The organism is Sulfurospirillum multivorans DSM 12446 (genome assembly GCF_000568815.1).
Taxonomy (GTDB): Bacteria; Campylobacterota; Campylobacteria; order Campylobacterales; family Sulfurospirillaceae; genus Sulfurospirillum; species Sulfurospirillum multivorans.
On record NZ_CP007201.1, the window covers coordinates 2,633,103 to 2,688,954 of the forward strand.

The following is a 55,852-nucleotide window of genomic DNA, read 5'->3' on the forward strand; positions in this document are numbered from 1 at the left end:
CGCTAAGAAGACAGAGAGTCTAGCCTCCATTCGCAAAAAATACCTCACCCTTGCAAAGCTGTTCCACCCCGATACCATCGCCCAAGAAGATGCAACAACCGTGAAAGCATCCACAACAAAATTTCAACAGATTCATGAAGCGTATGAGAGCATAAAAGCAGAAAAAACAAAAAAGATCGCCGCGTAAGAGCTTTTCTTAAGCTACGCTTGGTTAGAATCTCATTTCCACTTTATGTGGGGCATTAGCTCAGCTGGGAGAGCGCGACGCTGGCAGCGTCGAGGTCAGCGGTTCGATCCCGCTATGCTCCACCATTCTTCAAGCCATTTTCTCAAATGTACCACGATGTGTATCCTCAGAAAAATGAAGCACCTTTCAAACCATATCCTAATCTCATTAACAGTCTTTTGTATCTTTTAAGTTTACTGACTATTTCTAAATCTCTATAAGAAGGAGACATTCTCTGCTTTTCGACTACTTATTGCGCGTCTTCATTGCCCCAAAAATTTCTTCTAATCATCATATCCTTGAAAGGAAACTTAATTCAGCTTCTCTGCTTTTCGACTACTTATTGCGCGTCTTCATTGCCCCAAAAATTTCTTCTAATCATCATATCCTTGAAAGGAAACTTAATTCTTGTCAGACGAAGTGCTAAACTCGTCAGTTGAAAATGTAATTTGAACGTTGCATTTTGATTTAAAACCTTAAGAAACCAAGTTAAATTGGTTAAACTCCATTTTCAAATTTCTGGAAAGGAGTTGAGTGTTAAAAAAAGGTGAAATTAAAATGATAAAGAAGTTTTTAGCTGAGGGTTTGAGTAAGAGTGCCATTGCACGAAAGTTAGGTATTTCAAGAGATACCGTAAGGCGTTACGCCAATCTTCCTGATGATTATGTTCCTCATATTAATCGACCTCCTGTCATCAATAGTGTTGATCCTTATCTACCGCATATTGCCAAGATGTTAGAGATGGCAGAAGCGACGAAAAGTGAAATCCCTTTAACGGTTATTTATGAAGAGATTAAGAAGCTAGGCTATGAGGGAAGTTTGCGTTGGTTGCAGCAAGTTATCCAAAGATATGAGTTAAGAAGTCGAGCCAAATTGGATGAACCTATCATTCGCTTTGAAACCAAACCTGCCCAACAGATGCAAGTCGATTGGATAGAGTTTCCAAAGGATAATTTATCAGCATTTGTGGCAACGATGGGATATTCTAGGGCTTCGTATGTGGAATATGTCAATAATGAGAAGATAGAGACGCTCATTGGATGCCATATGAATGCCTTTAGCTACTTTGGAGGTGTTCCAACGGAGTGTTTGTATGACAATATGAAAACGGTTATTTTAGGACGGAATAGTTATGGCAGAGGCAAACATAAACTCAATCCACTCTTTGAGGACTTTGCCAAACACTGTGGCTTTAGCATCAAAGTCTGCAAACCCTACCGTGCCAAGACCAAAGGAAAAGTAGAGAGATTTAACCATTATCTACGGTATAACTTTCATAATGGATTGATAGTGAGACTTTCTATGAAGCATTATGCATTAACGCTGGATAATGCGAATGCAGAAGTGCTCAAATGGTTGGATAATACCGCCAATAAACGCATCCACCAAACAACATTACAGATACCATTTGAATTATTAGCACAAGAGCAGCTGCAACTGCGTCCTGTGCCTAAAGCCTATCAAGGAATCCACCCTAAAGCTTTGATTGAAAGTGTAGCTAAAAAATATACGCCAATCAATTCATACCATGACATCGATAAGCTCTACATTCCCCATCGTGACATTCAATGCTACGATGAGTTTATCCCGATCGTTGCCAATATTATTCTTCCAGTTGGATTATACGGTGGTGCATTATGGAATTAATTGTATCCATTGAAGCACTCTGTAAAGAGCTGAATCTCTCCACCATTAGTACACACTATCATGAGATAGCAACAACAGCAGCCAAAGAGAATTGGCAGTATGTTCAGTTCCTTGAGGAACTCTTACGCCAAGAGGTGGATAATCGCTTAGGACGCTCCAAAAACACATTGACAAAGCTTGCAGGCTTCCCCGTTATTAAAACCCTAGAGCAATTTGATTACACTTTCTCAGTAGGCGTAAACAGAAAACAGATTGAAGAGTTATCCAATCTCACCTTTGTAAAGAAGCATGAGAATATCATCCTCTTAGGTGAAAGCGGTGTGGGTAAAACCCATCTGGCTATTGCTCTAGCATTAAGAGCTGTACAACATCGCTACAAAGTGAGATTTACCACCATCAGTGAACTCTTAAGCAGTGCCAATAGAGCTAAAAAAGAGAAAAAATACGATAGCTTTCTCAAATCCATCACAAGCCCATCGGTTCTTGTTATCGATGAGATTGGATACTTTAATATGAGTAAAGAAGAAGCTAATCACTTTTTTCAAATTATCTCTAAACGCTATGAAAAAAGCTCCACCATCTTTACATCAAATTTGGTATTCAGTAAATGGGTTCAAGTATTTGCAGGGGATAAAATCGTTACAACAGCTATTTTAGATAGAGTATTACATCACTCACATATCATCAATATTCAAGGAGACAGTTACCGACTTAAAGAGAAAAAACTAACAGGAGTTTTACACTCAGAAATCTATAAGTTTGAAGCTAAATCTTCAAACCTAGAAGGTCAAAATTCAGAGGTGGTTTAAGTTTCAATTCGCAACTTTCTTACATTAAAAACTGACGACTTCTGCGCTTCGCTTGACAGCAATGTTGTTTCCATCTAATTTAGCATGACTTATAAACACTTTTTGTTGCTTATCCGTCAAACACTTACAAATGAAATGAGCCAAATTTAAAATCATTGTGTCTAACACATTTTTTGAATCATAAAGTGAACAAGATTTATCATAAAATAGGGGCAATGTTGTTTCCATCTAATTTAGCATGACTTATAAACACTTTTTGTTGCTTATCCGTCAAACACTTACAAATGAAATGAGCCAAATTTAAAATCATTGTGTCTAACACATTTTTTGAATCATAAAGTTGAACAAGATTTTTATCATTAAAATATGTGCTTAATTTATATGCATTTTTTGATATGGCAAAAGATACGATAGAAAGCTCTTCATTAGAAGTAATACAACTCAAATCATTAGTTTTATTATCAAGAACAAGCTTATCATCAATCAAAATCACAACAACATTTTTTTCATATGAATCTTTATTAATATTAATGCTATTGCTATCATAAAAAAAGACAGGAATATTTATACCTCTGTTGAGCCAGTCTTCTAAATCTTTACAAAAAGTTGAGTAAATTATTTCATTGTATTGTTCCCTATTTTCAAAATTTTTATGTGAAATTACAGATATGGCTAGGGGTGCTTTCTGATTCATGATAATTAGTCCTCGTATATTTTTATGCTTACAACTCCATAATCTTCTCGCATATCTCTTTTATCTCCATCTCATGGCTTTCTGCCTGTATTGTTTTTCATAGGATGAAATGCCTCTAAGATCTCTTTGCAACGGTTTTTATCTTGGCTTTTGAATACTTCACTCAATGTTTTCAATATAGCTATGAAAAATAGTAAGTAATATTCTAAAATTAAGGTTTTAATGTGAGTAAAATGTATTTGAGGTTTTAAATTGCACGAGCGAATGCCTGCGCGTGAGAGGGTATCTAAATCGTTAAAGCCAAAATGCGTGTCCGAAAAATGAATCAGTTTCACGGTGCTTCTTTGTGATTAATAGTTAGGCTTTTTTCACAATCCATGAAAGAAGTCTATTCAATTATAGCCAAATATTATTACAGGCTAGAAGAAAATTATGATAAAAAAAGAAGGATGTGGGGAGTTTAGAAAAAAGGAAACGCTCGAACCGGGCAATTCGAGCGTTTTGTATGAAAAATTGGTACATTATTCACAAAAAGGAGGTTTTTGTCTTGGTAATGAAAGTATAGGCTTCTTGTCTAAACAAGAGATGAACCATTGGTAAATAGATCCTAAATGGTGCACATTTCTTGCTTCTTATTCTTTTTATGACCTGCGAAGGAGTATACTTATTTCGAGTATTTGTTTTAAGGAGTTATAGCAGATGAAAGAGCCTTCACATACGATCATCACGATCAGTCGCCAAATTGGAAGTGGTGGTGCGTTTATCGGACAGAAATTGGCAAAAGAACTGGGCATGAGTTATGTTGATCGAGAGATCATCACGCAAGCGGCGAAAGAGTTTTCTCTTGTAGAGGAAGACCTTGAATCTTTGGATGAAAAAACCCCTTCATTTTGGCAATGCTTCTTTCAATCAAGCATTTGCAGTCCTGACGTTTACCTTCCACCGCAACTCTTTGTACCAACGGAAGAGGCGATTTTTAAAGTTGAGACCAAGATTATCAAACAAATTGCAAAAGATCGCTCTGCTATTATCATCGGGCGATGTGGCTCACACATCTTGCGTGACAATCCCAATCACCTGAGTATTTTTTTACATGCAGACGCTGCTTTTCGCAAAAAACGTATCGAAGAGCTTTACAAGGTTTCGAGAAAAGAAGCGGAGAGAATGATCGAGCAAAGCGATGGTGAGCGAGCGCGTTACCATCAGCTCTTAGTAGAAAAACCGTGGAGTGATGCAAGCCAGTACGATCTGTGCGTCAACACATCAAAAATAGGGATTGACAGCGCCATTGCGCTGATTCGCCAGACGATAGAGCGTTACCAAAACCGCTAAAAGAGGGGCTTATGCCTCTTTTGGCTTTGGTTTGCGTATTCGTTTAGGCTTCGTTTCAGAGGCAACGACTGTTTCACTCGTACTTTCAGCTTTGTGTGCCACTTTGACACTGCTTTTTTTAGACGGCTGATAAAGCATGTGGTGCCAGAGTGAAAAACCAACAAGCGCCACACCTGCACCAATGTGAAGATTTTTCATAATCTTAGACTTCATCCCAAAAGAGGTACCGATCACAATTGCCATTGAAGCGGTCATACCGATCTTTGCGACCTCTTTTTTTGTATCTAAGTCCCACGTTTTAAAGCTTGGTAGTTTTAGCTCTTTTTTTGTCAAATTTTCTTTTTGCATTTTTTCCTGTCTCATACGTTAACGCCAAGGTTAAAACCGCGGCAATTCCAAGGGGAAAGAGAAGAGGCATGTAAATCCTTTTATGATATAAGTTATCATAATTATATGACCCCTCCCCTAAGACTTAGCTTAGCTTTTTTCGATACGAATTTTTTGCATGGAATTGAGTAATAATCCAATCGTCGTTCCATTATGCAAAAAGGCTGTTTTTACAGGACTGAGTAAGCCCACCGCCGCACCCATTAAGATAAAACTATTGATGCCAACGGTAGCGTTAAAGTTACTCTGAATGCGCGCCATCGTTTTATTCGCCAAGATTTTGGCTTCCACAACCGCATCGATGTCATCTTTGAGCAAGCTAATATCTGCCGTTGCTTTGGCGATGTCAGCGCCTTTGTACATGCTAATGCCTACATTGGCGTTCATAAGTGCGGGGGCGTCATTGATGCCATCGCCTATAAACGCGACATGCTTGCCACTCTCTTTGAGCGCTTGCACGATGTTGGATTTATCGGTCGGTAGCAGTCTTGCATACACCGTGTCAATGCCCAGCTCTTTGGCTAAGGCTTGCGCTTTATCTTCCACGTCACCTGTAAGCATAACGATCTCTTTTGCCCCTAATTTTCTTAGTTTCAAAAGGGCTTCTTTGGCATTGGCGCGTACACGATCAACCATACCAATGGTGCCTAAAAGCTTGTTATCATACGCGATATAGAGCAAAATTTTGCCATTTTCCAAACACTTTTCGATCTTAGCTTCGTGTTCGCTAAAAGAGACCTGCTCATCTTCTTCCAAGAAGTGACGACTTCCGATGATCGCCTCTTTGCCGTTGATCTGTGTGCGAACGCCGTGCGCTACGATAAACTCAACCTCTTCATGGTGCATGTGCACAAATCCACGCTCTTTCGCCGCTTTGACGACGGCTTCAGCGACAGGGTGGAAATAGTGCTCTTCGGCACTTGCCGTGAGATTTAAAATCGCATCTTTACTCCACGCTTTATCGAACGAATAAATCTCGACCACTTCGAGCTCACCGTGCGTCAGCGTGCCCGTTTTATCGAAAATAAACGTATCGACATGCGAAAGCGCTTCGAGTGCTTTTGCCCCTTTGATGAGGATGCCATGATGCCCTGCAATGGAGAGCGAATTTTTAAACGCAACGGGTGTGGCGAGTTTGAGCGCACACGAGTAGTCTGCTTGCAAAACTGCCGCAACACTTGCCATATCACGACGTATCAGATACGAAAGTCCTGCCATTCCTAAGGTAATGGGAACGAGTTTATCGGCTAAGTGCGTGGCTTTAAGACCAATGGCTGACTTTTCATCGAGGGAGCTTTTGATGTAGTGTCTGATGCGTTGCGTTGCCGTGTCATCGCCTACTTGCTCCGCCCAGATGCGAATACGCCCTGCTTCGACAATGGTACCTGAGATAACCCGTCCACCGCGCTCTTTTTTCACAGGCTCTGCTTCGCCCGTCATCGAAACTTGATTGATCGACGCGGTTCCATCGATGATATGCCCATCAATCGGAATCGTATCTCCAGCACCTACAATGACGATGTCGCCGACTTTAACCTCAGAGGTACTGATACGTTTTTCCGTGCATTTCCCGTTCTCTTCAACTTCGACCCACGCCTCGTCCACATTAGGTTTGGCGAGTTCTTTGATGAGATCATCGCTTTTGTGTACCGTGGTCTCTTCGATGTATTCACCGATTTCAAGCATCAGATTCGTACTATTGGCCGCGGCGTAATCACGACGGGCTAAAGAGACACCGACCGCCATCGCTTCGAGGACTTTAGAGGTTAACCCTTCGCTAAAAAGCTCAATCATTCCCTCTTTTAAAAGGGGTAAACTTGCAAGGGTACTCACGGCTAACTTAATCTTGGGCTGAGGAATGAATGGCTGAAAGGCTAGTGCCATACTTGAGCGCACAATGCCTTTGAGGCTTGGACCCTCGTCGTGGTCATTAAAACACGCGTTTATCGAGGCATCACAGATTTGATATTTTGAAATATCAATCGTTTGAAGGTGTGCTAAAAGCGCTTCGGCGTTCAGGTTTTCACCCTCAAAAACAACCGAGCCAATTTTAGAATTGATACGAACCTCACGCACACCCGCGATGACCTTCAAATCCGTGGTAAGACTATGCGTATTGATCTGCTTAAGCGCAGGAGTTACATAACGCAGTCGCTGGGACGTTTGGTGAATCAGGCGTGTTTTGTGCATAAAGTTACGCTTCTTTAGCCGCTAACTCAGCTTTAGCATCTTCAAAACGCTCTTTCATCTCTTCGATGCCTGCTTGGAACATTTCAGTGCCTTTGGCAATCGTTTTGAAAAGATTTTTTTGCGCTTTTTCATTGGTCAATACATACGCACCTACTGCTCCAATCAGTGCGCCGATCACGAACTGTTTGGTGTTAAAGGCGCCAAAAAAATGCTCAGGATTGCTCAACATTCCGCCATCATTTTTAGCTTCGTTGGCGGCTTCGCTTCCGATGTAAGGGTTTTTGTCCAGTGAATTTAATAGCTCCATTAGTTCGCTTCCTCTTCTGTAATTAGTGCATCCATGATGTGTGTGCATGCACATGATTTGCTGTAAAGTTTTTCAACACCGTAAATACCTGCAACGCCGACCGATAAAGCGCCTAAAAGCCCTACCCAGCTGCTTCTTCCAAGCGCATTGGCAGCTGCAATCGCACTGCCTGTAGCGATGCCACCTTGAACGGTGAGTTTGAGGCTCTGTTTAATCGCATCTTCTTTGCTCAGCTCTGCTTGTTTATATTTGCTGTACGAAAGGGCGGTTGCAACCATACCAGCCGCCAACGCACCACTAATGACATGCCCACTAACACTACGAGGCGTTCCTGTATTAATCGCGATTTTAGGCGTCATTTTGCCTCCTCTTTTGTCGTTACATGTAAAGCTTTTTTAGACTTGATACACTCAATGGTTCCATCCACACTTTTCTTCACTTCTTCAGCGACCTCTTTAGCTTTACAGACACCTTGCTCGATGCCCTCTTTAAGCTCTTTTTTCTTACTAAATGCGATAACGGCTGCGGCACCTGCAAGGGCACCTACGATAAATGGCAACATTGTTTTCTCCTTAAATTGATCTTTCAAAGCTTAGGCTTCTGGTTTTTCATCTTCTGTCGTGGTCTCTTCATCAGGGGCGATGATGCCGCCGAGTACACTTGCTCCCACAGCGCCGATGAGGGCTCCTGCGATAAACGAAAAATTGGTGCTTAAGAGCTTAGTGATCTCCTCTTGGTTGATCTCACCTTTGGCAATTTTTTGTGCCATTTGGCTGAGTTCGCCCCATTGTCCCATCATGCCTTCAAGTGCCGCCATCGACTCTGGTGCAGCAGTGGAGGAAGCATAGGATGTCACGGCGTTTCGAAACGCGGGTAAATGGTTATTGTATGAAGCGGCTTGAAGCCTGTAAAAAACATCTTGAACCTCTGGATATTCGTTTACATGTAAAAGAAGTTCATCGTAAAGCTGGATATTTTGAATCTCTGCGGCGACACCTAGTTCATAACATTCACGAAGGGTGCTAGGAAGCGTAATCCTCTCTGGCACAGTAGTCGTAAGTGCGATGTTATGCGCCGATGCAACGGCTAAAAGGGCTTTTTGGTGGGTCTGTTCGGCTTGAATGATATTGACAAAAGGTGTAACAGCGCCAAATTTTTCAATGACCGCACTGTACGTCTCATACGCTTTGACTTCATCATCAAACGCGCGTTGTAGCGCCTCTTCTAGCGCTTTGTTTTCGTGCACGGGTGGGGTTACTTTCATATCAGACAATCTCCTTTGCGAGTTGGTCTATGATCGTTATAATTTCATCGAGCTTTTCGCCTTTGACTAAATTTTCCCACAAATGATCGGGAAAAATAGCGGAGTCATACTCGATCGTTAAAGAGCCAATCATTTTGTTAATCTTAATCGATTTGATGCCATTAATGCGAGCAGGCAATGCTTCGATGTCTTCAATACCGACGTGATGCTTATGCTCTTTAATCTTAGGACTCACGCGCAAACGAATACGCCCTTTGATGTGATGAACAATGGAAAAATAGCTTCCAAGTTCAACAAGTTTTTCTGCTGTAACGTTCATAACTTTCCTTTGATAATTACATTGTAAGGTGGGAAGAATAAATATTAGCTTAATATTTTTTAAGAATTATTATCAATGCCCCAAGCTATGCGGGAAGAGTTTGCCATGATGCCAACGGTATGGGCGATGTGCATCGCTCCTGCCATCACAGGAGAGAGTGCTCCAAAGGCGGCAAATGCAACAGAGGCTAGGTTGGTGGAAGTGCCGATCCAGTAGTTTTGAGCGATTACATGTAAGCTTTGAGAGGAGAGGTCATAGAGCTTGAGAATATCACGAGGGTTACTGTTTGTAATCGCGATATTGGAGACTTCAATGGCGGCTTCACTGCCACCGCTCGCAAAAGAGATCGCGACATCAGACACACTCATCGCAATCGTATCGTTAATGCCATCGCCCACCATCACAACGCGGCGGTATTTGGCTTTGAGCGCTTTGATGACGTCCGCTTTTTCTTCGGGCATCACGTTGGCGTAGATCTCATCAAAACCGTATTTTTCACCAAAAGCATGCGCGACTTTTACTTCATCGCCCGTAAGCAGTACCAGATGTTTAACCCCTCGTGCTTTAAGCCCTTCAAGCATCGCTTGCGTGCCCTCGCGCACCTCGTGTTCAAACGCCATACAGCCTAAGACGTTTGTGCCCACACTCACGTAAACAACCGTTTGCCCCAGTTCCAAATGGCGTTGTGCAACACGGTGCAATGCGGTCACATTAACGCTATTTTGAGTGAGTAATTTGGCATTTCCAACCAAGATCACTGTGCCTTGATGCACCAGTTTTACCCCTAGTCCAGGAAGGATTTCACTTGGCTCTTCATCGTTACATGTAATGCCCAAATGCTTCGCTTCTTTGAGGATGGCTTCTGCGATAGGATGGTGATTGCGCTGTTCTGCGCGTGCTGCGTAAGTGATAAGTTCTTCCAAACTCACCCCTTTGTGTAGATGCGTCTCAACAAGGCGAGGTTGACCGGTGGTGAGTGTGCCTGTTTTATCAAAACAGAACGCTTCACTTTGCGCGACCAGCTCCAAACTCTCGCCCCCTTTGATGAGAATACCCTGCTTCGCACCTCTGGCAATCCCCGCACTAATCGCCGTACTCGCCGCCAAAATCGTTGCGCACGGGCAGGACATGACGATCATCACCGAAAAGGCTCGCAGCCATGAACCTGTCACCAAGAAGGTAGCACCCGTTAAGAACGTTCCTAATTTAAGCAGTTTTGCCGCCAAACGATCGGCGGAGAGTTCACTCGGTGATTTGAGGGCTAAAGAGGCTTCGACTTTGGCGATGACACGGGAGAGATAGGTATTTTCCCCAATGGCACTCACCCGAATGTAGATGCGTCCACGATGCAACAGCGTATTGGCATACACCACATCGCCTTTTTCTTTAAAAGCAGGCTCACTGCGCCCATTGATGGAAGCTTCGTCGATCTCGGCTTTGCCGTCGATGATTTCGCCATCAACGGGAATTTTCTCACCACTTCTAGAAACCACAATATCGCCCTCTTTGATGCTCTCTAAATCCACTTCCAATTCGACATCATCGACTAAAACATACGCTTTTTTCATCTCCAAAGCGATCAAATTGTGAATCTGTCGTTTGGATTTTTCGGCGGTGTACTCTTCTAAAAGCATGCCGCCACGTAAAATATAGATGATCTCAAATGCTGCCATCACTTCGCCCCCAAAGATCGCAGCGATGAGTGAAAATGCCATAAACGATTGAAGCGTAAAACGTTTGGCTTTAACATCGCTGTAAGCTTCTTGAAGCAGTGGAATCGCCGCAAATAAAGCAACGGCGGCAGTTAGAGAAAAAGGGCTAGCCACTACGACGATGCCCAAAAGCGTCTCTTTGATAAACAGGTACAGCGCGTAGCCTGAGAGCACGCCAAAAGTGATGAGTTTGTGTCTCCACGTCTGAGGATGTTTCGCGGCGACTTCACAACGCGAACAGCTGGTACAGGAAGGACAATAGCTCTCTTCTAACACTGTAACCGTCGTTGATGGGGGTAATTTTAAATTGAAGTGATTGGAAATCAGCGCTAAAAGAGCTTCGAGGCTTGTTTGGGTGTGATCATAGACTAAAATCAGTGAACGAGCAAGAGCATTGTGTCGAAATTCTTGAACGAAGGGCTGAAGCAAGGTGAAGAGTTGCGCTTCGTTTGCTGAGCTAAAGTACTCTGATTTGATTCTAACGCGACCTTGAACGTGGCTTTTAATGGCTATTTTGAGCATTGTGGCACCTTTCGCATACACCATACAATGTGAGCGTATGATGGGTTCCTGTAAATTTATGGGAGGCGAGTATTTCGTCTTGTTCCGCTTCGATAGCCGTGTCGCAAAAACGGATGATGGCACCACAGGTGAGGCAGACCAAGTGGTCATGATGCACGGCGCGTTTTAGTTTGTATTTTTTCATCTTTGAAGGGTAGCTCAGCACCGTACTGACCATATCAAGGCTCTCAAAAAACGCCAGAATTTTATAAATGGTGGCAAGCGAAATCCGCATGCACTGCTTCGTGTAAAGCAGCTGATGGATCTGTTCAGCACTCATGTAAACATCGCACTCATAGAGTGCTCGAAGCAGAAGCTCACGTTTTGCCGAATGGCGAATCCCTGCTTTGGCAGTCAGTTTTAAAAAATGGGTGTAAAAGTGTTCAAACGAAGAAGAGCAAAAATTCTCTTGCTCTTCTAAAAGGTTCGCTGACAACCGCTTTCCTTAAAAAGTATAAGCGATGTGCGCTTTAAAAGCATCGTAACTTTGAGCGTTATCATCGTTGTCAATGTTCACGTAGATCAAAGAGGCTTCAAGGTTTTTAACGATCTCATAACCAACGCTTACATCAAGCTCTTTTTCTTTGAATTTTAAACCTGCGTCTTCATACTTGGTTTGACCATACAGTGCAGAGAGTTTGACCCCTTCAAGTTCGTATTCGGCGCGAACATACGGTGTTTTTGCATCGGTTGCAAAGACATAATTTCCCTCTTCAAACGGAGATTGATCGCCAAATGACTCAATGCCACCTGTTCCGTCTTTATCGGTTTTCATGTAACCAAGACCGAGGTTGAATCCTGCAACTTCCACACCTTGTTCCAACTGCATAAAAGAGCCATCTTTGACATCGACCACATCGCTACTTACACTCACATAATGCGCCATCGTTGTGGTTTTGACCTCTTCACTTGGCTCTAGGCTCAGTGTTGCTTTCAAACCATACGCGCTTAAAAGGTCACTCCCGTAATAAAGATACGGATTAAGCTCCAAAGCCTCGATCGGTGTGTATTTGGCTTCGAGCATGTAGATGCCATCATTGCCGTTCATTTTGGTAAAAGATTCCGAAATTTCATCGATGTCAATGACCGCTTGTCTGCGTGCCCATGCCATGCTGAGCACTAAGTTTTCCACCGCAGTGATTTCAGCGCTGACACCATCGACGTAATCCGTTAACCAGTTAAAGTCCACCGCTTGGCGACCCAGAACAAGCGCACCTAAACCTTCGTGCTCCACTTTGATGTACGCTTCAGAAAGTGCGCTGCGATCAGCGATGGCATTTTTGAAATCGTCATCGTTTTTCTCGCTGGTTTTCACACTGCCCCAACCCGAAACACCTAGGCTTACACCATTATAAGGTGCGGTAACAAAACCCACATTCAAATAGCCATTGGAAAAACCATCATCGACGCTGCCGCCTTTACGATCGTTATTAACGCCAAACCAGCCCACGGTTCCTGTAAGTTCACCTTGTGTGAAAACCTCTTCTAAAGTGGTTGCTTCTGCAGCAAAACCCAGTGAACTCCCCAAAACAACCGCCGCGACAATACGTGAAAAATGTATTTTCATCCATGCTCCTTTATGATGATAACTATTATCGAATCATAGCGAAAGGAGCTTAATATTTTATAACATGATACTTATTATCAAATATTTATCTCGGTACTTTGCGTTTGCGATAGCCATAAACTCTATAACCGCTTGTCCCAAGAAAGAGTGCGAAAAACCCAAAGGAGGCGAACCCCATCGTGCGAAATGCTCTCTCTTTTTGCGACGTCGCTACCTTTTGAAAGCCATTTTGTGGAGCAGGTCCCTCTTCCACGACGTCCTGATCACCCACGTAGAGATAAACCCAATAGGACTCCTGCGGAATCTTTACATGTAAAGGTTTCCCCGCCTCTAAAAAGAGCTCTAAAAGCACGCGCTTGTCGATCATAGAGATGAGTGCGACTTTGTTGCCTTCGAGTTTTTTTCCAGAACCTTTCATCTTGCCTTCGATTGCAATCGTGTCGTTTTCAAGAGGCGTGAGCAGAAGAGTAATTCCTTCAATTTTATGCGCCCAAAGGTGTGTCGCTAAAAGCATAATGAACCACAGTTTAATACCCATCAAAGATTCCTTTGCGCTCATAACGGTAAAAAAGCTCTTTTTTATCAACCGCTTTTGCCAACACGAAACAGAGCAAGGCGCTGATTAAAAACATGGCATCCATGCCAAAAAGCGTCCATGCCCCTTTTTCAAAACTATCCCAGATGAAAAACCCACTTTTAAGCCCATGAAACAGCACGGCAAGCACCAAAAGCCACGAGGTCGCTTTCAGCATACGTCCAATGATCGTAACAATGGAGCGCTCAAACACCGTGTAAAAGAGCCAAAACGACCAAAACGCATAAAAAGCACCTCGTATCCACACCTCTTTATCGAAAAGATCAAACGCTAAAAGCCACTGCAAAAAAAGCACCAGCGCACTGCTAGGCAAAATGCCGATCAGCACTGCGATGCTAACACGGTTCGTAAGATCCCCTAGCCACCCTTTTTGATGCAGATTTTTCTCCGCCCACAAAAGATAGCCTGTTGCCAAACAAAACGCTAGCGCGACACCAAAACAGGCTAAAACAATGCGCACGCCTAGCGTCTCATCAGGCACAAAGTGAAGGTAGTAAAAAAGGGAAAGCGCTTGGTTGATGCCATGCATATTTTCCAAACCACGCTTTTCCACCACGGCACCATTTCTCGCATCAAGGGTGATGCTAAGCCGATTGATCCGCCCTGATTGTGCCACACTGTTTTTATCGAACCCACGAAAGCGTACTTTTGCCGCGTCGGTTCCATAATGATAGAGCGTTGCGTTGGTAATCGCTAGGCTTGGATAGTGCTCATTCGCAATGGTTTGAAGCGTTGAAAAAGGAAAGCATAATTGCCTTGGTTTCAGAGCTTTTATAAACGGGTTGTGCAAAGATGATGGGGCTTACGAGTTTGCGCATAGAGCTCTCCTCTTTGCTGCTTGCACTCCAAGCAAAAGGGTGAGAATAAGAGAGCATTAAGCCCAAAAAAGCTCCCGTGCAGGCAAACACAAGCGCGTAAGGAATGATCCCAAGCCCCACGATTTTATGCCACGAAAGCCACCTGCTTTTCCACCCCTCTTTTGGCCTCTTTGTCTGCGTGCGCTTATAAAGGTAGAGCCAAAAACCGCCCAAGGTTAAGAACACGATGCCGATGCTCATGATGCCCATCAGCGGCATACCGATGAGTGGAATCACCACGCCCGTATGCAACTCGTTAAAAAAAGTGGAAATCAAATTCTCCTCTTTGGAGAGTTTGATCACTTCGTTGGTGAGGGGGTTAAGGTAGAGGCTATTTTGAGACTCAGACGAGAGTTTCAAAAGCGGATCGCGAAAGCTTGGAAGGGTGATGTCAACGGGTTTTAAGCCCAAAAGGTGCTGTTTTTCTAACAGCTCGCCCAAAAGAAGATCGATGTTAAACGCATGCTCTGACAAAGGAACAAAATGGCGCGATGGCGACTCCCACACTTTAAGATAGGGCATAAAAAAGGTGAGCGTTCCAAAGTAGGTGCTCATGTAAAAAAGGAAAAGTACCACGAGTCCGATGATCGTGTGCGAGCGGTGTAGGAATTTAAACCGTAGTGTTTTTGAAAGCATGAAAACTCCTACACAAACGCGATAATACAGGCATTGAGCAGTGCCATCAACGCGATTTTGAGCGTTACATGTAAAAGGTTTTTGGAGAAAAGCAACCAAAACCCAAAACCGCACACCAACAGCGGAAAGAGAAACATCGAAGGGAAAATGCGCTCTGCCATATCGCCCCACAAAAGGGCACTTAAGCTCGTACCACACAGGTACGCCAAGCCAAAAGCACCCACAATCGCCAAAACGCCGTGAGCCCAACCGATAACGGTTTTGGGCTCTTGAGATAGACGGCTCATTTTAGAGAATAAGAGCATGATTAAAATTCATACGAGAACGAGAGTTTGATGTTACGTCCAGGTTCATAGTCTGAGAGTGAAACACCACTGAGAAGTCTGTTTTCAGAGGCATGAGAGACGTAAGACTCATCAAAAATATTATCAACTCCTGCGATTAAGGTAAGCCCTTTAACGCTACTTGGTTTCCATTTCACCGCAATATCATGCACATCGTACGCCTCTTTGGTTTGTTGCGCGGCAATATACTGACGCTCTTCTTCCATCACAAATAACGAATCCCACGAGAGTGAAAGGTTTTTCATAAACGCATAATCAAGGTTAACGCTTAAGCTGTCTCCCGGTTCTCTTTGCGTTGAAAGCCCTGTATTTCTAAATTTTGAGTTGGAGTGCGCATAGGTAATTAAAGAGCTAAGAGCGCCTATGTCATACACAAAACTTGCCTCAAAACCTTGAATATCAAGGGTTCCACCGTTGGTCATCTCCGCACTTGTACTGGTCGTCCATGTCGTGATAATGTAGTCATCAATACGTGTATCAAACACTTTGAAGCTAAAGCCAAGGTTTTTGGCACCCAGTGTGTTTTTGTTCTGATATTTAAACCCAACCTCTTTGTTAATGCCCGTTTCTGCTTTAAGACCAGAGTTATCATTGACATACATACGGTTACTCGCTAGCACATCCACCATCTCAACACCTTTGTAAAGTGTTGTGGCACTTGCAATGAGGCTGAACGTGTCGGAAAGAGGATACTCCGCCGCCAAGCCGTAGGTAAATTTACTATCAGAGATTTCGCCATACACGCCATCGTATTGATAGTTGTTGTAACGAATTCCTGGGGTTAAGATAAAGCCATTGCTAAACGTGATGGCATCTTCAACGTAAAGTGCACCCGTTTTGGCTTTCTCGTTTTCACCGTATTGCTCGCCACTCCACTCCACTTCGCTGGTTTGGGTATCGTATAAACCGCCATAGGTAAAGGTGTTATTTAAGCTTCCAAGCGCGATAGAAGACTGTGCTTTGGTGTTGATACCATAGTTTTTAACCACGCCATCCAAGAGTCCTTCATACGGGTTCATGCCAGCAGGTACTGCTCTGACACGTTGGGTGGTTCCATCGCGTTTTTCATAGCGTTGTAACTCATTTTCATTGCTGTAAATCGAGGTTTGTAAAAAGAGATTGTCGCCTAAATCAACTTGATGTTTGAGCGTGATCGTCTCTCTCGTATACTCAGTCGGATAGAGATAATTTCCCGTTGCAAAGAGGTTATACGCTTTGCCAAAATCAGGACGTGGCGCGTAATCGCCTTCGTCTTTGAGTTTATCGTACGAGAGTGTGATACGTTGTGCATCGCTGATGTCATACCCAACTTTAATCAACGTATTGCCAACCTCACCATCGGTTCCAAAACTCTCTTCGCCTCTGCCATCTTCCCACTCATTCTTGTCCACATAGTGATGGTACAGCAAAAGATCAACCTTATCGGTCACTTTGCCATACGCTGCCACGGAGCCACCAAGGCTGTCATTGGAGTTGTAATTGCCCTGAATTCGTGCGCCATACTCTTTGCCATCTTGCAAAAGGTCTTTGCCATCTTTGGTTTCAAACGCAACCGCACCACCCAAACCTCCATTGACAACCGAATTAGTGCCGACTTGCACATCTGCTTTTTTCAAGATGTCAGGGTTGACCAGCAAGTTACCGATGTGATGGAACATATTGACATTGGAAACTTTCGCGCCATCGATGCTAATATCGAGGTTTTCATCCTCCAAACCACGAATCGCAATACGGTTGTTGATCGAGCTGGTTCCTCCCACATCCACACCCGGAAGATCGCGCAAAAGATCGCTTAAGTGATCGGCCTGTTTGGTTTCAATCGAAGAACTTCCAAGATTGAGCGAGGAGCTGCTGACCTGTGTTTCCCACACTTCAACACTCTCTAACTGCTGATCTTCCGCCATAGCAACACTGCATAAAAGCGTGGTTGTGACAAGTGATAACCTTAATGTCTGTTTTATACGGAGCGAATTTAACATACGTAACTTCCTTTTAGTATCTTTTTAAATGATATTTGTTATCATAGTCATAAGAAATCATATCAAAATCTCAATATGAGGAAAATAAACCAAAATGGGCAAGAAAAACGAAGATATTAAGATTTTAGTCGTGGAAGATGAGACTATTTTGGCATTGCAACTCAAAATGAGCCTTCAAAAATTTGGCTATGGCATCAGCGGCGTGGAAGCAACCGCCAATGATGCGATGCGTCACGTCGATACCAATCTGCCCGATATGGTGCTGCTTGACATTCATTTAAAAGGCGAAAAAAGTGGCACGGAGGCGGGGCGTTACATCTGGCAGAATCACCATATTCCTATTATTTATCTTACGTCGTATTGTGACAATGCAACGATCAAAATGGCGATGGATTCGGAGCCATATGGCTATTTGAGCAAGCCCTTTCGTGCCAATGATCTTAAAGCCACACTGCAAGCTGCATGGTACAAACACACCTATTTTCACCCCACGCTAGAGCTTACACGCACCTGCAATCCTCTTGTTAAACTGCCCTGCGACTACATCTTTGATCGCACCAGCGGCGTGCTTACATGTAAAGATCAAAGCGTGAAATTAACAGGCAATGAGATCAAATTTTTCCAAATCTTAAGCGAATCGGCAGGCAATACGGTCAGTTTCGAGCAGATCAGTGCGTACATTTATAGGGAAGAGTCACACGATCTTTCGCGCTTGCGCAACCTTGTCTACCGTTTGCGTCAAAAGATCGATGCGAGCCTTTTGGAAAACGTCTTTGAGGCAGGGTACCGTCTCAATGTTTAACGCCTTTCGCGCCCTTTCTCTTTCGGCGAAATTTAGTCTTGCTTTTAGTAGTATTGTATTTTTCATCCTTGCCGTCATGCTTGCTGTTGTTATTCCAACATGGCAACAAGAGCGCCTTAAGAGTGAGACGAGTACCATTGAGCGTCTTTTAGCCTCAATGGAGAACCAAGTTCGCCTAACAATTCATATCAATTCACTGTACAATACCTCATATTGGGAAAAATTAACGCTGGAAGTTAAAAATAGAATCCATACGTTTAATAGCGCATTAAATTCATTGGATACTCCAAACGAAACGACATTAATGGCACTGTTAGATCGCCATTTTTCTGACTTTACATGTAATGCACTTTTACTGCAAAATGAGCGTGTCATTTACGGCACGCGCGACCTCTTTTTCCCTCAGGCTTTTCGAAATACCCCTTTAACATTGGAGCAGTGGAATATAAACGACAAGACCGTGCGTATCAATATTTGCCCTGCCAATGAAAAAGAATTTTTGTATCTTACCCCACTTCAAAAAAATGGCTATTCTATTGCCATCGTATGTCAAAGTCAAGACTTTTTACAGCAACACAACGATTTTGAAGCCAGCATTGGCACGATCTTAAAACAAAGTTTTCAGCATTTTAAAACAAATCATGCTGGTTTTGCCTATATGATGTGGGTGGATGGAAGCGATAGGATGTGCGACCACAACGCTTCATTGCGCACAAGCGACAATCCTATTGCTAAAAACTTCAATACCGCGTGTTGTGTTAGTAAAACATCGCCCAACGATCAACCGTTAACAGGTCAATTAAAAGCAAGCGATTATCTCAAAGCAGCCAGCGAAAATAAGCCAATCTATCATCGCATACCCAAAACGGACGATCCGAGTGGAAAGCTTTATCCAGCATTTACATGGGTGCGCTACTTTAAAGGCAATCACGCGTATCCATTTATCCTTGCGGCAACCTTGTATGAAGAAGATATTTACAAAGAACTTGACCCTATTATTCTCAAATTTATTCCAGCGATTATTCTGACGTTGATTTCGGCATTTGCCTTGGGATGGCTATTTTTTCATCGATTTACCCTCAAAATTGATCGCCTTTTAAATGTGGCTAAGGCCGTTGAGCAAGGAGAGATTCATAAACGAAGTCATATCAAAGGCGAAGACGACATCGCAACATTGGCTAAAACATTTGATGCGATGCTTGATTCGCTGGAGGAGAACATCCAAACCTTAGATGCCAAAGTTGCGACACGCACTTTGGAGCTTGAAGCGCTTTTGAAAGAAAAAGAGGTGCTCTTAAAAGAGATTCACCACCGTGTGAAAAACAATCTTTCGATCATCATCGCTCTTATGCAACTCAAAGAAAATCAAGCCCAAAGTGAAGAGTCGCAAACGCTCTTACTTGAACTGCAAGAGCGCATCTACGCGATTGAACTTTTGCACCGACAACTCTACCAGTCCACGAGTCTTAAAGAGATCGCGTTTGATGTCTATGTAAGCGGTTTGGTCGAAAATATGCGCCAAACTTACGCGACGGATGAGAAAAAAATTGCTTTACATGTAACCATAGAACCCGTTTGTCTTGGTATCGAGCAAGCACTTTCCTGCGGTCTTTTGATCAATGAATGCGTCACCAACGCGATCAAACACGCCTTTGATGAGAGCGGTGGAGAGATCGAAATTGGCTTTACATGTAAAGAGCACGAATGCACGCTCAGCGTTCATGATACGGGCAGAGGTTTGCCTGAGCATTTTGCGCTTAAAACGGCACAAGGGCTTGGAATGCAGTTGATCGAAGGCATCGCATGTCAACAACTCCAAGGCAAACTGCACTCTGAAAATTCAGACGGAGCGCACTTTGCGATCCGCTTTACGCAAGAGGCTTAGTCATCAAGCGAAGCCTCTTGATGAAACTATTTTTTTTCACCACAACTATTTTTGCCACACCCGCATCCTCTGTTTTTCACCAATTTTCGGTAAAGGTAATAGAGTGCTCCTAAACTAATCGCCACCAATAAAACATCTTCTAACATGCTCTCTCCTTGTCTGTTTTTTTCACGCTCTGTTTCTAAATCCACCCGTCCACGCGTGACCTCGTTGCGGTAAAAGCCCTAAAATAAGGGCACTCAAAACTATAAAGGCGTAAAAGTAGCTCATCGCCTCCACGCCACTCCAGCCTGCAGCCGTGCCAAAACTAAAGATAAACGTCGAAAAGAACACGCCCAAACCGATGGGAAAGAAGATCGCAAACAGCATCCATTTGTAGCTGTTAAACTGCATCTTCACCACGATCATCGTCGCAATGCACGGTGGCGTTAAAATCATAAAAATCAAGATCGCCACGGCGTGCAAAGGGGTATAACCACTGTTGGCATACATTGCCTCTTCCGCGCGCATGGAGTCGGCTTTGTTGTTTTCATACAACGATCCAAGCGTAGCAACTGCACTTTCACGCGCGGCAAATGAGCTTAAAAATGCCACGTTGATCTTCCAATCAAACCCTGCAAATTGGGTCAAAGGCTCCATGGATCGCCCCACCATCCCTAAAAAACTGTTCTCAATTTTCTCATTTTTCATACTGCGCAAAATCTCTTTACGCGCATTGGAGAGTTGCACAAGGGCAGTATTGATGCTTTTGGCTTCCGCATCTTTGCCAGGTTTTAACAGTACAAACCCTTTTTCAAGCTTCTGCTTAAACACCTCATCGACCTTTTGCGCCGACTCGCTGCTTGAGGAGAGCATACGCTTTGCTTTGTAGCTATCGTACGCGTTTAAAAGAGCCGAAACCTTCTCGCGACTGTTGACGCTTTCATAATACGCCGTGGTTTGAGCGGTCGCATCAAAACGACTGAGCGCATCAATGAGTTTGAGCTCAAATGCCTCTTTGGATGTTTCACTCAATCCAGGAAATTGCAATAAAGCAAAAAGAACAACGGCCACGGCAAGCACGATACTCACAACTTTTTTAATATACACCCACACCCGTTGCGCCGCTTTAATCACGACCCCTTTAAAGGTCGGCAAATGATACGGCGGTAATTCCATCACAAAAGGCGCCGTCTCTTTGGTTCGAAGCACCGTACTGGTGAGCAATTTGGAGACGATCAATGCTACAAAAAGGGTCACCGTCGAGATGTAAAACATCATCAAACCCATCTCTTCTTTGAAAAAACTTCCCAAAATAAGCGTGTAAAACGGAACTTTGGCTAAACAGTTCATGTACGGCACCGCCAAAATCGTCGCCATACGTGCGCGCTCATCGGCAATGCCTTTGGTCGACATGACACCCGGAACCGCGCACCCACCGACCATCGCGCCACCCAAAACTAAGGGAAGCGTGGACTGCCCATGCAGACCAAATTTTTTAAAGACGCGATCCAAAATGAATGCAAGACGCGGCATATACCCCACATCTTCCATAATAGCGATCATCGCAAACAAGATGAAAAAGACGGGAATATAGTTCATCAGCGCATTGGCACTGTTCACCATCCAGATCGCAAGGTCCGTAAAAAGTGGCACATAAATGAGATCCGGTGAGGGCACACTCTCAATCACAAAATTTTTAAACGCCGCTAAGATCGGCCACGTGTAATCGGTCAATTTATACCCACCGACAATGGAGAGCTTATAAACCAAAAACATAATCAAAAGTAAAATAGGAAACGCCAACCAACGGTTGAGAATGAAGTGATCGACCTTGTCGCTGAGCGTTTCACCTTGGAGTTTGTTCACGTTTGCACATTGATGAAAGATAAGACCTGCAGCCTCGTAGCGATGAAGCGCAAAAAAGGCGGCACTGTCTTTGCCAGAGATGGAGTGAAACCGCGCTTCGCAAGCCTCAACTTCGGCTCGTTGAGCTTCGGTAACAGAGAGCTTTTCAATAATCGTCTCATCATTTTCAAGCACTTTAAGAGCAAGCCAACGCTGATTGAGTGCACTCTCTTTGGGCACAATCGTGTTGTGAATCTCTTGGATAAACGGCTCTAAGTTCTCATAATCCATTCGAAACGGAACGTACTGCGCTTTAACATGATACGTCTCAAGCAGTGCTTGCATGATTCCTTCGCCACCCTCGCCTTTAGAGCCACTCGCGCGCACAACAGGACAGCCAAGCAGTGCTTGCATCTTTTCTGGGTCGATCTCAATGCCCCTTCGTGTGGCAACGTCCATCATATTGAGCACCACAACGACGGGGATGCCGATCTCCAAGAGTTGAAACGTAAGATAAAGATTGCGTTTGAGGTTAGACGCGTCCACAATGTTTAAAATGATATCGGGTGTTTCCTCATAGATAAACCGCTTCGCCACGCGCTCTTCCAGCGAGTAGGAGCTAAACGAGTAGGTGCCTGGCAAATCCACCATCTCGATCTTTTCACCGTGGTAACTAAACCGTCCGATCTTTTTATCGACCGTGACGCCCGGATAGTTGGCAATGTGTTGGTGAATGCCGCTCACTAAGTTAAAAATGGTCGATTTGCCACAGTTGGGCTGACCGGCTAAGACAACTTTGATCATACGGCTTCTACCTCCAACATCCCAGCTTCCGTGCGCCTTAGACTGATGAGATAGTTATGAATGCGCAGTTCCATCGGGTCATACAACGGTGCTTCGCGCACCACTTCAATGTCCGCTCCAAAAATAAATCCCATATCCAAAAGCTTTTGCCTTAGTTTTCCGCTCGCGTGAATCTTTACCAACGTGCACTTCTGCCCTTTTTTCAGCTCATTTAAATACATCAATGTCCCTTGATTTTAGTCCACTTATCATAGATTAACTTCACTTAAAAGCTAATAACATTGATAGTTGTTTTCAATTAAGAAGGAATTTTAGAATCAATTGGGAATGAGTGTATCGTTTGAAATACAAAAAATAGACTGTATTTTAGTGGGAGGGTATTGTGTTAAAACGCAAACATCGTTTGAGAGAGGATAACAATACACACCATCAATGCAAACATAATGTGATGGTAAATCGTCTTGATTTTACGCTTCTTTTCACCTGCAAAACGGTGCATAATGAGTGGGGCGCCAAAGAACATCGCGATCACGATCAGCCCTAAGGTCATCTTTACATGTAAAAGCACATTGGTTGGATCAAAATAGGTGTAGGCTAGGAAAAGACCGCTGAAAAGTAACAGGGTATTGTTGATTTTGCCCATAAAACGGGTACGAGGGGAAAGTGCACTCTCCATCGCTTCAAATTGGGCGCTGTCTAGGGCAAAACGCGCACGCGGTAAGATGAAGTTACGAAAATAGATACATCCAATAAACAGTATCGCCGAGGCGATGTGGATAAGTTTTGCCGCAATCACTAAGCTCATGCCTTCAACTCCTCAAATGATTTAGAAAAGTATAGTCTCTTTTGCGAACATTTTTAGGCGTTTATCTGCCTCTTTTTTCGTCATCTTGACTGCTACCAGAGTGAATCCTATGGCAGCAGTCATAGAGATTTAAAAGGTGTATTTCATCGTGAGTGTCACGGTGCGTGGATCGCCATAAATCACTTGCGTGCTGTAGTCGATGTTGGAGTAGTACTCTTTATCGAAGAGGTTTTCAACATTGAGTTGGGCTGATAAAGCTTTGGTGATTTGGTACTTTGCCATCACGTCGACTAAGAAAACAGCGTCTTGGGTCAGATCGACCGCATTTCCGAGTGAATCGGTGGTGGACTCATAAAACTTACTTTGCCAACTTAGCACCGTACCTAAGGTCAATTGACCCATTTTGTAGGTCGTACCCAGTTTTGCCTCTTTGCGTGGATGGGTGGTGGTAACATCAACATTCTCAGCATCTTTTGCGCTAAACTGTACCCATCCCGCAGAAACGCTCCATTCAGGCGTGATAGAACCAGAGAGGTCAATTTCATACCCTTTGCTCACAACACCTGCCGCGCCATAATAGGCTTGGGTTGTCGTGCCTGGCACGAAATTTGCCCCATCGGCTTCGGCAACATTGTCTTGCTCCATTCTAAAAACAGCCAGTGCTGCGTTGAGTTTTCCACCAAAATATTCACCTTTGATGCCCGCTTCATAGCTTGCACCCTCTTTGGTATCAAGATAATTACCACTTTTATCGCGGTAATCTTGCGGTTTAAAGATGTCGGTATAGCTTGCATACACAGAATGTGCCTCATCCAAATCGTAAACAACCCCTGCATAAGGCGTTATGACATGGTCATGCTCGTAGCTGTAGTCACTCAGCTTATTTTCATATTCCCAATTGCTCACACGGCTTCCAAGAATCAACTTTAGATCCTCACGCAACGCAATACGCGTGGCAAGGTACGCCCCTAACTGCTTCGTTACCGTATCTTCCGTTTTGTAAAAATCTGACCAATCTGGCTCTGGAATATTGCCATTCCAGCTGTAAACACTTTGTGTCGAAACAGAACTCAGTGGGTCACTCGTATGGGTGATGCTGTCTTCTTGATTGTAGGCAAATCCTACAAGAATTTCATGTTTCAATCCACCCACTTCTAAGGGAATGGAGGTATAAATATCAATCGTATCTTGCTTGTTTTCTGTCTGGTATTTACCGGCATAAACCGAATTAAGCCCTAAACCCGTTGTGCGATCAGGAAATTCATAATAGCCTGTAAGTGCTAGTTTTGAGTCGGATTCAAATTCTAAATGGGTGTAATTGGCTTTGAGCTTGACGTCATTGGCAAACGTGTGCTCAACACCTGTGAAAATCGTTTTGGTCTCAGTTTCCCAATAGGTCCATTTAGGCGTAAAGGAAGCGGACGCGCCAAAATCCGTACGTGTGCCATCGCTAAACCACGCAGGAACGCCACCCCATGAGCTTCCATCGGCACTGTTGTTTTGATAACTCACCCCTGCGTAAAAGAGCGTATTGTCCCCAATATCGGCGTCCACGATGCCATAAAATGCTTCGGTATCTTTATGGTAAAAATCAACAAACGAGTCTTTATCCTCTTTGCTTACAACCACGCGTGCACGCACACTTCCTGGTTCATTCACACCCGATTGGACATCGACCGTGCCTCGGTAATTGTCCCAACTGCCCGCTTTGGCTGTGAGCGTTCCTGTTGCCTCTTTGGAAGTTGCATGTTTTCGCATAAAATTAATGCTCGCCGCTGGCTCACCCGCCCCACTCATCAAACCGTTCGCACCACGTACTACTTCCACGCGGTCATACATCACCAAATCTTGCTGAATGTTACCACCATAATACGTTGGCATTCCATCGATTTGGTAATAATCCACCTCAAAACCCCGCATCGTAATATACGTCCGATCCGTATCCCACACAGGGGCATTAAAACCTGCGATGGAGTTCACCACATCGGCAAACGACTCTAAATTTTGGTCTTCAATTTGCTGACGCGTGACCACGACGACGGATTGAGGCGTATCACGTAGTGAGAGATTGAGTTTGGTGGCGGTATTCGTTGAACCTATCGTATAGGAGCCTGTGCCCTCTGTCGTTGCTTGCGCCGCGCTGATTGTGATCGCATCGAGGGCGACTTCCGCGTCATTTTGAGGTTTGATCACCATCACATCCCCTTGGATCGTCGCCTCCAAACCTGTACCTTTGAGCAGTTTGGCAAGTGCCTCTTTGAGACTCATTTCGCCTTGAAGCGTTGGCGCTTTTTTGCCTTCAAGCAGTTTAGAATCAACGATGAGTTGAAGCTTGGCTTGTTTGGCAAATTCGCCAAGGGCAGAGCTTAAACTTTGAGATGCGATGTTTACATGTAAAGAGGGGAAACTCTCCGCCAAGAGAGGCGAATAAAGCGCCAAAGCCGCCGCCACGGCAATGGATAGGGTGCGAAATTTCATCATAAATCTTCTCCTTATTTGATAATAGTTTTCATATAAGAGAAGACGTAAGGAAAATTAAAAACCTGACATCCGTTATCAAAAAATAAAAATTTATCGTTTTTCAATCACCACGTTATCCCCAACATTGAGAGTTTTTAGCGGTAAAACTTTGGGAAGCATCTCTAAAAAACTGCCAAATCGCTCGACCTCAAAACTCCCAGAAAGCGGTATGGAAGCCAGTTCCAAAGAGGCAATCATCGTTTTTTTCGCCCCATAACGCTCAAACTCAAACAGCACCTCCCTAAGCGGTGTTTTATCGAAAATCAAACGACCGCTACGCCACGGAGCAACCGAGTCGTTGTGCAGAGTGGAAGCACTCAAAACAAACCCCCGTTCATCCAAGCTGATCTGCTCTTTCGCGCTCAAGCTCGCCAACGTCAAAACGCTGCCATCTTCAAAGCGTTTGTGCGACACCTCCACACTCCCCTCTTCCACGCTGATACGGACGTGATTCTCCACATTGCGGACTTCAAAGAGCGTTCCCGTGACGCGAATTTGCACATTTTTAGCTTCGACAAACAGCGGCCGAGCGGCATCTTTGCTTACATGTAAAACCAGTTGACCCTGATGCAGTTTTACCAAACGCTTCTGCTTGTAGTACTCCACACTCACGTTGGTATCGGTATCAAGAAAGAGTGTGGTGCCATCTAGCAGCGTATATTCACGCATCGCACCCACAGGCGTCGCCATATTTTGCGCAAACTCAAGACGACTGTTCCACGTCTGCCACTGCAAAAAAGCAATGAAAAAACAGGCAACTACGCACGCACAGGCATACCCAAACCACGGTTTGAGGCGCTTTTTAAAACAGGTACGGTTTTGGATCGGTGAAAGCCCATCAAGATCGTGCCACAACGCTTCAAACTGTGCGTACGCTTTTGAGTGTTCGGGGTTTACATGTAACCATTTTTTAAACGCTCTTTGCTCTGAAAAGCTGAGTCCATCTTGAACTTTAGTAAACCAAAGTGCTGCCATTTCATCAATCCACGCTTGACTCATGCCTCCTCCTTGTGCATCGCATCCACCGAATTTTTGCAGGCGATGAGGGCGCGCATAATGAGCTTTTCAACCGCATTTTTGCTAATGCCCATTTTTAAAGCGATCTCTTTATGCGAAAGCCCTTCAAATTTGTGGAGTTTAAACGCCTCTTGGGAACGTGGAGGGAGTGAATTGATCGTATGGTGCAAGGTTTTCATGCGACCAGAAGAGAGCAGATGTTCAAGCGGCTCTTCATGTTCAGCACTGATCTGCTCCGCCTCACGAAGCTCCACCGCGTCAAAATGTCTGTTTTTACGCCACTCGTCAATAATGATACGCTTCGCCGTTTGGTACAAAAAAGCGCGTGGCTCTAAAACAGCGTCCGCACGCTCCCCCATTGCACTGATGCGAAGGTACGTCTCTTGCACCACATCTTTAGCTTGTTCAGCATCATTGAGCGTGTGACTAAAATAACCTACGAGTTCCTTGTAGTAGCGCTCAAACATACCAATAAACGTTATTTTAGTTTAAAAGCAATCGGCAAGATGACCGTACTTAAACTTTTAGGTTTTGGGAGTTGGTCGCCTCTCAGTTTTAAAGCGGCGTTCAGTGCTGCATCATCCAGTATGGCTCTGCCAGAGCTTTGATGGATCGTTGCACTCACCAGCCTTCCCTCAGGATTGATGACCAAAGCGACCTGCACGACACCATTCCAACCCATACGACGCGCCACACTCGGATAGCTTAGGCGAGACAATACTTTGTCACGAATAATCTCAAAATCAGTACGCTCATACGGTTCAGCACTGGTTGATGTAGGGGTAATGGGGGCAACTTCTTGCGGCGCAACAACGGGTTTAACCGCTTCAACGGGAGGTTGTACTACCTCTTCACGAATGGGTTCAGGATTGACCACCTCTTTTTTGACAATCGGTTTAGGCAGTGGTTTGATTTTTTCAATCGGCTTAATCGGTTCGACTTTTTTCACCTCTTCCACAGGCTCAGGAGGAGGTGGAAGAACGGGCTTTGGCGCAACGCGCTCGATGTTGGAAATCTCCAAAACCACGGTCTTAGAAGGGATAATATCCAAAGGTTTTTGATGCAAGAAGAGAAGGTAAAATCCAATCACGCTTACATGTAAAAAGATCGAAAGGCCAAGAGCCCTTCCTTCATAAGTTTTCGTTGCCGTGTAGGTTTGGTATGCCATGGCTTCTCCTTTAACGCGTTATTTCGTCAAAATTAGTTTATTGTCTTTGGTGATACGAAGGGTGTAGACAGCGCCATTGTGGACAATGTGCACGGTATTGCCCTCTTTAAAAAGCTCTTTGGAGTCTACTTTTTTCGTATCACTACTCATTTTTATTGACCACCATGCCAATTTTTTCAATCTCTTTGGATTTTAACAGATCAATCACGTAGATAAAATCTTCATACGCTGCCATTTTATCGGCACTGATGGCAACCGAATCGTCTTTGGTGAGGCTGTCAAATTTGACAGAGAGCTCATCGCGTGGGGTAAATTCGTTGTTGATAAAAAACTGATGATCGGCGGTGATGCCAATCTCGTAAAATTTAGGTTCAACTTTGCTAAAGTTGGTCGCTTGTGGAAGGGAAATCTCGATCTTGCCAAGGGCGATAAACGATGAGACCGTCATAACAATCGTGAGAAGTACCAGCATAATATCGATGAGTGGGACGACATTGATCCCCTCAACTTTTTTTAATGCTCTCATCTTCCCACTCACTCACTGCCAAATCCACTTTGCGCAAAAAACCACCGTAGATCATCGTCGAAGGAATCGCGACGATCAGTCCTGCCGCTGTTACTTTAAGCGCCAAAGCAAGCCCTACAATGACCTTAGACGTATCGAGCGCTCCACCGCTGATGCCGATCTCATAAAAGACCACCATAATGCCACCAACCGTTCCTAAAAGCCCAACATAAGGCGCGTTAGAACCAATCAAAGAGATGATCGTCAAGTTCTTTGAAACATCGCGTTCAAGCCTGTTTTTGCTCTCGTAACTCTTTACATGTAACGCTCTAAAAAAAAGAACACGTTCGATCGCATACCCTAAAACCAAAATGCTCATAAAAAGCAAAATCCCAAGTGCACCGTAATCTACGGCAAGTTTAATATTTTCCATTCGACCTCTATTTATGTAATAACCATTATCAGAATGTTAGACTGTTTGAGCTTAATTTACCATGAAATCAATAACTTTTATCAAATTATACTGTCTAATTTTTCGCCATCGCCGTGCTCAAGCACCCTTTTGAACGATGCTTTTTTCGTGTTAACGGTGTTAATAGAATGGGGAGAGTGCTACCTTTGACTGCGCATATTTAAGTGTTTAAAAATGTACCCTTGCACAAAATCAACGCCCAATTCCTTTGCCACAGCAAAATCTTCTTCGCTCTCAACCCCTTCTAGGATGCTTTTTTTACCTTGCGCTTTTGCAAAGCTCAAAAACCCTTTGAGGATCTCTTGATAATCCGCACATGCTCTGATTTTTAAAAGCCATGTTCGATCAAATTTTAAAAACTGGGCACGCTTCGTCAAATCAAAACAAAATGGCTTTTGGTCGTTGCCGATGTCATCTTGTGCAATGGGAATGCCACTTTTTTGAATCTCATCCAAACAATAAGAGAGAAGCGAAACTTGCATATCGCCCGTATTTTCAGTGACTTCGATGCAGAGATTTTGAATGTCACGAAAGAGCGTATGCCAATAACGAATCTTATCGCTATCGCTAAAATTATGAGGGTCAATGTTGACAAACAGCATCCCTTTTTTAGGGCGATGGGCTAGCTGCATAATTTTAAGCGCCCGCTCCAAATGAAAAAAAAGTTCGCTCTCTTCGTGGGCAACCTCCAAGATAGGCGTCGGGGGAATTTGCTTTCCTTCTATAACAAAACGCGCCAATGCTTCATAACCAAAAATATCACCGTTGTTCATATCGATAATGGGCTCATACTCAACCCAAAAATTCTGATTTTCGATAATCGTACAGATATCATCATAATTGAGGAGTCGGTCGCGAGAGAAAGGGGAAAAAGACATGATAAAACCTTTGAAAAGTGTTTAAAAGAAGCCATAATGCACGTTATGACTTCCCTCTAAACGCTTATTTTTCTAACAGACAACCGCCGTTTGGATTGTATTTTTTACAGAGTTCACAAAAAACAGAGCTTTCAGATCGTTTCGCGCAGATAAACTCTATCGCTTTACGTTTCGCTTCGTTTTTGAACTTATTCATTGCATTATGGTTCAAAAAGTTGGTCAGCATGATCACCAATGTGACATCCTGAGGAATCTCTTTTTTAACCACAGAAGGGTTTCGCGCATCCCAATGCGTGACTTTCTCAAAAGAGAAATCTTGCAAAACAGACGTTATTGAATCAATTTTATCTCCACCAATGACAAGAACCGCTGACATAACTTCTCCTTTTTGATAATTGTTATTGAAATAATAGACAAACAAAGCTTAATTTTGCATAACTTTGAGATTTATTATCATTATTTATGCGTAATCATTTTGTAATCTACCCGTAGTAAAGTAATTTCTATATTTTTGAAACAAGGAGTGTTCTATCATGAGACGTTTTATACAATTACTTTTAGCATCTGTGCTATGTTCGAGCTTCGCATGGGCAGAGTTTAAACTGGATCCTCGCTATGAGGACAAAGATGGCGATATGGTAGCCGATACTCCAAAAGAGGCTTCAAAACTTCTAGATCCCTCCACACTCATTTTTGCGTACACGCCTGTGGAAGACCCTGCGGTTTACGTTGAAGTGTGGGCAGATTTTTTAAAACATATGGAAAAAGTGACGGGTAAAAAAGTGCAATTTTTCCCCGTTCAGTCCAATGCCGCACAAATCGAAGCGATGCGAGCTGGGCGTTTACATGTAGCGGGATTTAACACAGGCTCCAACCCCATTGCCGTTGCGTGTGCAGGCTTTAAACCCTTTACCATGATGGCAGCAAAAGACAACTCTTACGGTTACGAGATGGAAATCATCACCTATCCAGGATCGGGCATTACAAAAGTAGAAGATATTAAAGGTAAAAAACTCGCCTTTACATCTCAAACCTCTAACTCAGGCTATAAAGCACCCTCAGCCATTCTAAAAGCGGAATTTCATATGGAAGCGGAAAAAGATTTTGAACCCGTTTTTTCAGGCAAGCATGACAACTCCATCTTAGGTGTTGCCAATAAAGATTATCCAGCTGCGTCTATTGCCAACTCTGTTTTGGTGCGTATGCTAGAGCGAAATGTGATCAAAAAAGAGCAACTCGTCAGCATCTACAAATCCCAAACGTTCCCAACCACGGGTTATGGTATGGCGTATAATTTAAAACCTGAATTACAAGAAAAAATCAAACAAGCGTTTTTTACCTTTGACTGGAAAGGCACCAAACTCGAAAAAGAGTTCGCCAGTGCGAACCAAACAAAATTTATTCCTATCACGTTTAAAGAGCATTGGGACGTCGTTCGTAAAATCGATGACGCCATGGGTGTTAGTTACACGTGCAAATAAGGTAAGGTATGTTATCGATTCAGCATCTTAGTAAGTCATACAAAGACGCTCGTCTTGTCTTAGATGATGTCAATTTTGACGTTCAAAAAGGAGAGATGGTAGGGCTTATTGGACCCTCCGGTGCAGGTAAATCCACATTGATTCGGTGTATTAACCGTTTGATAGAACCCACAAGCGGTTCTATCACGCTTGAGAGCATTGAACTAACCCACCTCTCTTCGTCCAGACTGCGTGAACAACGCCGTCGTATCGGGATGATTTTTCAAGAATACGCTTTGGTCGAACGCCTCAGCGTCATGGAAAACGTTCTGTCTGGAACACTGGGCTATGTCCCTTTTTGGCGCTCTTTTTTTCGTAAATTTCCGCAAGAGAAGATCAAAAAAGCGTTCGGATATTTAGGACGTGTTGGACTGATGGATCATGTAAACAAACGTGCTGATGAACTCAGTGGTGGGCAAAAACAGCGTGTTGGCATTGCGCGAGCACTTGCGCAAGAGCCTTCCTTACTGCTGATTGACGAACCCACCGCAAGCTTAGATCCTAAAACTTCACGACAAATCATGCGCCTCATCAAAGAGATCTGCAAAGAGCAGCAGTTACCTGCTATCATCAACATTCACGACGTTCTTTTGGCGCAAACCTTTGTTGATCGCATCATCGGAATCAATGAAGGGAAAATCGTCTTTGATGGAAACCCAAGTGAGCTCAATGAAGCGGTGTTAACAACAATCTATGGCAAAGAGGAGTGGCAAACAGCGCCCCAAGAAAAAGAGGCTCCAGTCGCCACGCTTACCCCTGAGAGCATCACGGTTAAATTAGAGCTTGCCGTATGATGCAGTCATGGCATCGACCGCATTATATTATTCCCCAAGCAAAGTGGCGTTGGCTTCTTTGGGTCTGTTTTATCCTCTATCTTATTGTGGCAACGGCAAGTATTGATCTTCATTGGAGTCGTGTATTAGAAGGGTTTGAGCGGGGTTGGCGTTTTGTCGATGCTTTTTTGCATCCCAATTTCACCACACGTTGGAGCGACATTCAATCGGGCATGATTGAAAGCCTTACGATGAGCCTGACTTCGACCTTTGTGGGCATTTTACTCTCCATTCCTGTGGGAATTGGGGCAGCGTCTAACATCAGCACAAAAAGTATTTACGCTCTGTGCCGCTTTTTTATCAGCATCTCTCGCTCCATGCAAGAGGTCATTGTCGCTATTTTTTTGGTTGCTCTCTTTGGATTTGGCACCTTTGCAGGCTTTTTAACACTGACGTTTGCCACCATAGGGTTTTTGGCAAAACTGCTGGCAGAAGAGATTGAAGGCATCCATAAAGCTCCACTTGAAGCCATTCGTGCGACGGGAGCTTCATGGTTGCAAACCTTGCATTATGCTATTATGCCGCAAATCATGCCACGTCTGGTTGGGTTGTGGCTTTACCGTTTGGATATTAATTTCAGAGAATCCGCTGTGATTGGCATTGTCGGAGCAGGTGGCATTGGCGCAACGCTCAATACGGCGATTGAACGCTATGAATACGACTCAGCGGCGGCGGTTTTATTGCTAATTATTGCCATTGTTTTTTTATGCGAATATGTATCGGGGTACTTACGAAAATGGTTCATTTAACATCAGAAGAAGAGCTCATCTGGCAAAAACGTATGCGTTTAAAAGCGTGGTTGTGGTGGTTTGTTTGGCTTTTTTGCATTAGTTTTTTCATGATGTGTTGGCAGGCAATGACACGCGATACGATGTGGGTTTTTATTTACGATGCGCCAACCCAAGCGCATGACCTGCTTGATCGTATGTTTCCGCCACGCTGGAGTTATCTTCCAACACTGCTCAAACCGCTGTGGGATACGCTCAATATCGCAACCATAGGAACGTTGATAGGCATCATCCTCGCATTCCCCATCGCTTTTTTAGCCGCACGCACCACAACGCCTTCCACGCTTTTCGTGCGTCCCGTTGCGCTGTTTATTATCGTCGCTTCACGCTCCATTAACTCGTTAATTTGGGCGCTTTTACTCGTAGCCATTTTAGGTCCGGGGCTTTTAGCAGGCATTATCGCCATCGCATTTCGCTCCATTGGGTTTGTCGCTAAACTGCTTTATGAAGCCATCGAAGAGGTCGATCAAACGCCTGTTGAAGCCCTAAGCGCAACGGGTGCGAGCACGCTTCAGATTATTGATTATGCGATTGTGCCGCAAATTTTGCCCAGTTTCATCGGAATTTCGCTCTTTCGTTGGGATATTAATATTCGCGAATCAACGATTTTAGGGCTCGTCGGAGCAGGAGGCATTGGCTTGGAATTGCAAGCTTCTTTGAGTGTTTTGGCATGGCCACAAGTGATTTTAATCGTTCTTTTGATTTTTGCAACCGTCATCTTTTCCGAAGCCCTCTCAGCTAAAATCAGGCAAGCGATTCTTTGATGCAAGCGTTGGAAACCCAAAAGGCATTTGATGCCTACGAATCCATTCGTCATCGCCTTCCTTCTGCTTCGTTTCCCAGAAACGCCACAACGCTGTCTCATGTCGAAACGCTGTTTGAGCATGTTGATGGTTTTTTCCTCGATGCATTTGGGGTTTTAAACGTTGGCACAGGAGCAATTGAGGGGGCTAAAAAGTTCATCGAGGCCTTGAATAAAGCCAAAAAGCCCTTTTTTATTCTCTCCAATTCTGCCTCCATGCCCAAAGCGTATCTTCTCGCTTTTTTTCACAGCATTGGGCTTCACTTCGATGCGTCGCAGGTGATTACCAGTCGTGAAGTGCTTTGGCGGGTATTTGATCCCAGTATAAAGCCTTCATGGGGTGTTATTGCGCAGCAAGGACACGCACTGGAGCAGAGCTTTTCTCACACCTTTGCTCCCGATGAGGCATTTTGGGAGAGCGATGCGTTTCTCTTTTTAGGCACTGCATCATGGAACGAAACGCTTCAAAAACGCTGGATTGAAAGCTTACATGTAAAGGCAAAACCTATCTGGATTGGCAATCCAGACATCACCGCGCCAAGAGGCGAAGGCGTTTACTCAAAAGAGCCTGGTTTTTACACGCTCTTAAGCGATGATGCGTTGTTTGAACAGATGTCGTTTGTGGGCAAACCTTTTAACACTATTTTTGAGCATGCTTTGCATAGAGCCCATCAAGAATGGGGCATTTCCAAAGAGCGCATTCTCATGGTTGGCGACACGCTTCACACAGATATTTTAGGTGGATGCGCGGCAGGTGTGCAAACGATGCTTATCGAAGATTACGGTTTTTTTGCTAATCAAAACGTTCAAGCATTTATAGATCAAAGCGGTATAGTGCCCCATTTTCGCCTAAAAAACTACGAAACACTTTTTCATTAAAAACAGTGCCATTTAGCTTTTTCACAATGATGGTGAGCTACAATGGCGGTACTTATTTTGGAGACCATCATGCTTTCATCCCTTGCCACAACTTTTGCCGAAGCCAATCGTTATTTCAATACCGAACTCTCTGCTCATTTTAGAGCCATTGATGAGGGAAACCTACTGCCGATGCTGCTTATTTTTGTCCTCTCGTTTGGGTACGGTGTCGTGCATGCCATAGGACCAGGACATGGAAAAGCACTCGTTGCAGGCTACCTTTTAGCCAATCCCACCAAACATTCGCACGTCTTTCAAATAGGCTTTTTCATTGCCATCGTACATGCGCTCTCAGCCCTTTTAGTAACACTCAGCGCAACCTATATCATCCAGATCAGCGCGATGAAACTCTTTCGCCAAGTCAACCCTCCACTTTTTCAAATCTCAGGCGGGCTCATCGTCCTGATGGGCTGTTGGCTCCTTTTTGATGTGTGGCGCTCACGCACGATCACCAAGGAGAGCATTCGCCCACACAATAGCCGTTTTGGCGTGGTTCTTTTAGCAGGTGTCGTACCCTGTCCTGGCGTTATCACGCTCTGTTTTTTTGCGATCACGTTGGGGCACATTGGCATTGGCATCATCGCGGCTGTTTTTATGAGTCTGGGCATGGGACTGACCATCTCACTCGCAGGTCTAGTGGTGAACCGTTTTCAAAAAGTACGCCCTATCGTTAAACATCCGCGCTGGTTCTGGGTTTTGCGCCTTGTGGGTGTTTTGTGTGTCATTGCCTTAGGCGTTTGGTTTTTAGCCAACCCCATGTCTACGAGGGCTTTTTAAATCATGTGCAAAAAATTTCTTTTAGCTTTTATGCTTCTAACCCTTCCCTATCAACTCTGTGCTTGTGCATTGTGCGCACTTTACACGCCTTCTGCCACGGTAGCTATTACGATGGAAGGCTCACCTTCAAAGATCACGTCGATCAGCTTTCTATGGAGTTTCAGCCAAGATTTCATTAACTCACTTTTAGAACGTTACGATGAAAACCACAATAAAAAACTTGACCCCAATGAGTTAGGGCGCATAAGGATCATCTTAGAAAACTACATTTCTAAGAAAAATTACCTCACCAGTATCGAGTATGTGAGTGCAAAAGATGCTCAAGCACATGTTATAAAAATCCCTATAAAAGTGCTGCAAAGAGCGTTTTGGCAAGAAGGCAGTGCGCTCCATTTTCGCTTCACCACAGAGGTCAATCAAGAAGTCACAAAGGGCGATGAGATCTCTTTTGTCATCGAAGATAAAGAGGAATATTTTAAATTTTTAGTTCACAGCGTGACGCATACGATCGCAAAACCGTTTGCGATGGAATTCAACCTCTTTAACCACATCGCGTTTACCAAAATCACCGATGGCGAGCTCATCCAAAGTGATGCTCCTGCATCACCTCCTGCCAAAGCGATACCCACACCACCTGCATCGGTGGAGCAACCCAAAGAGCTTCCGCCTTCACTCTCGTGGCTTCAATCACGTCTAGCGCATCTGCAACAAAACATCCAAGGGGCGATGAACGCACTCAAAGAAAAAGGCACGTTTGTCGCCTACGCACTTTTTTTAGGTACTTCGTTTCTCTACGGACTGCTTCACGCCGCAGGTCCTGGGCATGGCAAAGCGCTTGTAAGCTCGTACCTCTTTGCATCCAAACATCGCTACACCAAAGCGATCAGCATGGCCGCCCTCATTGGCATCGTGCATACCTTTGCGGCATTTATACTCACACTGGTCATTTACGCCCTCTTTGATCTCTTTTTTAACGCCTTTTTTACCGATGTCACCTACTATGCAACCAAGCTTTCGGCGCTGATGATTATCGCCATTGCAGGGTATTTGAGTTGGCAGAAAATAAGAGCATTGCAACGCACACCCAAAATCGTCGCTTTTTCGGCGCACCCGTTTACATGTAACTGTTCTGCCTGCTCACCAAAGTCCCAAAGTACCGACTGGGGTGTGGTTTTAAGCGCTGGGATCATTCCCTGCCCTGGCACCATCACGATCTTTATTTTTGCGCTGAATACGGGAGCCTATTTTTTAGGATTTATGGCGGCTCTTAGCATGAGTTTGGGCATGAGCAGTGTCATCGCACTCACCGCCATCGCTTCGGTCTTTACCCAAAACCGTTTTCAAACCAAAATCCCTAAAATTCTCACCTACAGTGAGCCTATCAGCCTTTTGATTATGCTAAGCCTTGGCTTTATTCTACTGATCGCCTAAGGAGTTTTTGTGTTTTTTCGCCTACTTTTTTACGCCTGTTGTTTTGGTACATTTGCATCCGCGCATCCGCATGTCTTTATCGAGACAAAAGTGGACGTTTTGCCTGAAAAAATCATCCTAACGTGGCGTTTTGATGAGATGAGTTCGGCGATGTTGATGGACGATTACGATAAAAACAAAAACAAAAAACTCGACCCTGACGAGGTTGCTTTTATGGAGAAAGATCACTTTAGAACGTTAGAGCCGTACAGTTATTTTATCCATATGTCCGATGGGAAAGATGAGTTTGATCTTAAACGGGTAGGCGAATTTAGCGCTTCGTTTGACGCTAAAAAGCTCATCTACACCTTTGCGATTCCCAAGCCAAAATTTAAAAAATACGAGCTTCGTTTTTACGATGCAGAGATGTATGTAGCGCTGATTTTAAAAAAAGAGTGGCTTACATGTAAAGAGCCTATGAAGTGTAAAATTGAAGGGTATGATGCAGATTTTTACTACGCGTATAAAGTGATGGTTCAAGAATAATGAGAAGGCGAAGTGCCTTCTCATCTAACATTTAGCAGGTGCATTTGCAAAAAAGTAGGCGCTCTTTTGCATTTTTTGCACTGTTTTGCTCAGGTTTTTCGACATTTTTTGACTTTGGACTCGCCGCAGGATTTGGCTTAGTGTAAGCAATGTCACATGCACTCATGCACTTGCCTTCAACTCGTCTTCCAACTGGGCGCACCATGACTCAATCCGACTTTTGGTGAGATCGCTTTGATTGTCTTCATCGAGTGCAAGACCTATAAATTTACCATCAATGACCGAGTTGGAACTCTCAAACGAATACCCATCAATCGACCATGAACCGATCACTTTTGCCCCTTTTTCGATCGCAGCATCGTAAATAAAGCGCATGCCATTGACAAAATCACTGCCATAGCCTTCTTGATCACCCATACCAAACAGAGCAACGATTTTACCACTCAGATCGGCTGATTTAAGATGACTCATAAAGCTCTCCCAATCGTCTTGCAAATCGCCATCGTACCATGTGGACGTGCCTAAAATTAACATATCGTACTGGGCAAGTTCATCGCCACTGTTTAGTTTTCCTACATCGTAAAGATCCGCATTGAAACGTTTTTTGATTTTTGAAGCCGCATCGGCGGTATTGCCATTCGTACTTCCATAAAAGACCGCTGTTTTCATAAACTTATTTCTCCTTCGTAAGATTTAATAGATGGTATAAGGGACTAATTTAAGCGTATATTCAAGCCCAAGTGCATCTAGTTTGGGGCTGCGCACAGGCACATGTTTTCTAAAATTCGCACTTCTGGGAAAAAGTAGATAAATGTGTTTGCACTCTTGGGATTCAAGCACATCTATCGCCCGACTGATCTCTTCGCACGCCTCGACATCGACGCGTCCTTCGATCATTTTCCATGTGGGGTACAGATGCAACGCCTCAGCACACTCTTCGCTTTGAACCACAATGCGAACGGCCTCTTGAACCACTGATTTATCAGGATTTTGACGTTTGACACGGCTGAAAACGTGGTGCGTAAAGAGCTCGTAATTGTTGATCGTAAAATGAAGATCGGGATGTTTGGCAAGCAGTGCCAAATCTTCACTGTCAAAACGTTGGCTGATTTCGGTTAGGGTTGAATGCGCTTCGGACATCGATCACCTCTTTTTGTTTTTGAAATGATAACCGTTTTCAAATCATAAGTCAATATCTTTTTAGTTCTCTTGCTGTAATATTTTAAAATTAATGCGAATCATTTCATTTAAAAGCCCTAAAACAGGGAATTTTAATGATTTAAATCTTTACATGTAAAAAGGAAGAAAATGCCGTTGGAGCTTTGGACATTTTTAATTGCGATTACCCTGCTGACGATGACACCCGGAGCGGACACGATGATCGTCATTCGCAACACTCTGCGTGGTGGTGCTCGTGATGGGCTCGTTTCAAGTTTGGGAATTTGTTTGGGATTATTTGTGCATGCAACGCTCTCAGCCGTAGGCATTTCAGCGATTTTGCTCTATTCGGCTACGGCGTTTATGCTTTTAAAAACGATCGGTGCGCTTTATCTTCTCTGGCTTGGTCTGAGTTCGCTTCGCTCTTTTTGGAATGCCAAAAAAATGTACCAAAAAGCTGTGGAGAAAAAACCGTTTTCCTTTTGGACATCGCTTCATGAGGGCTTTTTATCGAATGTTCTCAATCCAAAAGCGATCATTTTTTACATGGCATTTCTGCCACAATTTATCTCACACGATCACTCTGCTCTTGCGCAATCTCTCTTTTTGGCGCTTATTCACTTTATCATTGGGACGATTTGGCTTGGGCTTTTGATCTACACGATTGTCTCCGCCAATGGTTTTATCACGAAAAAAAGTGTGCGCCAAAGTCTGGATGCCATCTCGGGCGTTGTGATGATTATTCTAGGCATCCGACTTTTTTTGGAAAAACGCTAAGCCAAAATTTTACGAAGGGAACTCTCCAAATCAGGATACGCAAAAACAAACCCTTGGTTTAAAAGCGCTTTAGGGTACGCCTCTTTACTATCAAGCAACACGGTCGAACCCTCGCCAAAAAGCATTTTAATGATGAAGGATGGCACCGGAAAAAACGTTGGGCGATGCAACACCTTGCCCAGTATTTTGGTAAAGTGGTAATTCGTAAGCGGTTGTGGAGATGTCGCGTTAAAAATGCCTTCCAAACGCTTCTCAAGCACAAACGCATAGATAGAGACCAGATCGTCAATGTCGATCCAACTGGTGATCATCCTGCCATCGCCGATGATGCCACCAAGAAACATCCGAAACGCAGGCAACATCTTCTCCAATGCTCCACCCTCGCCCAAAACCACGCCAAAGCGTAAAATGGTCGTGCGTTTCGTGCATTTTTGTGCTTCCCTCTCCCATGCAAGGGCGAGATGTCCTAAAAAATCTTCACTTAATTTGGAGCTCTCTTCATCGCAGGGCACATTATTGGGGTAAATCCCAACAGCAGAGGTTGAGATGAAATGCTCTACGTCGCTTTGATGAATCGCCGCTACAAGCTTTTTGGTCGTCTCAATACGACTGTCCCACAACACTTTTTTATACGCTTCATCCCACTTTGCCACAATGGGAGCACCCGCAAGATTGAAAACGGCATAGACATCTCTCAGTTTATGCGCGATTGTCTCCACATCATCATTGCGTTCAATCACCACAAAATCAGGAAATTTCTGTTTTAACGCGTTCGCCACAAAACCGCTTGCCCCACTGATCGCTACTTTCATCTTAGTGTCCTTTGAGTCGTTGTCGTATTTTTGGATCGCTCATATTTTCGCCTCTGAGCATGCGAAGACGCATCTCCGTAAAGTCTATCATACCCTCTTTTGGATTTTCGTAGGCGGCAAAACCATAGAGCATCGGTGTCTCTTCGGTGAATGTGTACGACGCTTTGAGCGCATCAATGTAGCGATTACTTTCAGTACTAAAGACCCACAGGGTAATGGTTTCAGGGTCAATTTTCTGCTCCTTAAGCCACAAAATGGCACACCCAATGTCATCAAAAAAGTGCGTTTTAAGATCATTCGTGATGATCTGCGCTGTATGTTTTTTACCCACAAGGTACATGTTGCAAAGCGCGCAGGTCACGGTATTGTCCTTAAATTCTAATGGAACTCTCTCTTTATTGATCATTTGCGTGGGGAGTTGATGCTTTACATGTAAAAACCAAAAGAGCCCACCCAGCGCAAGAAGAGGAAAAAGTACGAGAATAAAAACAGCTATTTTTTGCTTCATAACCAGACTCCATTGCGTAGAAAATAGACGAGAGGATAGGCAGAAATGCTGAGCAGATAGAGCGTATTAAATGCCAAAGAAGCACGCATAAATCGAGGCTGAGTTCGTTGTGAAAGAAGCGCTAACACGCCTCCGCCCATCCCCAAAAACGTGCCTGCAAACAAGAAAGCATACAGCGCGTACCCGACATAATAATAATCTTTTTGCAACAGACAAAACGGGCAACGATGTGTCGGAAGCTCGTACACATAGGTGCTAAAAAAGATGATCAACGAGATGATCGCAAAAATGAGGAAAAGCGCGTTGGAGACAATCAAAAGCAGACGGTTTTTAAGTCCATACGCCAAGAGTGTGATGCCAAAAGAGCCGTAAAAGAGCCCGACCCAAATGCGCTCATCGACCACAAAAAGCAGTGACATGTACGAATCACTTGCCGCGGAGAAGAGCGTTCCGCAACAGCTGACGATTTTGCTGATATTGAGGCTGGAAAAAAACGAGACTTCAAGCGCGATTTCGGCAAAAAGAGGCAGTGAAAAAAGTAAAAACAGAACAAATTTGAGTCGTGTAAAGGGAAGTTTTTCATCATTGACATCAGCATAATGCAAGAGCAACCAAAAGCCAAAAAGGTAGAGATTGAGCAGTTTAAACAGCGTCAAGTAAAGCCCAAAATCGACCGAGTTCACCACCCCTGCGGCACACATCGCTCCTGCGATGATGGAAGAGAGTTTGTCGCACGTGTAGATAAAAAAGGCAAACAGCGGCAGTTTGAGCATAAAAATATACTTGATGATGATGGCACCCAAATAGCTCTGTTTGGAGAGCGTGTATTGCAAGGGTGTCGTTGCTTTGGCGTTCCAGTGAAATGCGATGCGAAACGCCACAACCCACGCGATGAGCCCAAAAAAGCAAAAGATGGCATCTAGCGTTAAAAGCGCGATAATTTCAGGCGTCAAGCTCATACCAGTTCACCATTTTTGATCTCGATGATGCGATCGACAAACCCAAGCTCAAAAAAGAGCGGATCGTGCGTTGCGATCAGTTGCGTAATGCCTTGATGTTTAAGTCTTTCAAACTGCGCTATCAGCTCACGCGAGAGGTTTTCATCGAGATTGGCGGTTGGCTCATCGGCTAAAATGAGCAGAGGGTTATTGACCAAAGCACGGGCAATCGCCACGCGTTGTTGCTCGCCTCCTGAGAGTCGGTTCACGCGCATCTGCGCTTTATGCGCGATGCCACACTGCTCCATCGATGTTTTGGCTTTTTCATCCAAAAGAGAGAGCGCAAGATTTTCAGGAATCAGGGGTGTTATGACATTTTCAAGAGCAGTCAAATGCGGAATCAAATGAAATTTCTGAAAGATAAACCCGATCTTTTGACGACGCAACTTGGCGCTAAAGGGTTCAGGCAATTTTGAAATTTCCCTGCCATCCACACTCACTTCGCCACTGTTGGGTTGCGCAAGCCCTGCGATTAAGGAGAGCAATGTACTCTTGCCACTTCCGCTATTTCCTTTGAGCACGACACACTCGCCACGCTTTACATGTAAAGAGATTTGGCGCAGCGCAAACACGCTCTCATCGCCTTGCATAAAGCTTTTACACACATCATGAAGTTGTATCATCGCATCACCTCATCCGCATCCAAACTTGAAGCACGCCATGAGGGAATCAAGGTCGCGGCTATGTAAATGGGCACGCTGAGTAAAAAGAGCAAAATGACCATGGAAAGATTGAAACTAAACGGAAGCACAAAGGTGGGTTTGAGCTCAGAATAGCCCATAAAAAGGTTGCGCAAGAGCGGTGCTTGCAGTGCATACACGTAAAAAAGCGCGCATGAGATGCTCAGTAAAAAAGCGCCCAACGAGAGAATGAAACTCTCATAAAACTTCTCTTTCACAATGTCATCACTGCTCCAACCAATCGCTTTTAAAATGCCGATTTCCCGCTTCTCTTCGGAGCTTAGCCCGCTGGTTTTATCGTAGATGATAATAAAAAAGGCAAACGCACAAACACTAAAAAGGGAGAGAAAAAAACCACTTTTATAATCAAAAATATTTTGGTAACTCACCCTAATGTCATCTTGCGTAATGGCGCGCATATCAGGATAGCGCGTCGTGATTTTCTGCACAATGGTCGCAATCTCTTTGACATTCGCCACTTTCACCACAATGTCAGTCGCTTTGCTCTCCTCCATGCCAAAAATGGCATAGGCAAGTTTTTTAGGAAGAATGATAAGATCGTTTGACTCCAAAGCAAGATCGGAATGAAAAACCCCAGCGATCGGCACTCTTTTCCACTGACCATCGGGCGTAATAAAGTTAAAAAAGTCGCTGTAGTAGTTCTCGGCTAAGATTTTTTTCACCCCCTCGCCTACGATCATGCTCTCTTTATTGGCGAGCAGTTTCATATCGAAATGTTGGGTCAGACGCGTAAGTGTTGGTGAATACTGTTCCTCATACGCGTCGATGCCCACCACCGAAAAATTCACGCCTGCGGGTTTAAAATAGTAGTAACCCCACACACGTGGTGTCACTGCACTAATACCTTCAATGTCCAAAAGTGCCTCTGCGCGTGTAATAGGCACATCGCTCTGTTTGCCAGCGATAAAACGTTGCAAGGTGATCTGTGGCAAGGTTTTCAGCGTCGAATTTAGCTCCAATTTGATCGCATCGGCGATCATCAAAACTGAAGCGAGCAGAAAAATCAGCAGGCTTAAAATCAAAAAGATAAAAAAATTCTTGCTAAAACGCCGCATCAACGAGCGAATCGCGTAATCCAGCAGTAAAAAATTCATATTAAAAATCACGTTCTATCCTTGAAGGCTGTGTGTTGGGTGCGAAATGGTAGACAAAAGTGGAAGGGAAATACTCTAACAGTTCGGGCGATTCATTAAAATAAGAGAAAACATCGCTGAGACTTCGATGACGAACATAGTGTGCTTCACCGACAAGTGCAAGATCGGGAAGCCCTACCAATGCGCTCAATGCTTCTTTACATGTAAGCTTTTCTTGAGTCAGTGCACGCGTGGATGAGAAGTAAAACAGTTGTGCCATTATCGTGACACAAAGCGTCATAAAAAGTGCAAAAAACGTGATTCGAGCTGACATCATCTCTCCTGTAACATTCGCGAAGATTGTACCACACGAACGCTCTTTTATCAATAGAGTTTTACACAGCTGAAAAACTCTCTACCTCGCAAGAGGCAAGCTTTAGTGCCATAGCGGCTAGCGTAGGTGTTTGGGCTTTGCCTAAACGCCGTGTAAAAATAGAGTTATAAGCCATTTTGGCTTACAATACGGCATCTTAAATGCTTTAGCGAAGGACGTTTTATGCAACTTGATATTTGGCTTACGATGCTGGTCGCATCCATTCTCATCAGTGTTTCCCCAGGAGCAGGTGCGGTGGTTTCTATGAATTATGGACTCAAATACGGGCTCAAACGCTCTTATGCCGCCATTATGGGGCTTCAAATGGGGCTTTTTGTGCAAACCTTTGTGGTCGTCATTGGACTTGGCTCACTGATTATGAGCTCACTTCTGCTGTTTAACATCATCAAGTGGATTGGTGTGATTTATTTGATCTTTTTAGGGGTGATGAAGTTCATTGAAAAACCTCAATTGCCAAGTGATGCCGCCAATATCAAAGCATTTTCAGCGTCCAAAGCGTTTGTTCAAGCCACGCTCATTAACCTCACCAACATCAAAGCAACAGTCTTTTTGGTGGCGTTTATCCCCCAATTCCTCAACCCAAATGAGCCGCTTTTAGGGCAATTTGTCATCATCTGTTCCACACTCATTGGCGTGGACATCATCGTGATGACAGGCTACAGCTCCCTTGCTTCACGCCTTAAAAACGTCATCAAATCCATTCGCGCAATTCAGATTCAAAACCGCCTAACAGGCGCTTTTTTACTCGTAGCAGCCTTTTTTATCTCAACCGCAAAAAGGGCTTAAGCGAACGTCTTGGCGTAAACCTCTTCATCAAATCCCACCAAAAGCGTTCCATCTTCGCACTCGACGATGGGGCGTTTGAAGAGGAGTTGCTCTCTTAAAAGCCAGCTTTTCTTCGCTTCATCGCTGATCTCTTTGGTCAGGTTCAACGTCTTAAACTTTGTGCCTTTGGTGTTAAAAAGGATGGAAAGAGGTTTTTTGGATAGCCACTCTTCCAGTTTTGCTTCGCTGATTGCAGTGGTTTTAAGATCGACAAAACTGTAAGGAACGACCTTCTCTTTAAAAAACGAAATGGCTTTTTTCACACTGCCACATGTGGTAATGCCGTAGACTTTAATCATTCTAACTCCTCATAAAATTCAATGCGGTTGCGCCCTTTTTGTTTGGCAAGGTACATCGCCTTATCGGCTTCGCTAAAAACACGCTCTTTGTTAGATGAATGTTGGCTAAAAAGCGAAATACCAATGCTTACACTACACTCATGCGTAATGACGCGCAAATCTTCTTCAACATCGAGCACAAGTACATACGGAGCGTTTACATGTAAACGAATTTTACCTGCAACTTTCAGTGCTTCTGCTTTGGCGACACTCTCCTCTTCCCCCAAATCACGCAGGGCTACCAAAAACTCATCGCCACCAAAACGTGCCACTAAGTCTACCTCTCGGACACAGGCACGAATCCTTTTTCCCACTTCGATCAACAACAGATCACCTGCATTGTGACCATAGGTATCGTTGAGCGGTTTAAAATTATCAAGATCAAGCACCAACAATGCCCCATGTTTTTGCATGCGTTTGGCATGGGCTATCATCGTAGCAAACGTTTCATGAAACATCCTTCGATTGGGCAGATGCGTCAAGGAGTCATGGTACGCAAGCTCTTTGATCAGCTCTTCACTCTTTTTGCGCTCTGTAATATCCGTCGAAATGCCACACAAACCGTAAATGACTCCCTCTTCGTTGTAAAGAGGAATTTTTGTCGAGATACACGTGATCGTTGTGGCGTGATCCTTAAGCACAAACGTATCTTCAGAGGTTCTCTTATGCCCAAAATGGATCACCTCTTCGTCTATTTTACGAATCATCTACGTTGTTTTGGCATTAAAAAAGAGCTCATCGTTTTGCCCTATGATCTTCTCAGGGCTCATTCCCAAATGCTCGCAAGCTCTTTTGTTGGCATACGCATAACGATACTGGACATCTTTAATGTAAATAAACGCATCAACGCTGTCTAAAATCGTATTGAGTTTGGCTTCACTTTGCATCAACCCTTTGGTGCGTTCTTGGATTTTTTCTTCGAGGGCTACATTATTCGTGCGTATGTAAGCGATCATTTTGATGAACTCTTGGGAAAGCGCTTCAATTTCAGCACTGCCTAAAGGGGCGAGATCCACCTCATAGTTACCTTTTTCAACCCGTTGCATGGAGGATTTTAGTTTTTCAAGAGGAGCGATGATTAAAAAATGCAACGCCCCTGCGACAAAGATTAAAATCACTAAAAAGAGCAGACAAAGTATCGGGAAAATCGAAAAATCCTTGGCGATTTCCAGCTCTTTTTCATCAATAAGCGTCAAATTGAACCATTCAACCTCTTGGAGAAAACTCATCCCCAAGAGTTTTTTCGACCCTTCATACTCAACCCAAAAGGTACGAATGTCATCAGGATGAGCACGAAGATACAGTATCGCATCACGAATGGCATCTTTATCTTCCGCCCTTGTGAAAAACTCCGTAATTTTTTTATGCCCACCAGCGTTTGTTTTGAGGTTTTCATCGTATTTCAGATGGGTATCTCGCTCTAATTGAACATCTAAGTGGCGGTTGATAAAAAAGTTTCGCACCCCCTCTTGCTCAATGCCCACCGATTCTCTCACAAAGCGGGTAAAATCCAGTCCTGTTCCAACAATGCCTAAGAGTTCACCGTTTTCTTTTAAATCATAATTGATCCAAATGTACGTCGTACCCAAAAATTCATCGGTATCAACATTGATGCGGTAGGCTTGATTGTCGCTCAAAACATCGTAAAACCATGCGTCATTTTTTTGGCTTGAGGAGAGTTTGTACTGAAACTGTTTGCCAGCATAACTGTTCTTGGCATCATTGAAGTAGTAATTTTCACTTTTGGTAAACGCTGCAAAATAGCTTTGGCTCTGAAATTTTAAACGATACGCCTCTAAAACAGCGATGCCATTCGTATGTAACAGCGGGTCTTTATCACGATGTGCCATAGCAAGCAGTGCGGGCTCTTTGGCCATCTCTTTGATAATCTCAAGCTCATGCACAAGCGGTAAAAGCGTGCGATTTTTATCAAAAAGAATCTGTTTTTTGATAAAACGCTCTGCCCATTTTTCATTGATCTGCTCTAACACATGCTTAGAATATGACCAAACCGTAAGCGAAAAGAGGATAAACAAAGCAGTCATAAAGATAAAAAGTTTTACTTTGAGACTCATTGTCACGCCCTCTCTTTCCTGATGATTTGAATTATAACCATTTTTTGTCACAAATACGAATGACATCTTGATGTTAATTTCAACCTGTAAGCATCATTACTCTATAATAACAGCACTTTTTTACAAGTTGGAACCCATGAATAATCTCTCTCGCGAAGCACAAGGCTACATCTACGCACTGATGGCATTTGGTTTTTGGGGCTTAATCCCGATCTATTTTAAACTAATCGCGTCGGTCTCACCTGCGGAGATCTTGGCACACCGTATTATCTGGTCGGTGGTGTTGCTCTTTGGCATGATCCTTTTTAGTCGTCAATTTAGTGCGTTTACCCTCCTCATTCGAGACCTCCACAAGATCAAATACCTCGTCCTCACAGCCCTGCTTGTCTCCATCAATTGGCTCGTTTTCATCTGGGCGGTAAGCCATAACATGATCGCAGAATCCAGCCTTGGCTACTACATTAACCCACTGGTCAATTTTGCACTGGGCATCATTTTTTTCAAAGATCGCCCCTCCTTTTGGCAAAAAGTTGCCATTGGTTTAGCCTTTGGTGCGATTGTGTATCAAGTCGTTACGCTCGGCTCCATCCCCGTTATTTCACTCGCATTAGCTTTTAGTTTTGGCTTTTACGGGATGATTCGCAAACAGATCAACCTGCCTGCCATGAATGGGCTTTACATCGAAACGCTCATTTTATTGCCTTTGGCGCTGCTTTATTTTAGCTACCTTGTTGCCACAGACCAAAACGCGTTTGTCTTTCCACCCAATGGCGTTTCATGGCTTTTACTGCTCGCTGGCATCATCACCGTGCTTCCACTATTGTGGTTTAATGCCGCTGCCACACGCATTTCACTGATCCACATCGGCTTTTTTCAGTACATTAGCCCGACCGTTTCCTTTTTGTTAGCTATTTTTGTTTATGATGAAGTTTTACTTCCTGAAAAACTGACGACGTTTGTGCTGATTTGGATTGCGTTAGCCATTTTTAGCATTGATGGGTATATGAAAAAAAGAGCTTCTAAAGAGGGTTAAATGAAAATTTTAGTCGTTGAAGATGATGCCAAAATCGCCTCGTTCCTTAAAAAAGGACTCGAAGAGGAGTATTTTTGTGTCGATCAGTGTGACAACGGTGAAGACGCGATCTACTTAGCGCAAATGGGTGCTTACGATGTGATCATTTTAGATATTATGCTGCGAGGTGCGCAAGGCGATCAGGTTTGCCAAAAGATTCGCGAAAAGAAACTTACAACGCCTATCATTATGCTCAGTGCCAAAAGTACGATCAGCGATAAAGTGAGTCTGCTCAATTTTGGAGCCGATGACTACTTGACCAAACCGTTTAGTTTTGAAGAACTTTTGGCGCGCATTCATGTGCAACTACGCAAACATAACGCGAAAGAGTCTGTGCTCAAAGTGGCAGATTTGGAGCTCAATCTTTTGAGTAAAACGGTGATGCGTTCAAGTGAGCACATTGTTTTAACCGCCAAAGAGTATGCCCTTTTGGAGTATCTGATGCGCCATAAAGGCTCCATCATCGAAGAGCGCGCTTTAGAAGAGCAACTCTTTAGCAGTGACCAATCCATCAACAGCAATATCATCAATGTTTACATGTACCGCTTACGCACAAAAATCGATAAAAATTTTGAGCTAAAGCTCATTAAAACCCACCGTAATTTAGGATACTCGATCCATGAAAACGCCCTTTAAAAGCCTTAGATTCCGTCTTTTGGCGGCACTTTTTGTTATCTTATCTGCTCTGTTTTACAGCTTTGGCTATTTGGTCATTTATACCCTTGAAACGTCGTATCAAAAAAGCATTGAAGCGACGTTATTTACCGTTTTAAAAGACATTAAACACGATTTTGAGGAAGATCCAAACAAAGAGATAACACTAAATGAAGTCAAAGAGGAGTTTGCCATTCCGCTCTTGTATGCGCAAGTGGTCGCGTATGACAGCATGTCAAATGCCCCACAGATCCTCTCGCGCTCAAGCGATCTTAAAGAGCTGAGCTTGAAAATTGAACCTGGCATCATTCAAGAGATCTTTGAACAACCCGGTGAAATCGCCTTTTCCCTCGCCTTGGAGCCGAATCTTAGCCCTCATAAAATCTATATTGGAACCATGTTTTTAGCACAAAATGAGTACCAAATGCTCTTTTTGCAATGTGCCATTCCCTACGATAATCTCACACCACAGATCCAAGAGATGATTACAACGCTGAGTATCGGGCTTTGCGCTTTGCTCTTAATCGTTCTTGGTTTAGCCTACATGCTCATCTCCAAATCGCTCTCCAACGTCTCGCATGTCACCAATGCCGCTAAAGCGATGCGAGGAGAGATGGCACATTCCATCATCCCTAAATCGCACATCGCTTATGAGATAGACGATCTCATCGAAACGTTTAACACACTTCTTAGCGAACTTCAACACGCGTACGCACAAGTCAAACAGTTTGGACAAAACGCTTCGCATGAGCTCAAAACGCCCCTCACCATCATCAAAGGCGAAGTCGAAGTCGGGCTTCGTAAAGAGCGAACCATCCCCGAGTATGAGCAAATTTTAGAAAAAGTGGCGAAAGAGGTTGGGGTTTTGCATGAAGTCATCGAAAAGATTCTCTTTTTATCGAGCAACACCAAAAATGATCTTAAAAAACATTTTCATGAGGTCTATCTGGATGAAGTTTTACTCGAAGCCATCGAAGAAAAACGTCCTTTGTGTGAACCCAAAGGCATTCACCTCATCGTCGAAACCCTGCAAGCACAAAACCTCAGAGGCAATGCAACCCTTTTAAAAATCGCCATTGCCAACCTCATCGACAATGCCATCAAATATTCACCCCAAAACGCCACGATTCACATCAGCCTTAACGCGCACGAGCTGAGCATTAGGGATGAGGGAATGGGCATTAAACAAGAGGCTATTGAGCATGTTTTTGAGCAGTTTTACCGCACCCAAGAGAGCAAAGAGATTGCCTCGGGGAGTGGATTGGGGCTTGCGATTGTTAAAAATATTATCGATCTGCATGATCTTTCCATCACCCTTGAAAGCAAAGAGCAAAAAGGAACACACGTAAAAATCCTCTTTTAATTCATCTTCCATTCATGCTCATGCTCTAAAATTTCCTTATCTTTTAAGGTAAGGAAAACCTATGCTTTTCTCTTTTTTCAAATCCCAAAGTCAAAGGGCCATTTTTATGACTGCCCTAGGGATTGCGCTGTTCTGCAACATCACGTTTTTTTCAAAACTGTTTCACTATGCTGTGAATGAGCATAACTATTTTCTAGCGTTGAGCGCACCTTTTATTCTTATGCTGATGCTCATTGCTATCTTAAATACTCTCTTGCTTTTCACCTCTAAAAAGTTCTTTCGCCTAAGTCTTGTTGTGCTGATTTTTGCTGGTATTTTGGGCAGTTATTTTATTGATTCTTTTGGGGCTATCATCGATGCCAATATGTACACCAATATTTTTCAAACCGATAGCGGTGAAATACTCGATCTTTTAACACCCAAGCTTTTGCTCTACATTGGGGCTGCCGCACTCATCTCACTTTGGATCCTCTTTAAAGCGCCTATACGGTTTGAAAGTTTCACCCAAGAGTTTGCGCAAAAAGCGCTGGTACTGATTGTCTCTCTCCTGATGGTTCTGGGCGTTTATATGAATTTTGGCAAATCCTACAGCTCCTTTTTTAGAAACCATAATGAGCTTAAAATGTACATAAACCCCTACTACCCCATAGCCTCTTTTGTGAAGTTTGCCTACAGTAAAATCAAACCAAAGCCGGTATTTAGCACTATTGCTATGGATGCAACGCGCCCTATCCATGAAAAGAAAAAACTGGTTGTATTTATCTTAGGTGAAACAGCACGTGCGCGTAATTTTGCGCTCTTTGGGTATGATCGCCCGACCAATCCTCTGCTTTCCAAACGGGATGACATCGTCTTTTTAGACAATTTTGCCTCCTGTGGAACGGCAACGGCGATCTCGGTGCCGTGCATGTTCTCCAAATTTGGTAGAACCAATTGGAGTGAAGAGAAAGAATCGTATGAAAATATCGTGGATGTGCTTGCCAAAACAGGCGTGCGCGTCATCTGGAGAGACAACAATTCAGGAGGCGACAAAAAAGTTGCCAAACGCATGAGCGATGTCGTGAACTACGGGGGAAAAGGGTTTGATGATGTCCTGCTTCGTGACTTTCAAGCCAACATCGATAAGCAGTATAAAGACACGTTTGTGGTCTTGCACCAAGAAGGAAGCCACGGACCGACCTACTTTAAGCGCTATCCTGATACGTTTAAAACATTCACTCCAACCTGCGATACGCAAGATTTGGAAAAATGTACGCAAGAGATGATCGTTAATACCTACAATAACACAATTGCGTACACCGATTACATCATCAATGAGACGATTACGCAGCTCAAAGCCAATGAAGACAAATATGACACCACGCTCATTTATATCTCCGATCACGGCGAGTCTTTGGGTGAAAATGGCGTCTACTTGCACGGACTTCCCTACATGATCGCTCCTGAAGATCAAAAGCACGTACCAGCACTCTTTTACTTCAGCGACAAAGCCAAGCGTGAAGCCTTACATGTAAAAGCCGATGAGCGCTTTTCACAGGACAATCTTTTCCACACGCTCTTAACGCTTTTTGAGGTTAAAACCAGCGAATACAAGCCAAACCTAGACCTCTTGCGCTAGGTTTGTGCTATACTTTTTTATCTTTACATGTAAAGTGAAAAAAGCATGCAACACTCTTTTGATCCTGTGTACAACAAACACTCAAACGTGCTGATTTTAGGCACGTTTCCCTCCGTTAAATCGCGTGAACAGCACTTCTTTTACGGCAACCCTCAAAACCGTTTTTGGAAGGTAATTTCCGCCATTACCAACGCACCGCTTCCCATCACCATCGAAGAAAAAAAAGCGATGCTCTTAGCTCATGGCATTGCCATTTGGGATGTCATTCAAAGCTGCGATATTACAGGCTCCAGTGACAGCAGCATCACAAACGTGGTACCGATGGATTTTGCAAAGATTCTAAGGCACGCTTCCATCAAACAGATTTATGCCAACGGCGCAACAGCTGAAAAACTCTACCAAAAGCACTGCGAAGCAACGACAGGAAGAGACATCATCAAACTCCCTTCCACCAGCCCTGCCAATGCCGCATGTTCTTTGGAAAAGCTGATCGAAGCGTGGAGTGTTATCTACACATAGCGTTGCCTTCTTTTTCATCATGCGCCCTCATAGCGCTGTGTTATAATGTCTCTCATAGACCAAAAAGGGGGCTTTGTGGTTTCACAACTCATTCAAGACAGCGCTATTTACATCTATTTTCAACCGATCGTCTCCATTCGCAGTGCCAAGGTAATCGGTGTTGAAGCGCTGATGCGCGCGCACGATAAGCACAACGAACCGCTCTCACCTATTTTTGTATTTGACCAAGCCAAAAAAGAGCATCTCTCGTTTGAACTCGACAAATACGCGCGAACCAAAGCGCTTGAAACCTTTAAACCACTGCTGGATGCTAACAAAGAGCTTTTGCTCTTTCTCAATTTTGAATCGCACCTGCTCGATAGCAAAATCAGCTTTGATGACTTCGCCTTCTGCTCACTCGCCAATGATTTTGGTATTCCGCCCTCGCACATCGTCATTGAGATCAAAGAGTATCAGATCGAAGACACAGAGCGTCTCAAACAGTTCTGCGACTTCTACAAAGATCGGGGATTTTTAATCGCTCTGGATGATTTTGGTGCGGGCAATGCCAATTTTGATCGCATCTCCACCGTACGTCCGCATATCGTTAAAGTCGATCGATCGCTTGTGTTTAATGTGCATCTCAATTTCATTCACAAAGAGATTTTAAAATCCATCGCCAATATGTGCTTTAACATCGGCGCACTCGTACTGGCTGAAGGGGTGGAAGAGGAAGAGGAAATTTTGCGCTCTTTAAAACTCGACATCGATCTTTTTCAAGGGTTCTGGTTTGCAAGACCCAGTGCAACAATATTTGATAAAGCGCTTGTGGATGAAAAAATTACCCACATTGGAGCAAGACATACTCAAAATGTCAAATCTTCCATGCAACGCAAAGAGATCTTAATCGAGAGTGCCAAAGCCTACACACACGCGATTATCGAAACAATTACACAAAAACATCAACCTGATCTGTTCGCGTTTCTAAAAGAGTTTGAGATCATCGAAGCGATCTACTGCATCGATGCCCAAACAGGCATTCAAGAGGGCAATACGATCATCAGCGCGGACACCAACGAGTTTTTCCAACCCGCACGAAATGGCGACAACCACGCACTTAAAGAGTATTTTTACATCACGAAAGAGTCCAAACGAGGCAATTACCTCAGCCAAAAGTACATCTCTAGGGCTTCGGGTCGCATGTGCCGCACCTTCGCTCAAAAATTTGCGCATGAAGGCAAAGAGAGCATTTTATGTCTCGATCTTAAAGTGCAAACGCTTTAAGATCGTGGGAATGCCACAATAAACCTAGCGCCAATCGTGCGCTCTTCGTGGGTGATATTTTCAACTCGGATGCTACCTCCAAAGCTCTCGTTCAAGATCATTGAGCAGATGTAAAGCCCGATGCCACTGCCTTGCATCTTCCCTTTGGTGCTAAAATAAGGCTCAAAAATGCGCTCCAATAAGCTCTCCTCAATGCCACCTGCGTTATCTTCCACACACAAATGCACCCCCTCTTCATTGCTCCATGCCACAAGGCAGATCTGTTTGGGCTCAATTTCCTTGGTGCTAAACGCATCTTTGGCATTGCTTAAAAGGTTGAGGATGACTTGCTGTAACTCATTGGCTAAGCCATAAACCTCCACCGTTTCATCAATGTTGAAGGAGAGGGCAATGCCTTCATTGCGCAGTTGTATGGCGGTAATATTGGTTGCATAGCGCACCGCTTCGTGCAGCTTAAATGCTTTTTTCTCTTTATTTGGTTTGTAAAAATCCATAAAATCGTTGATGGTACTGCTCATCTGCTCGGTCAGTGACTCAATCGTATCAAACGCGCTGTGAAATTTTTCATCGCTTAAAGCGCCTAAGGCATATTTGCATCTAAGATCGAACGTTGTGAGATTGAGCACATTGAGCGGTTGGCGCCACTGGTGGGCGATGTGTCCGATGATTTCGCCCATGGCGGCGAGCTTGTGTTGCTGTACCAGCATCGCCTCTTGTACTTTTTGCACGCGCCTTGATTCCACCATCTCGGTCACATCAAAAACCGTCATGATTTTATAAGGACCTCCAACGATATGCTCCAAAAGCCCTTCGGTCGCATAAACGTCGATGCGCTTGCCGCCTTTTCGTACTAACTCCATTTCTCCATCGTGCGCCGCTTCACAGTGAGAGAGAAAAGCATTGTGATGAAGCTCTGATTCATCACGTAATGCCTCAGGAACAAGCAGATGAAAATGTCTGCCAATCAACTCTGCATCGTTGTAGCCGTAAAGTTTCGCAAACGCAGGATTAAGTGCCACAAAACGCCCCTCTTGGTCTAACAAAGCGATGCCAAGATTGGCGGTTGCGAAGATCTGCTCGTAAAAAGCTTCACTCTCTTTCTGATCACCCTCTTCGTGAAAAAGGAGGCTATGAGCACACGAAAGATCGGCGTCACGTTCCTCCAAAGCAGGCGTAGCAATAGGCCAAAGGAAGACGATATAGCCTTGTTTGCAACCCTCTTCAAGCAGGGGATTGGCTCTGACAGACACATCGATCCATCTGCCATCTTTGGTTAAAAAAACCTCTTCGCCCACATAGGTTTTATCTTGCAAAAACGCTTTGTAGATGGGGCATTGTAAAAGCCCTTTTTTTTCGTGATGTGCGTGAAAGATAAAATGGCCAATTTTGCCTAAAAGTTCCTCTTCACTGTAACCTAAAATCGTTTGAGCTGCGGGGTTAAAATGGGTGATTTTGCCATCACTATCAAAGGCGTAAAGCCCTTCACTCATCGAGTCATAAAACTGTTTTAAAAACTTATGGGACATGGATAGACTCCTTTGCTAAAGGAAGGCGTACCTCAAAAACGGCGCCATCGTTTTCATTGTACGCGATGATTTCACCCTCGTGTTGCGTAATGATTTGCTGCGCGATATTGAGCCCAATGCCAATGCCAGAGCTCTCTTTCGTACTCTCAAATGGCTCAAAAATACGCGGTAAAATCGCAGCATCAATGCCTCCAGCGTTATCACAAAAACGCACCACAACCGTTTGATCTTCTTTAAAAATCTTTACATGTAAAGTGCGTTTTTCAAACGACTCGATCTTGACAAGCTCATCTAACGCATTGTTTAAAATGATCACAAACACCTGCTCGATGCGCTGTTTTTGAACGTTACATGTAAAGTGGTATTCACTTTTAGAAAGGCTTAGATCAAAGATTTTATCATTCATAGAAATAGCAACAATTTGCTTTGAACGGTTGTACGAAAGGGCTAAAGAAGCGCATAAAAGTTCAAACAG

66 protein-coding genes and 1 tRNA gene (2 of these 67 only partly in view) are annotated in these 55,852 nt (G+C 43.9%); 23 read left to right on the forward strand and 44 right to left on the reverse strand.

The annotated features are described in order from the left end of the window. The 4 genes from SMUL_RS13640 to istB all read left to right on the forward strand — a co-directional run. On the forward strand, positions 1–187 hold the 3' portion of the coding sequence (locus SMUL_RS13640) for a J domain-containing protein (protein ID WP_025345812.1). The gene continues 332 nt to the left of window position 1, outside the view; 187 of the gene's 519 nt are visible here — the last part of the coding sequence; its start codon lies off the left edge, out of view; the stop codon is at positions 185–187. A gap of 49 nt (positions 188–236) precedes the next feature. After that, positions 237–312 (forward strand) — tRNA-Ala (locus SMUL_RS13645). A gap of 472 nt (positions 313–784) precedes the next feature. After that, on the forward strand, positions 785–1,873 hold the full coding sequence (gene istA / locus SMUL_RS13650; protein ID WP_168156756.1) for an IS21 family transposase: 1,089 nt from the start codon (positions 785–787) through the stop codon (positions 1,871–1,873). After that, positions 1,864–2,682, forward strand: coding sequence for an IS21-like element helper ATPase IstB (gene istB / locus SMUL_RS13655; protein ID WP_025343253.1), 819 nt, complete (start codon positions 1,864–1,866; stop codon positions 2,680–2,682). Before istA ends, istB begins: the two co-directional genes overlap by 10 nt. A 199-nt stretch (positions 2,683–2,881) precedes the next feature. Here the strand turns inward: istB and SMUL_RS13660 are convergent, their stop codons facing one another. Together SMUL_RS13660 and SMUL_RS13665 are read right to left on the reverse strand one after the other, a co-directional pair. Next, positions 2,882–3,376: a hypothetical protein gene (locus SMUL_RS13660; protein ID WP_025345813.1), complete on the reverse strand. Its 495-nt coding sequence runs from the start codon at positions 3,374–3,376 to the stop codon at positions 2,882–2,884. A gap of 71 nt (positions 3,377–3,447) precedes the next feature. Beyond that, entirely contained in the window at positions 3,448–3,711 is a 264-nt protein-coding gene (locus SMUL_RS13665; RefSeq protein WP_025345814.1) for a hypothetical protein, read from the reverse strand. A 364-nt stretch (positions 3,712–4,075) separates the two neighbouring features. Between SMUL_RS13665 and SMUL_RS13670 the strand changes: the two genes are divergently transcribed. Continuing rightward, positions 4,076–4,708, forward strand: a complete 633-nt coding sequence (locus tag SMUL_RS13670) for a cytidylate kinase-like family protein (protein WP_025345815.1) — start codon at positions 4,076–4,078, stop codon at positions 4,706–4,708. Between the two features lie 9 nt (positions 4,709–4,717). Here the strand turns inward: SMUL_RS13670 and SMUL_RS13675 are convergent, their stop codons facing one another. The 15 genes from SMUL_RS13675 to SMUL_RS13745 form a co-directional block, all read right to left on the reverse strand. Further along, entirely contained in the window at positions 4,718–5,056 is a 339-nt protein-coding gene (locus SMUL_RS13675; protein ID WP_223809716.1) for a hypothetical protein, read from the reverse strand. 129 nt (positions 5,057–5,185) lie between these two features. Next, on the reverse strand, positions 5,186–7,285 hold the full coding sequence (locus SMUL_RS13680; protein WP_025345817.1) for a heavy metal translocating P-type ATPase: 2,100 nt from the start codon (positions 7,283–7,285) through the stop codon (positions 5,186–5,188). 4 nt (positions 7,286–7,289) lie between these two features. Continuing rightward, positions 7,290–7,592: a hypothetical protein gene (locus SMUL_RS13685; protein WP_025345818.1), complete on the reverse strand. Its 303-nt coding sequence runs from the start codon at positions 7,590–7,592 to the stop codon at positions 7,290–7,292. Further along, positions 7,592–7,951, reverse strand: a complete 360-nt coding sequence (locus SMUL_RS13690; protein ID WP_025345819.1) for a hypothetical protein — start codon at positions 7,949–7,951, stop codon at positions 7,592–7,594. The genes SMUL_RS13685 and SMUL_RS13690 overlap by 1 nt, the downstream gene beginning before the upstream one ends. Further along, positions 7,948–8,154: a hypothetical protein gene (locus SMUL_RS13695; protein ID WP_025345820.1), complete on the reverse strand. Its 207-nt coding sequence runs from the start codon at positions 8,152–8,154 to the stop codon at positions 7,948–7,950. The genes SMUL_RS13690 and SMUL_RS13695 overlap by 4 nt, the downstream gene beginning before the upstream one ends. A gap of 30 nt (positions 8,155–8,184) precedes the next feature. Continuing rightward, the gene (locus SMUL_RS16805; protein ID WP_051492704.1) at positions 8,185–8,856 is read right to left on the reverse strand and encodes a ferritin-like domain-containing protein; all 672 of its coding nucleotides are present in this window, start codon (positions 8,854–8,856) and stop codon (positions 8,185–8,187) included. A gap of 1 nt (position 8,857) precedes the next feature. Then, complete coding sequence (locus SMUL_RS13705) at positions 8,858–9,175, reverse strand: HMA2 domain-containing protein (protein ID WP_025345822.1); 318 nt, start codon at positions 9,173–9,175, stop codon at positions 8,858–8,860. Between the two features lie 59 nt (positions 9,176–9,234). Continuing rightward, the gene (locus tag SMUL_RS13710) at positions 9,235–11,409 is read right to left on the reverse strand and encodes a heavy metal translocating P-type ATPase (protein WP_025345823.1); all 2,175 of its coding nucleotides are present in this window, start codon (positions 11,407–11,409) and stop codon (positions 9,235–9,237) included. Further along, positions 11,390–11,884: a Fur family transcriptional regulator gene (locus tag SMUL_RS13715; protein ID WP_025345824.1), complete on the reverse strand. Its 495-nt coding sequence runs from the start codon at positions 11,882–11,884 to the stop codon at positions 11,390–11,392. The genes SMUL_RS13710 and SMUL_RS13715 overlap by 20 nt, the downstream gene beginning before the upstream one ends. A 9-nt stretch (positions 11,885–11,893) precedes the next feature. Continuing rightward, complete coding sequence (locus SMUL_RS13720; RefSeq protein WP_025345825.1) at positions 11,894–13,015, reverse strand: Opr family porin; 1,122 nt, start codon at positions 13,013–13,015, stop codon at positions 11,894–11,896. A gap of 85 nt (positions 13,016–13,100) precedes the next feature. Beyond that, positions 13,101–13,553 (reverse strand): hypothetical protein, encoded by a 453-nt coding sequence (locus SMUL_RS13725; RefSeq protein ID WP_025345826.1) that lies wholly within the window; start codon positions 13,551–13,553, stop codon positions 13,101–13,103. Beyond that, entirely contained in the window at positions 13,543–14,400 is an 858-nt protein-coding gene (locus SMUL_RS13730) for a PepSY domain-containing protein (protein WP_025345827.1), read from the reverse strand. Before SMUL_RS13730 ends, SMUL_RS13725 begins: the two co-directional genes overlap by 11 nt. Next, the gene (locus SMUL_RS13735) at positions 14,321–15,103 is read right to left on the reverse strand and encodes a PepSY-associated TM helix domain-containing protein (RefSeq protein ID WP_025345828.1); all 783 of its coding nucleotides are present in this window, start codon (positions 15,101–15,103) and stop codon (positions 14,321–14,323) included. Before SMUL_RS13735 ends, SMUL_RS13730 begins: the two co-directional genes overlap by 80 nt. An 8-nt stretch (positions 15,104–15,111) precedes the next feature. After that, positions 15,112–15,408 (reverse strand): hypothetical protein, encoded by a 297-nt coding sequence (locus SMUL_RS13740; protein WP_025345829.1) that lies wholly within the window; start codon positions 15,406–15,408, stop codon positions 15,112–15,114. Positions 15,409–15,410: 2 nt separating this feature from the next. Continuing rightward, entirely contained in the window at positions 15,411–17,426 is a 2,016-nt protein-coding gene (locus tag SMUL_RS13745; protein ID WP_051492705.1) for a TonB-dependent receptor domain-containing protein, read from the reverse strand. Between the two features lie 94 nt (positions 17,427–17,520). Between SMUL_RS13745 and SMUL_RS13750 the strand changes: the two genes are divergently transcribed. Continuing rightward, entirely contained in the window at positions 17,521–18,228 is a 708-nt protein-coding gene (locus tag SMUL_RS13750; RefSeq protein ID WP_025345831.1) for a response regulator, read from the forward strand. Continuing rightward, positions 18,221–20,113 carry a sensor histidine kinase gene (locus SMUL_RS16810; RefSeq protein WP_025345832.1) on the forward strand — a complete coding sequence of 631 codons (1,893 nt, stop codon included), beginning with the start codon at positions 18,221–18,223 and terminating at the stop codon, positions 20,111–20,113. Before SMUL_RS13750 ends, SMUL_RS16810 begins: the two co-directional genes overlap by 8 nt. 26 nt (positions 20,114–20,139) lie before the next feature. Here the strand turns inward: SMUL_RS16810 and SMUL_RS17115 are convergent, their stop codons facing one another. From SMUL_RS17115 to SMUL_RS13815, 13 genes are all read right to left on the reverse strand, one after another. Then, entirely contained in the window at positions 20,140–20,259 is a 120-nt protein-coding gene (locus SMUL_RS17115) for a FeoB-associated Cys-rich membrane protein (RefSeq protein ID WP_148295308.1), read from the reverse strand. A gap of 22 nt (positions 20,260–20,281) precedes the next feature. Beyond that, positions 20,282–22,744 carry a ferrous iron transport protein B gene (gene feoB, locus SMUL_RS13760; protein WP_025345833.1) on the reverse strand — a complete coding sequence of 821 codons (2,463 nt, stop codon included), beginning with the start codon at positions 22,742–22,744 and terminating at the stop codon, positions 20,282–20,284. Beyond that, entirely contained in the window at positions 22,741–22,965 is a 225-nt protein-coding gene (locus SMUL_RS13765; protein ID WP_025345834.1) for a FeoA family protein, read from the reverse strand. The genes feoB and SMUL_RS13765 overlap by 4 nt, the downstream gene beginning before the upstream one ends. Before the next feature lie 164 nt (positions 22,966–23,129). Further along, positions 23,130–23,549, reverse strand: coding sequence for a hypothetical protein (locus tag SMUL_RS13770; RefSeq protein WP_025345835.1), 420 nt, complete (start codon positions 23,547–23,549; stop codon positions 23,130–23,132). A gap of 129 nt (positions 23,550–23,678) precedes the next feature. Continuing rightward, complete coding sequence (locus SMUL_RS13775) at positions 23,679–26,030, reverse strand: TonB-dependent siderophore receptor (RefSeq protein WP_025345836.1); 2,352 nt, start codon at positions 26,028–26,030, stop codon at positions 23,679–23,681. A gap of 90 nt (positions 26,031–26,120) precedes the next feature. Continuing rightward, positions 26,121–27,068, reverse strand: coding sequence for a FecR family protein (locus tag SMUL_RS13780; protein WP_025345837.1), 948 nt, complete (start codon positions 27,066–27,068; stop codon positions 26,121–26,123). Next, positions 27,065–27,553 carry an RNA polymerase sigma factor gene (locus SMUL_RS13785; RefSeq protein WP_025345838.1) on the reverse strand — a complete coding sequence of 163 codons (489 nt, stop codon included), beginning with the start codon at positions 27,551–27,553 and terminating at the stop codon, positions 27,065–27,067. Before SMUL_RS13785 ends, SMUL_RS13780 begins: the two co-directional genes overlap by 4 nt. Before the next feature lie 11 nt (positions 27,554–27,564). Next, entirely contained in the window at positions 27,565–28,254 is a 690-nt protein-coding gene (locus SMUL_RS13790) for an energy transducer TonB (protein ID WP_025345839.1), read from the reverse strand. Positions 28,255–28,272: 18 nt separating this feature from the next. Further along, positions 28,273–28,404 (reverse strand): hemin uptake protein HemP, encoded by a 132-nt coding sequence (hemP, locus tag SMUL_RS13795; RefSeq protein WP_025345840.1) that lies wholly within the window; start codon positions 28,402–28,404, stop codon positions 28,273–28,275. Further along, a complete protein-coding gene (locus SMUL_RS13800; protein WP_025345841.1) occupies positions 28,397–28,780 on the reverse strand; it encodes a biopolymer transporter ExbD in 384 nt (127 codons plus the stop codon). The genes hemP and SMUL_RS13800 overlap by 8 nt, the downstream gene beginning before the upstream one ends. After that, positions 28,758–29,192: a TonB-system energizer ExbB gene (exbB, locus tag SMUL_RS13805; RefSeq protein WP_025345842.1), complete on the reverse strand. Its 435-nt coding sequence runs from the start codon at positions 29,190–29,192 to the stop codon at positions 28,758–28,760. Before exbB ends, SMUL_RS13800 begins: the two co-directional genes overlap by 23 nt. A 179-nt stretch (positions 29,193–29,371) precedes the next feature. After that, a complete protein-coding gene (locus tag SMUL_RS13810; RefSeq protein ID WP_025345843.1) occupies positions 29,372–30,109 on the reverse strand; it encodes an EAL domain-containing protein in 738 nt (245 codons plus the stop codon). A 64-nt stretch (positions 30,110–30,173) separates the two neighbouring features. Next, a complete protein-coding gene (locus SMUL_RS13815; RefSeq protein ID WP_025345844.1) occupies positions 30,174–30,485 on the reverse strand; it encodes a DUF2325 domain-containing protein in 312 nt (103 codons plus the stop codon). Positions 30,486–30,642: 157 nt separating this feature from the next. Between SMUL_RS13815 and phnD the strand changes: the two genes are divergently transcribed. From phnD to SMUL_RS13855, 8 genes are read left to right on the forward strand one after another with little or no spacing between them, the layout of a single operon-like run. Next, positions 30,643–31,590 (forward strand): phosphate/phosphite/phosphonate ABC transporter substrate-binding protein, encoded by a 948-nt coding sequence (gene phnD / locus SMUL_RS13820; RefSeq protein WP_025345845.1) that lies wholly within the window; start codon positions 30,643–30,645, stop codon positions 31,588–31,590. 8 nt (positions 31,591–31,598) lie between these two features. Next, positions 31,599–32,423, forward strand: a complete 825-nt coding sequence (phnC, locus tag SMUL_RS13825; RefSeq protein WP_025345846.1) for a phosphonate ABC transporter ATP-binding protein — start codon at positions 31,599–31,601, stop codon at positions 32,421–32,423. Next, positions 32,420–33,211, forward strand: a complete 792-nt coding sequence (gene phnE / locus SMUL_RS13830) for a phosphonate ABC transporter, permease protein PhnE (RefSeq protein ID WP_025345847.1) — start codon at positions 32,420–32,422, stop codon at positions 33,209–33,211. The genes phnC and phnE (SMUL_RS13830) overlap by 4 nt, the downstream gene beginning before the upstream one ends. Then, positions 33,199–34,014 (forward strand): phosphonate ABC transporter, permease protein PhnE, encoded by an 816-nt coding sequence (phnE, locus tag SMUL_RS13835; RefSeq protein ID WP_025345848.1) that lies wholly within the window; start codon positions 33,199–33,201, stop codon positions 34,012–34,014. Before phnE (SMUL_RS13830) ends, phnE (SMUL_RS13835) begins: the two co-directional genes overlap by 13 nt. Next, positions 34,014–34,931 (forward strand): HAD-IIA family hydrolase, encoded by a 918-nt coding sequence (locus SMUL_RS13840; protein WP_025345849.1) that lies wholly within the window; start codon positions 34,014–34,016, stop codon positions 34,929–34,931. Before phnE (SMUL_RS13835) ends, SMUL_RS13840 begins: the two co-directional genes overlap by 1 nt. 42 nt (positions 34,932–34,973) lie before the next feature. Continuing rightward, positions 34,974–35,747 carry a nickel/cobalt transporter gene (locus SMUL_RS13845; protein ID WP_223809717.1) on the forward strand — a complete coding sequence of 258 codons (774 nt, stop codon included), beginning with the start codon at positions 34,974–34,976 and terminating at the stop codon, positions 35,745–35,747. Positions 35,748–35,750: 3 nt separating this feature from the next. Then, positions 35,751–37,178, forward strand: coding sequence for a nickel/cobalt transporter (locus SMUL_RS13850; protein ID WP_025345851.1), 1,428 nt, complete (start codon positions 35,751–35,753; stop codon positions 37,176–37,178). 9 nt (positions 37,179–37,187) lie between these two features. Beyond that, entirely contained in the window at positions 37,188–37,703 is a 516-nt protein-coding gene (locus tag SMUL_RS13855; RefSeq protein ID WP_025345852.1) for a DUF1007 family protein, read from the forward strand. A 31-nt stretch (positions 37,704–37,734) separates the two neighbouring features. Here SMUL_RS13855 and SMUL_RS17715 read toward each other — a convergent pair whose 3' ends face one another. From SMUL_RS17715 to SMUL_RS13865, 3 genes are read right to left on the reverse strand one after another with little or no spacing between them, the layout of a single operon-like run. After that, positions 37,735–37,869 (reverse strand): hypothetical protein, encoded by a 135-nt coding sequence (locus SMUL_RS17715; RefSeq protein ID WP_274532260.1) that lies wholly within the window; start codon positions 37,867–37,869, stop codon positions 37,735–37,737. Further along, complete coding sequence (locus SMUL_RS13860; protein WP_025345853.1) at positions 37,866–38,372, reverse strand: flavodoxin; 507 nt, start codon at positions 38,370–38,372, stop codon at positions 37,866–37,868. The genes SMUL_RS17715 and SMUL_RS13860 overlap by 4 nt, the downstream gene beginning before the upstream one ends. 24 nt (positions 38,373–38,396) lie before the next feature. Continuing rightward, positions 38,397–38,843 (reverse strand): hypothetical protein, encoded by a 447-nt coding sequence (locus SMUL_RS13865; protein WP_025345854.1) that lies wholly within the window; start codon positions 38,841–38,843, stop codon positions 38,397–38,399. A gap of 168 nt (positions 38,844–39,011) precedes the next feature. On the opposite strand from SMUL_RS13865, the gene SMUL_RS13870 reads away from it, so the two are divergent. After that, positions 39,012–39,638, forward strand: a complete 627-nt coding sequence (locus SMUL_RS13870) for a LysE family translocator (protein WP_025345855.1) — start codon at positions 39,012–39,014, stop codon at positions 39,636–39,638. Here the strand turns inward: SMUL_RS13870 and SMUL_RS13875 are convergent. Genes SMUL_RS13875 through SMUL_RS13900 form a run of 6 tightly spaced genes read right to left on the reverse strand, consistent with a single transcriptional unit; the run spans position 39,635 to position 44,067 of the window. Continuing rightward, the gene (locus SMUL_RS13875; protein WP_025345856.1) at positions 39,635–40,450 is read right to left on the reverse strand and encodes a TIGR01777 family oxidoreductase; all 816 of its coding nucleotides are present in this window, start codon (positions 40,448–40,450) and stop codon (positions 39,635–39,637) included. The two genes, SMUL_RS13870 and SMUL_RS13875, sit on opposite strands and share 4 nt — an antisense overlap. Position 40,451: 1 nt before the next feature. Beyond that, on the reverse strand, positions 40,452–40,958 hold the full coding sequence (locus tag SMUL_RS13880; RefSeq protein ID WP_025345857.1) for a hypothetical protein: 507 nt from the start codon (positions 40,956–40,958) through the stop codon (positions 40,452–40,454). After that, positions 40,955–41,917: a hypothetical protein gene (locus SMUL_RS13885; RefSeq protein WP_025345858.1), complete on the reverse strand. Its 963-nt coding sequence runs from the start codon at positions 41,915–41,917 to the stop codon at positions 40,955–40,957. The genes SMUL_RS13880 and SMUL_RS13885 overlap by 4 nt, the downstream gene beginning before the upstream one ends. Next, positions 41,914–42,579, reverse strand: coding sequence for an ABC transporter ATP-binding protein (locus SMUL_RS13890; protein WP_025345859.1), 666 nt, complete (start codon positions 42,577–42,579; stop codon positions 41,914–41,916). Before SMUL_RS13890 ends, SMUL_RS13885 begins: the two co-directional genes overlap by 4 nt. Next, positions 42,576–43,763, reverse strand: coding sequence for an ABC transporter permease (locus SMUL_RS13895; protein WP_025345860.1), 1,188 nt, complete (start codon positions 43,761–43,763; stop codon positions 42,576–42,578). Before SMUL_RS13895 ends, SMUL_RS13890 begins: the two co-directional genes overlap by 4 nt. Further along, complete coding sequence (locus SMUL_RS13900) at positions 43,753–44,067, reverse strand: hypothetical protein (RefSeq protein ID WP_025345861.1); 315 nt, start codon at positions 44,065–44,067, stop codon at positions 43,753–43,755. The genes SMUL_RS13895 and SMUL_RS13900 overlap by 11 nt, the downstream gene beginning before the upstream one ends. A 219-nt stretch (positions 44,068–44,286) precedes the next feature. Here SMUL_RS13900 and SMUL_RS13905 point away from each other — a divergent pair, with 219 nt between their 5' ends. Further along, the gene (locus tag SMUL_RS13905; RefSeq protein ID WP_025345862.1) at positions 44,287–44,910 is read left to right on the forward strand and encodes a LysE family transporter; all 624 of its coding nucleotides are present in this window, start codon (positions 44,287–44,289) and stop codon (positions 44,908–44,910) included. On the opposite strand, the gene SMUL_RS13910 is transcribed toward SMUL_RS13905, so the two are convergent. Genes SMUL_RS13910 through SMUL_RS16815 form a run of 3 tightly spaced genes read right to left on the reverse strand, consistent with a single transcriptional unit; the run spans position 44,907 to position 47,362 of the window. Continuing rightward, positions 44,907–45,248 (reverse strand): arsenate reductase family protein, encoded by a 342-nt coding sequence (locus tag SMUL_RS13910; protein ID WP_025345863.1) that lies wholly within the window; start codon positions 45,246–45,248, stop codon positions 44,907–44,909. The genes SMUL_RS13905 and SMUL_RS13910 overlap by 4 nt on opposite strands. Further along, a complete protein-coding gene (locus SMUL_RS13915; RefSeq protein WP_025345864.1) occupies positions 45,245–45,994 on the reverse strand; it encodes a GGDEF domain-containing protein in 750 nt (249 codons plus the stop codon). Before SMUL_RS13915 ends, SMUL_RS13910 begins: the two co-directional genes overlap by 4 nt. After that, positions 45,995–47,362 (reverse strand): HAMP domain-containing protein, encoded by a 1,368-nt coding sequence (locus SMUL_RS16815; RefSeq protein ID WP_158506031.1) that lies wholly within the window; start codon positions 47,360–47,362, stop codon positions 45,995–45,997. 136 nt (positions 47,363–47,498) lie between these two features. Here SMUL_RS16815 and rarD point away from each other — a divergent pair, with 136 nt between their 5' ends. The 6 genes from rarD to SMUL_RS13945 all read left to right on the forward strand — a co-directional run bounded on the left by rarD (position 47,499) and on the right by SMUL_RS13945 (position 53,851). Continuing rightward, the gene (rarD, locus tag SMUL_RS13920) at positions 47,499–48,395 is read left to right on the forward strand and encodes an EamA family transporter RarD (protein ID WP_025345866.1); all 897 of its coding nucleotides are present in this window, start codon (positions 47,499–47,501) and stop codon (positions 48,393–48,395) included. Then, on the forward strand, positions 48,396–49,070 hold the full coding sequence (locus tag SMUL_RS13925; protein WP_025345867.1) for a response regulator transcription factor: 675 nt from the start codon (positions 48,396–48,398) through the stop codon (positions 49,068–49,070). It begins immediately after the preceding gene. After that, complete coding sequence (locus SMUL_RS13930) at positions 49,054–50,451, forward strand: sensor histidine kinase (RefSeq protein WP_025345868.1); 1,398 nt, start codon at positions 49,054–49,056, stop codon at positions 50,449–50,451. The genes SMUL_RS13925 and SMUL_RS13930 overlap by 17 nt, the downstream gene beginning before the upstream one ends. A 61-nt stretch (positions 50,452–50,512) precedes the next feature. Further along, positions 50,513–52,069 carry a phosphoethanolamine transferase gene (locus SMUL_RS13935; RefSeq protein WP_051492706.1) on the forward strand — a complete coding sequence of 519 codons (1,557 nt, stop codon included), beginning with the start codon at positions 50,513–50,515 and terminating at the stop codon, positions 52,067–52,069. Positions 52,070–52,114: 45 nt separating this feature from the next. After that, on the forward strand, positions 52,115–52,588 hold the full coding sequence (locus tag SMUL_RS13940; protein WP_025345870.1) for a DNA-deoxyinosine glycosylase: 474 nt from the start codon (positions 52,115–52,117) through the stop codon (positions 52,586–52,588). A 75-nt stretch (positions 52,589–52,663) separates the two neighbouring features. Next, entirely contained in the window at positions 52,664–53,851 is a 1,188-nt protein-coding gene (locus SMUL_RS13945; RefSeq protein ID WP_025345871.1) for an EAL domain-containing protein, read from the forward strand. Here the strand turns inward: SMUL_RS13945 and SMUL_RS16820 are convergent. Together SMUL_RS16820 and SMUL_RS13955 are read right to left on the reverse strand one after the other, a co-directional pair. Further along, entirely contained in the window at positions 53,848–55,377 is a 1,530-nt protein-coding gene (locus SMUL_RS16820) for a PAS domain-containing sensor histidine kinase (protein ID WP_025345872.1), read from the reverse strand. The genes SMUL_RS13945 and SMUL_RS16820 overlap by 4 nt on opposite strands. Then, on the reverse strand, positions 55,367–55,852 hold the end of the coding sequence (locus tag SMUL_RS13955; RefSeq protein ID WP_025345873.1) for a PAS domain-containing sensor histidine kinase. It continues 1,206 nt past the right edge of the window; the window shows 486 of its 1,692 coding nt (coding positions 1,207–1,692); its start codon lies beyond the right edge, outside the window; it ends in the stop codon at positions 55,367–55,369. The genes SMUL_RS16820 and SMUL_RS13955 overlap by 11 nt, the downstream gene beginning before the upstream one ends.

Coding starts and splice junctions, on each gene's coding strand:
- SMUL_RS13780 (WP_025345837.1), bottom strand. CDS start 27,068: ATGAGTCAAGCGTGGATTGATGAAATGGCAGCACTTTGGTTTACTAAA.
- phnE (WP_025345847.1), top strand. CDS start 32,420: ATGATGCAGTCATGGCATCGACCGCATTATATTATTCCCCAAGCAAAG.
- SMUL_RS13885 (WP_025345858.1), bottom strand. CDS start 41,917: ATGAGCTTGACGCCTGAAATTATCGCGCTTTTAACGCTAGATGCCATC.
- SMUL_RS17715 (WP_274532260.1), bottom strand. CDS start 37,869: ATGAGTGCATGTGACATTGCTTACACTAAGCCAAATCCTGCGGCGAGT.
- SMUL_RS13925 (WP_025345867.1), top strand. CDS start 48,396: ATGAAAATTTTAGTCGTTGAAGATGATGCCAAAATCGCCTCGTTCCTT.
- SMUL_RS13840 (WP_025345849.1), top strand. CDS start 34,014: ATGCAAGCGTTGGAAACCCAAAAGGCATTTGATGCCTACGAATCCATT.
- SMUL_RS13910 (WP_025345863.1), bottom strand. CDS start 45,248: ATGATTAAAGTCTACGGCATTACCACATGTGGCAGTGTGAAAAAAGCC.
- SMUL_RS13725 (WP_025345826.1), bottom strand. CDS start 13,553: ATGGGTATTAAACTGTGGTTCATTATGCTTTTAGCGACACACCTTTGG.
- SMUL_RS13710 (WP_025345823.1), bottom strand. CDS start 11,409: ATGCTCAAAATAGCCATTAAAAGCCACGTTCAAGGTCGCGTTAGAATC.
- SMUL_RS13670 (WP_025345815.1), top strand. CDS start 4,076: ATGAAAGAGCCTTCACATACGATCATCACGATCAGTCGCCAAATTGGA.
- SMUL_RS13935 (WP_051492706.1), top strand. CDS start 50,513: ATGCTTTTCTCTTTTTTCAAATCCCAAAGTCAAAGGGCCATTTTTATG.
- SMUL_RS13880 (WP_025345857.1), bottom strand. CDS start 40,958: ATGAAGCAAAAAATAGCTGTTTTTATTCTCGTACTTTTTCCTCTTCTT.
- SMUL_RS13720 (WP_025345825.1), bottom strand. CDS start 13,015: ATGAAAATACATTTTTCACGTATTGTCGCGGCGGTTGTTTTGGGGAGT.
- istA (WP_168156756.1), top strand. CDS start 785: ATGATAAAGAAGTTTTTAGCTGAGGGTTTGAGTAAGAGTGCCATTGCA.
- rarD (WP_025345866.1), top strand. CDS start 47,499: ATGAATAATCTCTCTCGCGAAGCACAAGGCTACATCTACGCACTGATG.
- SMUL_RS13750 (WP_025345831.1), top strand. CDS start 17,521: ATGGGCAAGAAAAACGAAGATATTAAGATTTTAGTCGTGGAAGATGAG.
- istB (WP_025343253.1), top strand. CDS start 1,864: ATGGAATTAATTGTATCCATTGAAGCACTCTGTAAAGAGCTGAATCTC.
- phnC (WP_025345846.1), top strand. CDS start 31,599: ATGTTATCGATTCAGCATCTTAGTAAGTCATACAAAGACGCTCGTCTT.
- exbB (WP_025345842.1), bottom strand. CDS start 29,192: ATGGAAAATATTAAACTTGCCGTAGATTACGGTGCACTTGGGATTTTG.
- SMUL_RS13675 (WP_223809716.1), bottom strand. CDS start 5,056: ATGCAAAAAGAAAATTTGACAAAAAAAGAGCTAAAACTACCAAGCTTT.
- SMUL_RS13845 (WP_223809717.1), top strand. CDS start 34,974: ATGGCGGTACTTATTTTGGAGACCATCATGCTTTCATCCCTTGCCACA.
- SMUL_RS13680 (WP_025345817.1), bottom strand. CDS start 7,285: ATGCACAAAACACGCCTGATTCACCAAACGTCCCAGCGACTGCGTTAT.
- SMUL_RS13815 (WP_025345844.1), bottom strand. CDS start 30,485: ATGTCAGCGGTTCTTGTCATTGGTGGAGATAAAATTGATTCAATAACG.
- SMUL_RS13775 (WP_025345836.1), bottom strand. CDS start 26,030: ATGATGAAATTTCGCACCCTATCCATTGCCGTGGCGGCGGCTTTGGCG.
- phnE (WP_025345848.1), top strand. CDS start 33,199: ATGGTTCATTTAACATCAGAAGAAGAGCTCATCTGGCAAAAACGTATG.
- feoB (WP_025345833.1), bottom strand. CDS start 22,744: ATGATCAAAGTTGTCTTAGCCGGTCAGCCCAACTGTGGCAAATCGACC.
- SMUL_RS13900 (WP_025345861.1), bottom strand. CDS start 44,067: ATGATGTCAGCTCGAATCACGTTTTTTGCACTTTTTATGACGCTTTGT.
- SMUL_RS13860 (WP_025345853.1), bottom strand. CDS start 38,372: ATGAAAACAGCGGTCTTTTATGGAAGTACGAATGGCAATACCGCCGAT.
- SMUL_RS13745 (WP_051492705.1), bottom strand. CDS start 17,426: ATGTTAAATTCGCTCCGTATAAAACAGACATTAAGGTTATCACTTGTC.
- SMUL_RS13740 (WP_025345829.1), bottom strand. CDS start 15,408: ATGCTCTTATTCTCTAAAATGAGCCGTCTATCTCAAGAGCCCAAAACC.
- phnD (WP_025345845.1), top strand. CDS start 30,643: ATGAGACGTTTTATACAATTACTTTTAGCATCTGTGCTATGTTCGAGC.
- SMUL_RS13735 (WP_025345828.1), bottom strand. CDS start 15,103: ATGCTTTCAAAAACACTACGGTTTAAATTCCTACACCGCTCGCACACG.
- SMUL_RS13940 (WP_025345870.1), top strand. CDS start 52,115: ATGCAACACTCTTTTGATCCTGTGTACAACAAACACTCAAACGTGCTG.
- SMUL_RS13785 (WP_025345838.1), bottom strand. CDS start 27,553: ATGTTTGAGCGCTACTACAAGGAACTCGTAGGTTATTTTAGTCACACG.
- SMUL_RS13915 (WP_025345864.1), bottom strand. CDS start 45,994: ATGATTCGTAAAATAGACGAAGAGGTGATCCATTTTGGGCATAAGAGA.
- SMUL_RS13810 (WP_025345843.1), bottom strand. CDS start 30,109: ATGTCTTTTTCCCCTTTCTCTCGCGACCGACTCCTCAATTATGATGAT.
- SMUL_RS13790 (WP_025345839.1), bottom strand. CDS start 28,254: ATGGCATACCAAACCTACACGGCAACGAAAACTTATGAAGGAAGGGCT.
- SMUL_RS13800 (WP_025345841.1), bottom strand. CDS start 28,780: ATGAGAGCATTAAAAAAAGTTGAGGGGATCAATGTCGTCCCACTCATC.
- SMUL_RS17115 (WP_148295308.1), bottom strand. CDS start 20,259: ATGTTAGAAGATGTTTTATTGGTGGCGATTAGTTTAGGAGCACTCTAT.
- SMUL_RS16820 (WP_025345872.1), bottom strand. CDS start 55,377: ATGTCCCATAAGTTTTTAAAACAGTTTTATGACTCGATGAGTGAAGGG.
- SMUL_RS13770 (WP_025345835.1), bottom strand. CDS start 23,549: ATGAGCTTAGTGATTGCGGCAAAACTTATCCACATCGCCTCGGCGATA.
- SMUL_RS13930 (WP_025345868.1), top strand. CDS start 49,054: ATGAAAACGCCCTTTAAAAGCCTTAGATTCCGTCTTTTGGCGGCACTT.
- SMUL_RS13660 (WP_025345813.1), bottom strand. CDS start 3,376: ATGAATCAGAAAGCACCCCTAGCCATATCTGTAATTTCACATAAAAAT.
- SMUL_RS13705 (WP_025345822.1), bottom strand. CDS start 9,175: ATGAACGTTACAGCAGAAAAACTTGTTGAACTTGGAAGCTATTTTTCC.
- SMUL_RS13695 (WP_025345820.1), bottom strand. CDS start 8,154: ATGTTGCCATTTATCGTAGGTGCCCTTGCAGGTGCCGCAGCCGTTATC.
- SMUL_RS13865 (WP_025345854.1), bottom strand. CDS start 38,843: ATGTCCGAAGCGCATTCAACCCTAACCGAAATCAGCCAACGTTTTGAC.
- SMUL_RS16810 (WP_025345832.1), top strand. CDS start 18,221: ATGTTTAACGCCTTTCGCGCCCTTTCTCTTTCGGCGAAATTTAGTCTT.
- SMUL_RS16815 (WP_158506031.1), bottom strand. CDS start 47,362: ATGAGTCTCAAAGTAAAACTTTTTATCTTTATGACTGCTTTGTTTATC.
- hemP (WP_025345840.1), bottom strand. CDS start 28,404: ATGAGTAGTGATACGAAAAAAGTAGACTCCAAAGAGCTTTTTAAAGAG.
- SMUL_RS13685 (WP_025345818.1), bottom strand. CDS start 7,592: ATGGAGCTATTAAATTCACTGGACAAAAACCCTTACATCGGAAGCGAA.
- SMUL_RS13690 (WP_025345819.1), bottom strand. CDS start 7,951: ATGACGCCTAAAATCGCGATTAATACAGGAACGCCTCGTAGTGTTAGT.
- SMUL_RS13765 (WP_025345834.1), bottom strand. CDS start 22,965: ATGTATTTAAATGAGCTGAAAAAAGGGCAGAAGTGCACGTTGGTAAAG.
- SMUL_RS16805 (WP_051492704.1), bottom strand. CDS start 8,856: ATGAAAGTAACCCCACCCGTGCACGAAAACAAAGCGCTAGAAGAGGCG.
- SMUL_RS13870 (WP_025345855.1), top strand. CDS start 39,012: ATGCCGTTGGAGCTTTGGACATTTTTAATTGCGATTACCCTGCTGACG.
- SMUL_RS13905 (WP_025345862.1), top strand. CDS start 44,287: ATGCAACTTGATATTTGGCTTACGATGCTGGTCGCATCCATTCTCATC.
- SMUL_RS13890 (WP_025345859.1), bottom strand. CDS start 42,579: ATGATACAACTTCATGATGTGTGTAAAAGCTTTATGCAAGGCGATGAG.
- SMUL_RS13850 (WP_025345851.1), top strand. CDS start 35,751: ATGTGCAAAAAATTTCTTTTAGCTTTTATGCTTCTAACCCTTCCCTAT.
- SMUL_RS13875 (WP_025345856.1), bottom strand. CDS start 40,450: ATGAAAGTAGCGATCAGTGGGGCAAGCGGTTTTGTGGCGAACGCGTTA.